The sequence below is a fragment of the Pseudarthrobacter sp. NamE5 genome (assembly GCF_005796225.1).
GTDB lineage: Bacteria > Actinomycetota > Actinomycetes > Actinomycetales > Micrococcaceae > Arthrobacter.
The window spans coordinates 1-55,627 of the sequence record NZ_VAHO01000021.1; the positions used below are offsets into that span (position 1 = coordinate 1).

The 55,627-nt window shown below is 64.4% G+C and carries 47 protein-coding genes, 2 tRNA genes and 2 pseudogenes; 22 read left to right on the forward strand and 29 right to left on the reverse strand.

The genetic code is table 11. From position 1 onward, the window contains the following. Positions 1-266: 266 nt before the first annotated feature. Genes FDW84_RS17880 through FDW84_RS17890 form a run of 3 tightly spaced genes read right to left on the reverse strand, consistent with a single transcriptional unit; the run spans position 267 to position 7,808 of the window. Positions 267-3,971: a 1,4-alpha-glucan branching enzyme gene (locus FDW84_RS17880; RefSeq protein WP_138610839.1), complete on the reverse strand. Its 3,705-nt coding sequence runs from the start codon at positions 3,969-3,971 to the stop codon at positions 267-269. Between the two features lies 1 nt (position 3,972). Then, positions 3,973-5,769 carry a maltose alpha-D-glucosyltransferase gene (gene treS / locus FDW84_RS17885; RefSeq protein ID WP_138610840.1) on the reverse strand — a complete coding sequence of 599 codons (1,797 nt, stop codon included), beginning with the start codon at positions 5,767-5,769 and terminating at the stop codon, positions 3,973-3,975. Next, positions 5,766-7,808, reverse strand: a complete 2,043-nt coding sequence (locus FDW84_RS17890; RefSeq protein ID WP_138610841.1) for an alpha-1,4-glucan--maltose-1-phosphate maltosyltransferase — start codon at positions 7,806-7,808, stop codon at positions 5,766-5,768. The genes treS and FDW84_RS17890 overlap by 4 nt, the downstream gene beginning before the upstream one ends. Before the next feature lie 192 nt (positions 7,809-8,000). On the opposite strand from FDW84_RS17890, the gene glgP reads away from it, so the two are divergent. Further along, entirely contained in the window at positions 8,001-10,622 is a 2,622-nt protein-coding gene (gene glgP, locus FDW84_RS17895) for an alpha-glucan family phosphorylase (protein WP_205754762.1), read from the forward strand. 41 nt (positions 10,623-10,663) lie between these two features. Further along, positions 10,664-12,451, forward strand: coding sequence for a thiamine pyrophosphate-requiring protein (locus tag FDW84_RS17900; protein WP_138610843.1), 1,788 nt, complete (start codon positions 10,664-10,666; stop codon positions 12,449-12,451). Between the two features lie 45 nt (positions 12,452-12,496). Here the strand turns inward: FDW84_RS17900 and FDW84_RS17905 are convergent. From FDW84_RS17905 to FDW84_RS17935, 7 genes and pseudogenes are all read right to left on the reverse strand, one after another. Then, a pseudogene (locus FDW84_RS17905) lies at positions 12,497-12,813 on the reverse strand (barstar family protein). 54 nt (positions 12,814-12,867) lie between these two features. Continuing rightward, a complete protein-coding gene (glgX, locus tag FDW84_RS17910) occupies positions 12,868-14,979 on the reverse strand; it encodes a glycogen debranching protein GlgX (protein WP_138610844.1) in 2,112 nt (703 codons plus the stop codon). A 94-nt stretch (positions 14,980-15,073) separates the two neighbouring features. Beyond that, the gene (rlmB, locus tag FDW84_RS17915) at positions 15,074-16,063 is read right to left on the reverse strand and encodes a 23S rRNA (guanosine(2251)-2'-O)-methyltransferase RlmB (protein ID WP_138610845.1); all 990 of its coding nucleotides are present in this window, start codon (positions 16,061-16,063) and stop codon (positions 15,074-15,076) included. Between the two features lie 104 nt (positions 16,064-16,167). After that, on the reverse strand, positions 16,168-17,634 hold the full coding sequence (gene cysS / locus FDW84_RS17920) for a cysteine--tRNA ligase (RefSeq protein ID WP_138610846.1): 1,467 nt from the start codon (positions 17,632-17,634) through the stop codon (positions 16,168-16,170). Positions 17,635-17,660: 26 nt separating this feature from the next. Then, entirely contained in the window at positions 17,661-18,176 is a 516-nt protein-coding gene (ispF, locus tag FDW84_RS17925; protein ID WP_138610847.1) for a 2-C-methyl-D-erythritol 2,4-cyclodiphosphate synthase, read from the reverse strand. A gap of 2 nt (positions 18,177-18,178) precedes the next feature. Next, positions 18,179-18,961: a 2-C-methyl-D-erythritol 4-phosphate cytidylyltransferase gene (gene ispD / locus FDW84_RS17930; RefSeq protein ID WP_138610848.1), complete on the reverse strand. Its 783-nt coding sequence runs from the start codon at positions 18,959-18,961 to the stop codon at positions 18,179-18,181. A gap of 122 nt (positions 18,962-19,083) precedes the next feature. Then, positions 19,084-19,566, reverse strand: a complete 483-nt coding sequence (locus FDW84_RS17935; RefSeq protein ID WP_009357288.1) for a CarD family transcriptional regulator — start codon at positions 19,564-19,566, stop codon at positions 19,084-19,086. 257 nt (positions 19,567-19,823) lie between these two features. Between FDW84_RS17935 and FDW84_RS17940 the strand changes: the two genes are divergently transcribed. Then, positions 19,824-20,378 carry a hypothetical protein gene (locus FDW84_RS17940; protein ID WP_171046832.1) on the forward strand — a complete coding sequence of 185 codons (555 nt, stop codon included), beginning with the start codon at positions 19,824-19,826 and terminating at the stop codon, positions 20,376-20,378. A gap of 92 nt (positions 20,379-20,470) precedes the next feature. On the opposite strand, the gene FDW84_RS17945 is transcribed toward FDW84_RS17940, so the two are convergent. Both FDW84_RS17945 and FDW84_RS17950 read right to left on the reverse strand, forming a co-directional pair. Then, positions 20,471-21,151 carry a response regulator transcription factor gene (locus FDW84_RS17945; protein ID WP_138132660.1) on the reverse strand — a complete coding sequence of 227 codons (681 nt, stop codon included), beginning with the start codon at positions 21,149-21,151 and terminating at the stop codon, positions 20,471-20,473. Continuing rightward, positions 21,148-22,392, reverse strand: a complete 1,245-nt coding sequence (locus FDW84_RS17950; protein WP_138610878.1) for a sensor histidine kinase — start codon at positions 22,390-22,392, stop codon at positions 21,148-21,150. The genes FDW84_RS17945 and FDW84_RS17950 overlap by 4 nt, the downstream gene beginning before the upstream one ends. Positions 22,393-22,596: 204 nt before the next feature. On the opposite strand from FDW84_RS17950, the gene phoU reads away from it, so the two are divergent. Beyond that, entirely contained in the window at positions 22,597-23,259 is a 663-nt protein-coding gene (gene phoU / locus FDW84_RS17955) for a phosphate signaling complex protein PhoU (protein WP_138132662.1), read from the forward strand. A gap of 71 nt (positions 23,260-23,330) precedes the next feature. Here the strand turns inward: phoU and FDW84_RS17960 are convergent, their stop codons facing one another. Further along, positions 23,331-24,077: a phosphoglyceromutase gene (locus FDW84_RS17960; RefSeq protein ID WP_138610850.1), complete on the reverse strand. Its 747-nt coding sequence runs from the start codon at positions 24,075-24,077 to the stop codon at positions 23,331-23,333. An 89-nt stretch (positions 24,078-24,166) separates the two neighbouring features. Here FDW84_RS17960 and FDW84_RS17965 point away from each other — a divergent pair, with 89 nt between their 5' ends. Further along, positions 24,167-25,015: a class I SAM-dependent methyltransferase gene (locus tag FDW84_RS17965; protein ID WP_171046833.1), complete on the forward strand. Its 849-nt coding sequence runs from the start codon at positions 24,167-24,169 to the stop codon at positions 25,013-25,015. Position 25,016: 1 nt separating this feature from the next. Here the strand turns inward: FDW84_RS17965 and FDW84_RS17970 are convergent, their stop codons facing one another. Beyond that, positions 25,017-25,370: a DUF2516 family protein gene (locus tag FDW84_RS17970; protein ID WP_138610852.1), complete on the reverse strand. Its 354-nt coding sequence runs from the start codon at positions 25,368-25,370 to the stop codon at positions 25,017-25,019. Between the two features lie 9 nt (positions 25,371-25,379). After that, a complete protein-coding gene (locus tag FDW84_RS17975; RefSeq protein WP_138610853.1) occupies positions 25,380-26,570 on the reverse strand; it encodes a trans-sulfuration enzyme family protein in 1,191 nt (396 codons plus the stop codon). 111 nt (positions 26,571-26,681) lie between these two features. Between FDW84_RS17975 and tmk the strand changes: the two genes are divergently transcribed. From tmk to FDW84_RS17995, 4 genes are all read left to right on the forward strand, one after another. Continuing rightward, positions 26,682-27,377 carry a dTMP kinase gene (gene tmk, locus FDW84_RS17980; protein ID WP_138610854.1) on the forward strand — a complete coding sequence of 232 codons (696 nt, stop codon included), beginning with the start codon at positions 26,682-26,684 and terminating at the stop codon, positions 27,375-27,377. Next, complete coding sequence (locus FDW84_RS17985) at positions 27,374-28,516, forward strand: DNA polymerase III subunit delta' (RefSeq protein WP_138610855.1); 1,143 nt, start codon at positions 27,374-27,376, stop codon at positions 28,514-28,516. The genes tmk and FDW84_RS17985 overlap by 4 nt, the downstream gene beginning before the upstream one ends. 17 nt (positions 28,517-28,533) lie before the next feature. Beyond that, a complete protein-coding gene (locus FDW84_RS17990; RefSeq protein WP_138610856.1) occupies positions 28,534-30,102 on the forward strand; it encodes an alpha/beta hydrolase in 1,569 nt (522 codons plus the stop codon). 104 nt (positions 30,103-30,206) lie between these two features. After that, a tRNA-Thr gene (locus tag FDW84_RS17995) sits at positions 30,207-30,279 on the forward strand. Positions 30,280-31,047: 768 nt separating this feature from the next. On the opposite strand, the gene FDW84_RS18000 is transcribed toward FDW84_RS17995, so the two are convergent. Then, positions 31,048-31,635 carry an RBBP9/YdeN family alpha/beta hydrolase gene (locus tag FDW84_RS18000; protein ID WP_138610857.1) on the reverse strand — a complete coding sequence of 196 codons (588 nt, stop codon included), beginning with the start codon at positions 31,633-31,635 and terminating at the stop codon, positions 31,048-31,050. Between the two features lie 187 nt (positions 31,636-31,822). On the opposite strand from FDW84_RS18000, the gene FDW84_RS19410 reads away from it, so the two are divergent. Continuing rightward, complete coding sequence (locus FDW84_RS19410; protein ID WP_171046834.1) at positions 31,823-31,969, forward strand: hypothetical protein; 147 nt, start codon at positions 31,823-31,825, stop codon at positions 31,967-31,969. Positions 31,970-32,224: 255 nt separating this feature from the next. Here the strand turns inward: FDW84_RS19410 and FDW84_RS20085 are convergent, their stop codons facing one another. Further along, a complete protein-coding gene (locus FDW84_RS20085; RefSeq protein WP_205754763.1) occupies positions 32,225-32,665 on the reverse strand; it encodes a GNAT family N-acetyltransferase in 441 nt (146 codons plus the stop codon). Positions 32,666-33,291: 626 nt separating this feature from the next. Between FDW84_RS20085 and FDW84_RS18010 the strand changes: the two genes are divergently transcribed. Then, positions 33,292-33,561 carry a hypothetical protein gene (locus FDW84_RS18010; RefSeq protein WP_138610858.1) on the forward strand — a complete coding sequence of 90 codons (270 nt, stop codon included), beginning with the start codon at positions 33,292-33,294 and terminating at the stop codon, positions 33,559-33,561. Between the two features lie 46 nt (positions 33,562-33,607). Here the strand turns inward: FDW84_RS18010 and FDW84_RS18015 are convergent, their stop codons facing one another. Beyond that, complete coding sequence (locus FDW84_RS18015) at positions 33,608-33,952, reverse strand: hypothetical protein (RefSeq protein ID WP_138610859.1); 345 nt, start codon at positions 33,950-33,952, stop codon at positions 33,608-33,610. Positions 33,953-34,290: 338 nt separating this feature from the next. Here FDW84_RS18015 and FDW84_RS18020 point away from each other — a divergent pair, with 338 nt between their 5' ends. After that, positions 34,291-34,839: an AMIN-like domain-containing (lipo)protein gene (locus FDW84_RS18020; RefSeq protein WP_138610860.1), complete on the forward strand. Its 549-nt coding sequence runs from the start codon at positions 34,291-34,293 to the stop codon at positions 34,837-34,839. 761 nt (positions 34,840-35,600) lie between these two features. Here the strand turns inward: FDW84_RS18020 and FDW84_RS18025 are convergent. Together FDW84_RS18025 and FDW84_RS18030 are read right to left on the reverse strand one after the other, a co-directional pair. Further along, complete coding sequence (locus tag FDW84_RS18025) at positions 35,601-36,329, reverse strand: PspA/IM30 family protein (RefSeq protein WP_138610861.1); 729 nt, start codon at positions 36,327-36,329, stop codon at positions 35,601-35,603. Between the two features lie 683 nt (positions 36,330-37,012). Further along, positions 37,013-37,717, reverse strand: a complete 705-nt coding sequence (locus FDW84_RS18030) for a TetR/AcrR family transcriptional regulator C-terminal domain-containing protein (RefSeq protein WP_138610862.1) — start codon at positions 37,715-37,717, stop codon at positions 37,013-37,015. A gap of 175 nt (positions 37,718-37,892) precedes the next feature. On the opposite strand from FDW84_RS18030, the gene FDW84_RS18035 reads away from it, so the two are divergent. The 7 genes and pseudogenes from FDW84_RS18035 (at position 37,893) to FDW84_RS18055 (ending at position 42,606) form a co-directional block, all read left to right on the forward strand. Continuing rightward, on the forward strand, positions 37,893-38,165 hold the full coding sequence (locus FDW84_RS18035) for a hypothetical protein (RefSeq protein ID WP_138610863.1): 273 nt from the start codon (positions 37,893-37,895) through the stop codon (positions 38,163-38,165). A 236-nt stretch (positions 38,166-38,401) separates the two neighbouring features. Further along, complete coding sequence (locus tag FDW84_RS18040; RefSeq protein ID WP_138610864.1) at positions 38,402-38,653, forward strand: hypothetical protein; 252 nt, start codon at positions 38,402-38,404, stop codon at positions 38,651-38,653. Between the two features lie 443 nt (positions 38,654-39,096). Next, positions 39,097-39,249: a hypothetical protein gene (locus FDW84_RS19420; RefSeq protein WP_171046836.1), complete on the forward strand. Its 153-nt coding sequence runs from the start codon at positions 39,097-39,099 to the stop codon at positions 39,247-39,249. A 226-nt stretch (positions 39,250-39,475) separates the two neighbouring features. After that, positions 39,476-39,685 (forward strand): annotated as a pseudogene (locus tag FDW84_RS19855) (hypothetical protein); the annotation flags it as partial. Between the two features lie 2 nt (positions 39,686-39,687). Then, positions 39,688-40,191, forward strand: coding sequence for a diacylglycerol/lipid kinase family protein (locus tag FDW84_RS18045; protein ID WP_240721586.1), 504 nt, complete (start codon positions 39,688-39,690; stop codon positions 40,189-40,191). Positions 40,192-40,376: 185 nt separating this feature from the next. Further along, positions 40,377-41,402 (forward strand): DUF808 domain-containing protein, encoded by a 1,026-nt coding sequence (locus FDW84_RS18050; RefSeq protein WP_138610865.1) that lies wholly within the window; start codon positions 40,377-40,379, stop codon positions 41,400-41,402. Between the two features lie 217 nt (positions 41,403-41,619). Then, complete coding sequence (locus FDW84_RS18055; RefSeq protein WP_138610866.1) at positions 41,620-42,606, forward strand: hypothetical protein; 987 nt, start codon at positions 41,620-41,622, stop codon at positions 42,604-42,606. 90 nt (positions 42,607-42,696) lie between these two features. Here FDW84_RS18055 and FDW84_RS18060 read toward each other — a convergent pair whose 3' ends face one another. Continuing rightward, entirely contained in the window at positions 42,697-43,077 is a 381-nt protein-coding gene (locus FDW84_RS18060; RefSeq protein ID WP_138610867.1) for a hypothetical protein, read from the reverse strand. 155 nt (positions 43,078-43,232) lie between these two features. On the opposite strand from FDW84_RS18060, the gene FDW84_RS18065 reads away from it, so the two are divergent. Continuing rightward, positions 43,233-43,418, forward strand: coding sequence for a hypothetical protein (locus FDW84_RS18065; protein WP_138610868.1), 186 nt, complete (start codon positions 43,233-43,235; stop codon positions 43,416-43,418). A 109-nt stretch (positions 43,419-43,527) separates the two neighbouring features. On the opposite strand, the gene FDW84_RS18070 is transcribed toward FDW84_RS18065, so the two are convergent. The 8 genes from FDW84_RS18070 to FDW84_RS18105 all read right to left on the reverse strand — a co-directional run bounded on the left by FDW84_RS18070 (position 43,528) and on the right by FDW84_RS18105 (position 50,374). Further along, positions 43,528-44,373 carry an aldo/keto reductase gene (locus FDW84_RS18070; RefSeq protein ID WP_138610869.1) on the reverse strand — a complete coding sequence of 282 codons (846 nt, stop codon included), beginning with the start codon at positions 44,371-44,373 and terminating at the stop codon, positions 43,528-43,530. 89 nt (positions 44,374-44,462) lie between these two features. Further along, positions 44,463-44,912 carry a hypothetical protein gene (locus FDW84_RS18075; RefSeq protein WP_138610870.1) on the reverse strand — a complete coding sequence of 150 codons (450 nt, stop codon included), beginning with the start codon at positions 44,910-44,912 and terminating at the stop codon, positions 44,463-44,465. 7 nt (positions 44,913-44,919) lie between these two features. Further along, entirely contained in the window at positions 44,920-45,549 is a 630-nt protein-coding gene (locus FDW84_RS18080; RefSeq protein WP_138610871.1) for a bacterial proteasome activator family protein, read from the reverse strand. A gap of 78 nt (positions 45,550-45,627) precedes the next feature. After that, entirely contained in the window at positions 45,628-45,831 is a 204-nt protein-coding gene (locus tag FDW84_RS18085; RefSeq protein WP_138610872.1) for a YbdD/YjiX family protein, read from the reverse strand. Then, complete coding sequence (locus FDW84_RS18090) at positions 45,831-48,131, reverse strand: carbon starvation CstA family protein (RefSeq protein ID WP_138610873.1); 2,301 nt, start codon at positions 48,129-48,131, stop codon at positions 45,831-45,833. The genes FDW84_RS18085 and FDW84_RS18090 overlap by 1 nt, the downstream gene beginning before the upstream one ends. 232 nt (positions 48,132-48,363) lie before the next feature. After that, positions 48,364-48,648, reverse strand: coding sequence for a DUF1540 domain-containing protein (locus tag FDW84_RS18095; protein ID WP_138610874.1), 285 nt, complete (start codon positions 48,646-48,648; stop codon positions 48,364-48,366). A gap of 92 nt (positions 48,649-48,740) precedes the next feature. Continuing rightward, complete coding sequence (locus FDW84_RS18100; RefSeq protein ID WP_138610875.1) at positions 48,741-49,274, reverse strand: PadR family transcriptional regulator; 534 nt, start codon at positions 49,272-49,274, stop codon at positions 48,741-48,743. Positions 49,275-49,390: 116 nt separating this feature from the next. After that, the gene (locus FDW84_RS18105) at positions 49,391-50,374 is read right to left on the reverse strand and encodes an NAD(P)H-quinone oxidoreductase (RefSeq protein WP_138610876.1); all 984 of its coding nucleotides are present in this window, start codon (positions 50,372-50,374) and stop codon (positions 49,391-49,393) included. Positions 50,375-50,481: 107 nt separating this feature from the next. Here FDW84_RS18105 and FDW84_RS18110 point away from each other — a divergent pair. Further along, a tRNA-Ser gene (locus tag FDW84_RS18110) sits at positions 50,482-50,569 on the forward strand. Between the two features lie 407 nt (positions 50,570-50,976). Further along, positions 50,977-55,539 (forward strand): ExeM/NucH family extracellular endonuclease, encoded by a 4,563-nt coding sequence (locus FDW84_RS18115; RefSeq protein ID WP_138610877.1) that lies wholly within the window; start codon positions 50,977-50,979, stop codon positions 55,537-55,539. Positions 55,540-55,627 lie beyond the last annotated feature (88 nt).

Here is a 55,627-nt window from a genome sequence, read left to right on the forward strand (position 1 = left end):
CAACATTCAGGATCGCTCCGGAGCAACTTTTCAAACTTACCCGCTGGCCCTTAGATTGTCAAACCGGAGTCCGCGACTCTCATCACCGTGAGGCTTGAGGGTCGGTTTTTCCGTCTGACTCCGTGGAGCAGCGCGGAAATAAACTCTACCACCACTTTTCCGGGATCGCCACCCGACCTCCGAGGGCCTCTCCCCCACAGGCGGCAAAGGCAGCGAAAAAGCCCGGAATCGCGTGGATTCCGGGCTCTTACGCCTGGAGCTTCGAGCTACCCGGCGGCAGGCGCCCCCGGCTTGAAGTAGGCGGCACCCAGCGGAGGAAGGGTGACGCTCAGCGTTGCCGGCTGACCGTCCTGCGCCTTGGCTGTTGCCTTCAGCTCACCCGCATTCAGGACACCGGATCCGCCGTATGTAGTGGCGTCGGTGTTCAGGACCTCGGTCCAGGCGCCGGCCTCGGGCACGCCCAGGGTGTAACCAACGTGGGGCGCCCCGGAGAAGTTGATGGCGCACACGAGTGGGTTGTTTTCGTTGTCCCACCGAATGAAGGACAGCACGTTCCGGTCTGCGTCACCGCCGTTGATCCACTGGAAGCCGCCGGGCTCGTTGTCCCTGGTGTAGAGCGCAGGGGTGGATGCGTAAAGCTCGTTGAGGTCCTTCGTCAACAGCTGCACCCCTTGGTGGGCCGGGATGTCCGCGAGCCACCAGTCCAGTCCGTGCTGTTCGGACCATTCCGCTTCCTGCCCGAACTCGGTGCCCATGAAGATCAGCTGCTTGCCGGGGTGCGCCCACTGGTAGGCCAGGAAGGCGCGGAGATTCGCGAGCTGCTGCCAGCGGTCGCCCGGCATCTTGCGGAGCATGGAGCCCTTGCCGTGGACTACTTCATCGTGGCTGATGGGCAGGAGGAAGTTCTCCGTGAAGGCGTAAACCAGGGAGAACGTGACCGTGCCGTGGTGCCACTTGCGGTTGAACGGATCCTCGGAGACGTACTTGAGCGAGTCGTGCATCCAGCCCATGTTCCATTTCAGCCCGAAACCCAGCCCGCCATGGCTGGTGGGGGCAGTCACGCCGGGGAACGCCGTCGACTCTTCTGCAATCATGACGGCACCGGGGTGTGTCTTGTACACCGTGGCGTTGACTTCCTGCAGGAAGGAGATCGCTTCCAGGTTTTCCCGGCCGCCGAAGCGGTTGGGCTGCCATTGTCCGTCCTGCCTGGAGTAGTCCAGGTAGAGCATGGAGGCCACGGCGTCCACGCGCAGCCCGTCAATGTGGAACTCGTCCAGCCAGTACAGGGCGTTGGCCACGAGGAAGTTCCGGACTTCGGTGCGCCCGAAGTCGAAGATCAGCGTGCCCCAGTCCGGGTGTTCGCCCAGGTTGGGATCGGCGTGCTCGTACAGGGGTTCGCCGTCAAACTGGGCCAGCGCCCACGCGTCCTTGGGGAAGTGGGCCGGCACCCAGTCCAGCAGAACGCCGATGCCGGCCTGGTGAAGGGCGTCCACCAGGTACCGGAATTCGTCCGGGTGGCCGAAACGGGAGGTGGGCGCAAAGTAGGAGGTGACCTGGTAGCCCCAGGAACCGCCGAACGGGTGCTCCGCCACGGGCATGAACTCAACGTGCGTGAATCCCATCCACTTGACGTATTCCACCAGTTCCTTGGCCAGTTCCCGGTAGCCCAGGCCCAGGCGCCAGGAACCGAGGTGCACCTCGTACACGCTCATGGCCGAGTTGTGCGGGTCCCGCTGTGCGCGGGCCTGCATCCACTCATCGTCCTTGAAGGCGTACGAGGGCTCCACCACCTTGGACGCGGTCAGTGGAGGAACTTCGGTGCCGAAGGCCAGCGGGTCTGCCTTCTCCACCCAGTGGCCGGCCTTCGTCCTCAGCTCGAACTTGTAGCAGGCACCGGCGGCAACACCGGGGACGAAGATTTCCCATACCCCGGACGAGCCGAGTGAGCGGAGGGAGTTTTCACGCCCGTCCCAGGCATTGAAGTCGCCTTTGACCCGGACGGCCTGTGCATTGGGGGCCCAGACGGCGAAGGAAACGCCGTCCACGTCACCCAGTGAGGACTTGTAGTGCTGGACATGGGCGCCGAGCACTTCCCAGAGCTTTTCGTGCCGTCCTTCACCGATCAGATGCAGGTCAACTTCGCCCAGGGTGGGCAGGTAGCGGTAGGGATCGTCCACTGTTACCGGCTCGGCGCCCGGATACGTGACGGACAGGCGGTAGTCCGGAACGTGGCCCTGCTGCAGTGGCTCAACAACAGCCACCCAGACACCGTGTGCCTCGTGCTCCATGGGGATTTCACCCTCGGCGGTGATGACGGAGACAGCTTCGGCGAGGTGCTTGACCGTACGGATGGTGACGTGGCCGTAGTCGTCCAGGTGCGCGCCCAGGACAGAGTGGGGCGCGTGATGTTCACCGTTCGCTATTCTGCCCAGGGTCCCGTTGTCCACATGCAGGGGAATCCCCGGGCGGTCAGTTCGTGCTGAGCCTGTCATTTCATTACCTTCCGATGCTGCACCGGCGGGATCGCCGGTGCCGTTACCGCTAAGGAGCCGCCTGCAGGCGTTCACGGGGATCGCCAGCCAGTCGGGCCTGTTACGCATTTCATAAACAACTTCGTACAGTGCCTTATCCAGCCACAATGCCACAAAGAGGGGTGACTCCCTGTCCACAGTGCCGGGAGTGACACTGGCATACCCCGCGAGGAACGCCTCCGCACAGTCATCAACCCAGGTGGCGGTGACCTGCGCACCTTCCTGTTCGCGCTGGGCTGCCCCGGCGGCGTAGTCAAAGGACCTCAGCATGCCGACGACGTCGCGCAGGGGAACGTCCGGAACGTTCCGTTCGGCGACGGGACGCATCGGTTCGCCTTCGAAGTCGAGGATGGTCCACCGGGCGGGGTTTCCGCCCTGGTCCGGAACCTGGAGTATCTGGCCCAGGTGGAGGTCGCCGTGGATACGCTGCAGGGGGCCGGCGGGAGCGTTGTCAAGCCGGTCCAGTAGGGCGTTGAGGCCATCGTCATAGGGCCCGACGGCGTTGCCCGCTTCGGCCCAAGCCTGGCGGACGCGCTGGGCTACTGCAGGAGCAATCACGTGGCCCGGTTGGGGTTCGGCCGACTCCCCCAGTGCTTCTGCCAGCCGTCGGTGCACGGTGGCCGTCGCCGCACCCAGGGCACGGGCTTCTGCGGTGAAGTCGCTGCCTGACCGGGCCGCATCTACCGCCAGTCGCCACGCATCCCGGCCTCCTGCCAGGAATTCGTGCGCCACTGCGAGCTCACCCTGGACATAGCGCGAGCCGTTTCCGGTTGCCGCAGCACCCGCGCCGGAGCCGCCCTGGGCCAGCCACTCCCCCCGGACCCAGCCAAGGGTGGCTGGTACTTCCGAGGTGCCTGCAGCCGTCAGGGCGGCACCCACCTCAACTTCCGGGTTCGTCCCTTCGGAGAGCACCCGGAAAAATTTCACGATGGCCGCGGAATCGCCGTCGTCCACGATGACTGAACTGTTGGACTGCTCTCCGGACAGCACCTTCACAACCCCGCGGGTCGTCGGAATCCGCTGGTTTCCCTGAACACGGAATCCGCTGGCGGTACCGCTGGGCGCTTTTTCTTCCTGCCGGATCAGCTTCAGCCAGCTGCCCACAAAGTCGGGGTCGTGGACGGCGTCGTACACCCAGGGCCTGGACGGGTCCATACCGGCCGCCTGGCCTACCAAGGCCCGCTCCATGCCTGCTGCCGGGGCCTGCCGGAAGCTCAAGGGGACCTGGACCACGGCAGTCCGCTGGCCGCCGTCGGACGTTTGGGTGGTGACACTCAGCACGAACACCGCCAGTCCGGCGTGGCCGGAGGGGTCCTCCAGCCCCAGGCTGCCGACCTGGGACATATCGAATTCGGGCGTCTTGACCGGGAACCAGCGCTGCTGTGGGAGCCATTGCCGGAGGAGGTCAGTGAGGGCGGGGGTGAGGATTGGCTGGTTCATGTCAGTTCTCAATCGACAGGATCGGCATCGCCTGGGTGTAGGGCGACGAGGGGTTGGATGCCGCGGATCGGATCCGCAGCCAGAAAAAGTCGTGGCTCCCAAGGGTCAGCGTAAGGGTGCCGTCCTCGCTGATGCCGGGAAATGGCTGGCCGCCGAAGACGTCCCGCAGCCCGCGGCCGGCAAACTGCGGAACCTGCAACTGGGCCGCGACGGGATGCTGCGAGAGGTTGAAGGCGCACAGGATGCTCTCGCCGTCCACCCCGGCCGAATTGCCGTCCGGCAACTCACGGAGGTAGGCGAGGACGGCCTCGTGGTCCGCCTGCACGTGCTGGAACCTGCCCAGGCCGAACGCCGGGTGGTTCTTCCGGACGCTCAGGATCTGCCGCGTCCACCGCAGCAGCGACCCTGAGTGGGCGGACTCTGCCTCCACGTTGGCCATGCCGTAGTTGTAGACGAGGGACTGGATGGGAGGCAGGTAAAGCTTGCCCGGATCCGCGCTGGAAAACCCCGCGTTCCGGTCCGGATTCCACTGCATGGGAGTGCGGACGGCGTCCCGGTCTTCAAGCCAGATGTTGTCTCCCATGCCGATTTCGTCCCCGTAGTACAGGAACGGGCTGCCGGGCAGCGAGAGCAGCAGCGCGTTGATCAGTTCGATCTCGGCGCGGGAATTGTCCAGCAGGGGCGCCAGCCGACGCCTGATGCCGATGTTCGCGCGCATCCGCGGGTCCGGCGCATACCAGCCCAGCATCGCGGCCCGTTCGTCCGCGGTGACCATTTCCAGGGTCAGTTCGTCATGGTTGCGCAGAAATGTCCCCCACTGTGCACCCTCAGGAATATCCGGAGTGTCCTGCATGGTCTCGATGATCGGGGCGGCTTTCTGGTCCCGGAGAGCGTAGTAAAGGCGCGGCATGATGGGGAAGTGGAACGCCATGTGGCACTCGGGCTCCTCCTCCGTGCCGAAGTATTCCACCACTTCGTTTGGCGGCTGGTTGGCTTCGGCGATGATTACCCGTCCCGGGTAGCTTTCGTCCACCATGGTGCGGAGCTTCCGGAGGAACTCGTGGGTGGCAGGAAGGTTTTCGCAGTTGGTGCCTTCCTCCTCGTACAGGTAGGGAATGGCATCCGCGCGGAAGCCGTCGATTCCCTGGTCCAGCCAAAAGCGCACTACGTCGAAAACGGCCTCGATGACCTTGGGGTTCTCGAAGTTCAGGTCCGGCTGGTGGCTGAAGAACCGGTGCCAGAAAAACTGGCGGCGGATGGGGTCGAAGGTCCAGTTGGATTCCTCGGTGTCCACGAAAATGATCCGGGCGTCCTGGTACTTCTCGTCGGTGTCGCTCCAGACGTAGAAGTCCCCGAACGGGCCGTCCGGATCCTTGCGGGATTCCTGGAACCAGGGATGCTGGTCCGAGGTGTGGTTCAGCGGCAGGTCAATGATCACCCGGACACCCCTGGCGTGGGCTTCGGCAACCAGACGCTTAAAGTCGCTGATGGTTCCGAACTCATCCAGCACCGAATTGTAGTCCGAGATGTCGTACCCGCCGTCGCGCAGCGGCGACTGGAAGAACGGCGGCAGCCAGAGACAGTCCACGCCCAGCCACTGCAGGTAGTCAAGCCTGCCGATGAGGCCGGAGAAATCTCCGGAACCGTCACCGTTCGCATCCGCGAAAGCTCTTACAAGTACTTCATAGAACACGGCCTTCCGGTACCACAGCGGATCATGCTGCAGGCCCGGGGCATTCAGTTCGAACGTGCTCTTTGGGGTGAAATGCTGGCCGGAACTTTGCGGATTGAAATTCACTGATGCGCTCTCCTCACCCTCAGGACGTGGGCGGGCTCGACATGCGGGTCGAGGCGGACGTAGTTGTACTCGCCCCACTCCCAGCTTTCTCCTGAGATGAGGTCGTCCACGTGGAAGCCTCCGTTGTGGGTCAGATCCTCCGGGTCCAGTTCCAGTGCCGCCATATCAAGTGAAACTGTGCATTCCCTGGTTCCGTGCGGATCAACGTTGACCACCACAATGATGGTGTCCTTGGACCCGTCGGCAAGGTTCTTGTGCTTGGAATACACCACCGTGGCGTCGTCCGTGCTGTGGTGGACCGTCAGGTTCTGCAGGTCCTGCAGGGCCGGGTGGGCGCGCCGGATCTCGTTGAGCCTGGTGATGTAGGGAGCCAGGGTCCGCCCCGACTGGGCAGCGGCATCCCAGTCGCGCTGTTTGTACTCGAACTTTTCGTTGTCGATGTATTCTTCGGCGCCGGGACGGGCCACGTGCTCATACAGTTCGTAGCCGGCGTAGACGCCCCATAAAGGACTGGCCGAGGCCGCCAGGACCGCCCTGATCTTGAAGGCCGCGGGACCGCCGAACTGCAGGTATTCGGTGAGGATGTCCGGGGTGTTGACGAAGAAGTTCGGGCGGAAGAACGCTGACGACTCGTGGCTGACTTCCGTGAAGTAGTCCTCGATCTCCTTCTTGGTGTTGCGCCAGGTGAAGTAGGTGTAGGACTGCTGGAAGCCCGCCCGCCCGAGTGCATGCATCATGGCAGGCCGGGTGAATGCCTCAGCCAGGAACACCACGCCAGGAACCTCCTTATTCACCTGCGCGATAAGCCATTCCCAGAACCACACCGGCTTGGTATGCGGGTTGTCCACGCGGAAAATCTTTACCCCATGGCTGACCCACAGCAGCACAATGCGCAAAATTTCATTTGACAGCCCTTCAGGATCATTATCGAAATTCAGCGGATAAATGTCCTGGTACTTCTTCGGCGGGTTCTCCGCGTAAGCGATGCTGCCGTCCACGCGGGTGGTGAACCATTCAGGATGGGAGGTCACCCAGGGGTGGTCCGGTGCCGCCTGGAGCGCCAGGTCCAGTGCGACCTCCAGGCCCAGTTCGTTCGCCCGCGCAACGAAGGCGTCAAAGTCCTCGAAGGTGCCGAGATCCGGATGAATGGCGTCATGGCCGCCTTCAGCAGCGCCGATCGCCCATGGCGATCCGGGGTCGTTGGGGCCTGCGATGAGCGTGTTGTTAGGACCCTTGCGGTGCTGCACGCCAATGGGGTGGATGGGCGGCATGTAGAGAACGTCGAAACCCATGGCGGCTACGGCATCGAGCCGTTTCGCTGCGGTGCGGAAGTTTCCGGAGGTCCAGGCGCCCGTGGCATGGTCCTTAACGGCCCCTTCGGAGCGGGGAAAGAACTCGTACCAGGAACCCCGGCCGGCGCGGTCCCGCTCAACCAGCAGGGGGTACCGCTCTGAAACAGTGACCAGTTCACGGATGGGCTGGCGGGCCACGACGTCCGCTACTTCATGGCTGAAGCCGGCGCCCAGCCGCTCCTCGGTGCCCAGCGACAAATTACCCAGCCGGCTTGCCGCACTGCGGAGGATCTCCCGGTCCGCTTCGCTGCGGGAGGGGTCATCCGAGGCTTCGCCGAGCAGTGCGGCGCCTTCCGCCAGCATGAGTTCCACGTCAATTTCGGCAGCAACCTTGACCTCGGCGTTGTGGTGCCAGGTTCCGTACCGGTCGTGCCAGGCTTCAATCGCAAAGGACCAGTTGCCGATATCCGACGGCGTGAGCACGCCTTCCCAGCGGTCCGTTCCCATGCCGCGTTCCCCACGGGGCGGCGCGAGCCGGATCCGCTGGCGCTCGTTCCCTTCCGGATCGAAGAGCACGGCGCTGACGCCGAGCTGGTCATGCCCCTCGCGGAAAGCGGTGGCCCCCACCACGATTCCCTCGCCGGGCAGGGCCTTGGCCGGGAACTTCCCACCCTCCACCACGGGCTGCACGGCGGTGATCGGAAAACGTCCGAACCGCAGGCCTTCGGTGATGGGGCCCTTCGTCATTTGCATTGATGCGGCACTGGTTCCTGAGTTAGTCGTCACAAGCTCGACGTTAGCGAGAAATGACCGGGAATGCTAAGCCTGCGCACTATTTTCATCGCGCCTCCCGTCATTTCCTTTGTGCCAACTGTCATTTATCCAAAAGAAACCGAAAGCTGGTTCCCGCTGCGCAGGTTGTCGGTTAGTGTGACGCAGGTGAAGGCAATCCGCAGATTTACCGTCCGTACTGTCCTCCCCGAACCGATCCGGCCGCTCGCCCGATTGGCCAGCAACCTGCGCTGGTCCTGGCACCGCCCCACGCGGGAGCTTTTTGCCGGACTGAACCCCCGCCTGTGGGAGGAAAGCGGCCAGGATCCCATCGGTTTCCTGGGAATGGTGAGCCGCGAAGAGCTCCAGCAGCTTGCTGCTAACCGGTCCGTGGTGGAGCGGGTGAGGGCCGCTGAGGATGACCTTGACCGCTACCTCGAGGAGCCGCGCTGGTACCAGGGCCTGGGCCCTGACGCGCCGGCCTCAATTGCCTACTTCTCCCCCGAGTTCGGCATCACCGAGGTGCTGCCCCAGTACTCGGGCGGCCTGGGGATCCTGGCCGGGGACCACCTCAAAGCTGCCTCGGACCTGGGCGTGCCGCTGATCGGCGTCGGCCTGCTGTACCAAGCGGGCTACTTCAAACAATCGTTGTCCCGGGACGCCTGGCAGCAGGAGACATACCCGGTCCTGGACCCGGACGGCCTGCCGCTCACCCTGCTTCGAGAGCCCTCCGCGGACGGCATCGGCCGTCCCCTGCAGATCGCCCTTCCCCTGCCTAACGGCAGGCGCCTACTGGCACACATCTGGCGTGCCGACGTCGGACGCGTTCCCCTGCTGCTCCTGGACTCCAACGTTCCGGGCAACGACGACGCCGCCCGCAGCATTACGGACCGCCTGTATGGCGGCGGCGGGGACCACCGGCTGCAGCAGGAACTGCTGCTGGGCATGGGCGGAGTTAAGGCCCTGCGCGCCTTCCAGCAGCTCACCGGCACCACGGCTCCGGAGGTGTTCCACACCAATGAAGGCCACGCCGGCTTCCTTGGCATTGAACGCATCCAGGAGCTGATGTCCGGGGAGCAGGCGCTGACATTCGATGAAGCCCTCGCTGCGGGCCGGGCCTCCACCGTGTTCACGACGCACACTCCGGTTCCTGCAGGCATTGACAGGTTCGAAATCTCGCAGATCCACCACTTTTTCCAGGCCGGGCTGGCGCCGGACGTCCCCACGGACCGGATCCTGGAGCTTGGCCGTGAAAATTACGCCGACGGAAACCCGTCCGTATTCAACATGGCCATCATGGGCCTGCGCCTGGCCCAGCGGGCCAACGGGGTCGCGAAGCTCCACGGGGAGGTGTCCCGCGGCATGTTTTCGGCGCTGTGGCCCGGCTTCGACCACTCCGAGGTGCCCATCACCTCGGTGACCAACGGTGTGCACGTACCCACCTGGGTGGACAGCCGCATTTCCAAGCTGGCGCGCGATCAATTCGGCAGCGAGGCCGAGGCAAACGGCCGCTGGGACTTGGCCTACAACGTCAGCGACGCCGACGTCTGGTCGCTGCGACGTGAGATGCGCGCGGCGCTGGTGGAGGACGTCCGCCGCAGGCTCCGCGCCGCGTGGAAGAAGCGTGGCGCCGCGGACGCCGAGCTGGCCTGGACGGAAAAGGTGCTGGACCCGGACGTGCTGACCATCGGTTTCGCCCGCCGCGTTCCCACCTACAAACGCCTCACCCTGATGCTTCGGGAGCCGGAGCGGCTGAAGGCACTCCTCCTGCACAAGGAACACCCCATCCAGCTGGTCATTGCGGGCAAGTCGCACCCCGCGGACGACGCCGGCAAGAAGATGATCCAGGACCTGGTCCGCTTCACCGACGATCCCGAGGTACGGCACCGCATTGCGTTCCTGCCGAACTATGACATCGCCATGGCCCGGACCCTGTTCCCCGGCTGCGACGTGTGGCTGAACAACCCGCTGCGGCCACTGGAGGCGTGCGGCACCTCTGGCATGAAGGCAGCGCTGAACGGCTCGCTGAACCTTTCAGTCCTGGACGGCTGGTGGGATGAGATGTACGACGGCGAGAACGGCTGGGCAATCCCGACGGCCAACAACGGCGCCTCGGCCGAGGAACGGGACGATATCGAGGCCGCCGCGCTGTACGAACTGCTCGAAACGCAGGTGGCTCCGCGCTTCTACGGCAGCACGGTATCGGCGGGCGCAGGTGCTGCAGGTCCTTCGACGGCGTCGGGGACCGAGAAAGTGCCCACGCACTGGGTCTCCATGATCAAGCACACTCTCGCGCACCTCGGCCCCGCCGTTTCGGCAGAGCGCATGCTGCGTGACTACGTGAACGTCCTCTACCGCCCTGCAGCGGAAGCCGGCCGCAGCGCCTCCGCGAATTCCTACTCCCAGGCGCGCAGCCTGGCCGCTTGGACGGCAAAGGTCCGTTCAGCCTGGCCGCAGATCCACGTGGAGCACGTTGACTCCGTGGGCGTCTCCGAGGACCCGCAGATCGGCGACACCCTCCAGGTCAACGCGTACGTGGCGCTGCACAGCCTCACGCCGCAGGATGTGTCTGTCGAAGTTGCCTACGGCAGGGCGGAGGAGAGCGACACGCTGACGGACATCACCGTGATGGAACTCAAAGTGCAGGAGGACCTGGGCAGCGGGCGCCACATGTTCAGCGGTTCCCTGGTCATCGACCGCTCGGGACCCTTTGGCTACACCGTCCGGGTCCTGCCGCGGCATGACGCCCTGGCCTCCAAGGCTGAGCTGGGACTCATAGTCAACGCCTGACGCGGCAGCTTGAACCAGCCCCACCCACTGCAGGAGGACGCATGACTGATCGCACCGTGGCCGATGTAATCGTGGATCGCCTCACCACGTGGGGTGTCAACCGGGTCTTCGGGTACAGCGGGGACGGGATCAACGGGTTCATGGGGGCGCTGCGCCGGGCTGAAGGGCGGGTTGAATTCGTCCAGGCCAGGCATGAGGAAACTGCAGCCTTCATGGCCGTGGGACATGCCAAGTTCACCGGCGGGGTGGGAGTGGTCACCTCCACCCAGGGGCCCGGCGCCGTCCACCTTCTGAACGGGCTCTACGACGCCAAGCTGGACGGGGTGCCGGTAGTGGCGATCGTCGGGCAGCAAAGCCGCACAGTGCTGGGTTCCGCCTACATGCAGGAGATCGACCTCAACTCGCTGTTCAAGGACGTCGCCGCGCAGTTCGTCCAGCAGATCAGCGCACCCGAGCAGGTCCCGATGGTCCTGGACCGGGCTTTCCGGACTGCCAAGGCCACTTCCTCGCCCTGCGTTGTCATCGTTCCGCACGATATCCAGTCGGCGCCGGCCCCGGAGCTGCCGCAGGAGCACGGCATTGTGGTCACGGCGCCGTCCTGGAGCACAGCAGCCGCAACGCCCCGGGACGAGGACCTGGACGCCGCCGCTGCCCTGCTGAACTCCGCGGAGAGAGTGGCGCTGTTGGTGGGCCAGGGAGCGCGGCACGCAGCCAAGGAGGTGGTGGCCGTAGCGGAAAAGCTCGGCGCTGGAATTGCCACCAGCCTGCTGGGCAAACCGTACGTGGACGAGACCCTGCCGTTCTCGGTGGGCACCATGGGGCATTTAGGGACCACGGCCAGCGCCCACCTGCTGGGCCACTGCGATGCGTTGCTGATTGTCGGTTCCAATGATCCCTGGACCGAGTTCTATCCGCCGCCAGGTGCTGCCCGTGCCGTCCAGATCGACATCGATGAACGGAAGATCGGCAACCGTTACCCGGTGGAGGTTGGACTGGCCGGTGACGCCGCGTCTGCGCTTGAGGCCTTGGGCAAAAGGTTGGAGCCGCGCACGCGGGGCCCCTGGCAGGCGGATGTGGAGCAGGAGGTCAGCCGCTGGCGCATTCTCGCCGCGGACCGCGCAGCAGTGCCCGCCCAACCCGTCAATCCGGAGCGCGTGGTCCGGGAACTGAACGGCCGGCTGCCGGAGGATGCACTGGTAAGTATCGACGTTGGCAGCTGCGTTTACTGGTACGCGCGGCAACTCGTGCTGCCGCCCGGTGTCCCTGCCCATCTCTCCGGAACGTTGGCGAGCATGGGGTGCTCCCTCCCCTACGGCATTGCCGCCAAACTCGCGCACCCGGACCGTCCCGTGGTGGCCCTTGCCGGCGACGGCGCCATGCAGATGGCCGGCACCGCCGAACTGGTGACCGTTGCCCACCGTTGGCGGCAATGGGCTGACCCCCGGTTCATAGTATGCGTGTTCAACAACCGGGAGCTGACCGAGGTGACGTGGGAGCAGCGGGAGTCCGAGGGCGAACCACGGTTTGCGGCCAGCCAGGAGCTCCCCGATTTTCCTTTCGCGGGTTACGCAGACCTGCTGGGCCTTACCGGTATCCGGGTGGAGGATCCGGAGCTCATCGGGGACGCTTGGGAACGGGCCCTGGCGGCCGGCCGGCCGGTGGTGATCGAGGTGCTGACCGACCCCGAAATTCCCCTTTTGCCACCGTTCCCGGCCGGGCGGGAAAAGGCGGAAAGCATGCGCAAGGGCCTGGCAGCGGAGAGCGACGGCAGCCGGGCGTCGGCGTTGCTGGACACTTACCTCGGGCACGAGGAACGTCCCCGCGGGTAGGTCCTGTTACAGCAGGACGGCGGTGACGGCCAGGTCCTTGCCGGCCTAGCGTTCCGCGTCCTGGAGGATTTCGCAGATGACCCCGAAGGACCAGTCGCTGCGAAAAGGGGCAGACACCTGCCATAGGACAGTGAGCGGTGTGTTGCCGTCGTCGGCGATGGTGTCCGCGAAGTCATGCAGCGCATCATGCAGGGCATCAAGGTCCACGCCGTAGTGTTCGGGAAAAATGAGGACTTCGCCAAAGGCTTCCAGGACGGCGCGCTTGCTGTCGGCCGGAGGAACCAGCAGGCTGCGGCGGCCGGCGTCGGCCACCTGTTCCTGGAGTTCCTCCAGGAACAGGTCTCGCCGGAGTAAATCTTCATGCCTCGCTTAGCTGCCTTCCGTTACTGAATATTCGATGTTCGGATGAGGTACGTCTAGGTGCGGTAAATACTGATGGAATAGGCTTCGGCGAGGTCCTTCTCCCCCGACGCCACCTGTCCGCCCTGCCTCTGCTCATGCAGCGGTGAGGTGGTCAGCCGGAGTTCGAACAGCCGGTGGGCGGTGCCCTCGGCGGTCACCCGCGGCAGCGTGATCTGCACGTCCGAGGCGCCGCCGTTCACCACCACCAGGCCGGCCAGTGCGCCGTTGTCCGACCCCAACAGGAGCTGTACCACCCGCTGCTGCGGATCGTTCCAGCGTTCCATGGTCATGGGGTAGCCGTCCTGGTCAAACCAATAAAGGTAGGACTGCTCGTCCCGGACCGGAAAGTCGTGGGGCTGCGCGGCGAGGAATTCTTTGCGCAGGCGGATGTAGCGCTTGGTGCTGCGCAGCATCTCGTGGGATTCCGGGGTACGGGTCCAGTCAATCCAGGCGATGGCGTTGTCCTGGCAGTAGGCGTTGTTGTTGCCGTGCTGCGTCCGCGCCAGTTCATCCCCGGCCGTAATCATGGGGACGCCCAAGGATATGAGCAGCGAGGCCATCATGTTGCGGCGGGACTGGGCGCGCTTTGCCAGGATGCCCCCGCTCTCCGTGGGACCCTCGACTCCGTGGTTGTAGCTGCGGTTGTCCCCGTGCCCGTCCCTGTTCTGCTCGCCGTTGTCCTCGTTGTGTTTACGGTCAAAGGAGACGAGGTCGTTGAGCGTGAAGCCGTCATGCGCCGCTATGTAGTTCACGGATGCCAGCCGGGAACGGCCGGACGCCTGGAACAGGGCGGCGGACCCGGACAGGGCGTCGGCAAGCTTCGCCGTCGATCCGCCATGACCGCCGGCGTCCATGGCCGCACGGTCAGCAAGCCAGAAGGAGCGGAGGGCATCGCGGAAGTGGTCGTTCCAGTCCACCCAGCCCGCCGGGAAGCGTCCGGTCTGCCAGCCCCCGTAACCCACGTCCCATGGCTCCGCAATCAGCTTCACGTCTGAAAGGACAGGGTCGGCAGCAATGGCCACCAGGAACTGGTGCCGGGGGTCGAACTCGTTCGCCGCGTTGCGGCAGAGCGTTACCGCGAGGTCAAAGCGGAAGCCGTCGATGTGGAACTCGTCCACCCAGTACCGGAGGGAGTCCAGGACCATCTGGACCACGCGCGGTTCACTGAAGTTGAGGCTGTTGCCGCAGCCCGTTGTGTCCACATACTTTCCGTGCCCGTCCGTGCGGTAGTAGGTCTGCTCCCCCAGTCCGCGGAAACTGAGGGTCCGTCCGTCAGGACCGCCTTCAGCCGTGTGGTTGTAGACGACGTCAAGGATGACTTCCAGCCCGGCAGCGTGGAACAGCTTGACCATCCGCTTGAACTCGTCCTGGACCGCTTGGGGGCCCGCCTGCTGGGCGCCCTTGGTGGCATAGCCAGGGTGCGGGGCGAAGAATGCCGCTGTGTTGTATCCCCAGTAGTTGGTCAGTCCGAGGTCCAGCAGGTGGGGTTCATCCACGTGGAAGTGCACTGGCAGCAGCTGGACCGAGGTGACGCCCAGGCTGGTGAGGTGTTCAATGATGGCGGGGTGGGCCATCCCGGCGTAGGTACCCCGGAGTTCCTCGGGAACATCCGGGTGGAGCATGCTCTGGCCGCGGACGTGGGCCTCATAATTGATGGTGTTGCGCCAGGGGACCTGAAGCCGCTCATCCGTTCCCCAGTCAAACTCGCTGGCCGTGCGGACACTGGTCAGGAGCCCGTCGCGCTCCTCCACGCCCCGGCCGTAAGGATCGAGGAGAAGTGGCTGCCTGCCGTCGTCCTGCCCGTTGCTGGTGGGCGCGGCAAACGGCAGGGACTGCTCGCTGGAGGCGGCCCGGAAACCGTACCTGGATCCATACGGAAGATCCTCGACGATGCCGTGGTGAACGCCCTGGCTAACGTTCGGCAGCTTTTGGATCCGCCATTCCCGGCCCGGGGCTTTGTACACGATCTCCAGGCTGGGCACGGCGGGGGCGAAACAGGCGACGTTGGCACGGCCGCCTGGCCGGTGGCCCGTCCCTCCTGAATCTGCGCGCGGAACACTGACACCGAGTGGAACGGCCGTTGAGGCGTCATTGGTGGAAGCGGTGTCGAAGAGCGGCATGACCATCACCTAAATAGTAGCCGCAGCGCTCCCTTGGCCCGGACGGGCAGGGAACATGACGGCCGGAATCCACAGCCCCGGTTACGGGGAGGGTCCGCGCTTATCTTGCTGCGCGCTGCCTGGAGATTTCGTACAGCGAGATGCCCACCGCCATGGAGGCGTTAAGGGACTCCATGGCTGAGTCGATGGGGATGGACACGATCTGGTCGCAATTCTCGCGGACCAGCCGGCTGAGGCCCTTTCCTTCCGAACCCACCACAATGCATACGGGTTCGGTCGCGAGAGACAGGTCCGGCAGGGAGACGTCGCCGTCGCCGTCAAGGCCGAGGACGAAAATCCCCATGTTCTTGAACTGCTTCAGGGCATTGTTGAGGTTCGAGGCGCGTGCCACGGGGACGCGGACCGCAGCACCGGCGCTCGTCTTCCAGGCGGATGCGGTCACCCCCACCGAGCGGCGCTCGGGAACAATGACGCCGTGGCCGCTGAAGGCGGAGACGGAGCGGATGATAGCACCGAGGTTCCGGGGGTCCGTGATGCCGTCAAGGGCCACAAACAGGGGCGCGTTGCCGATGTGGCCCTTCTTCCACTTGTCCACTGTTTCTTCTGCCAGTTCGTACGCGTCCTGGTAGTCGTACGGCGGGATTTGGAGCACCAGGCCCTGATGGACCGCATCCTCGGTCATCCTGTCCAGCTCGGGCTTGCCGGTTTCCAGCAGCGGGATGCCGCGTTCGGCCGCAATCTTCAGGGATTCCTTGACCCGGTCGTCCATTTCGATCCGGATGGCCACATGCAGCGCCTTGGCCGGGATGCCTGCGCGGAGGGCCTCCACCACCGAGTTGCGGCCAGTGACCACTTCCTCGGTGGCGCGTCCCTTGGGGCCGGACTTGGACGCCCCGGCGCTGCGGGCGCCCGGGTTGCGCTTGGCGGCAGAGCGTTCGGCAAGCTGCTTGGCCTTGTGCGCCTTGTGGTACGGGCGGTCCTCGGCCTTGGGCGTTGGCCCTTTGCCTTCCAGGGCCTTGCGGCCGTGGCCACCGGTTCCGATGGTTGGGCCCTTCTTCGCTTTAACCGATCGGCGACCATTGTTGGCCATTGTGTTCCACCCTTGATTGTGATGACTGAGTCTGCATACCAGTCTACTGAACCAGGAAAAATCGCCGACCCCGGAGTGGATGGCCTGCCGGGGAACGCTGCGGGTCAGTCCCGCTTCAGGCTCCAGGCGGCTCCGTCCGGACCGTCCTCGACCAGGACACCGGCAGCTGTGAGGGTGTCGCGGATCGCATCGGACGCAGCCCAGTTCTTCTCGGCCCGGGCGGCGGCGCGGGCGGCGAGCTGGGCTTCAACCAGGGCGGCAAGGGCGGCGTGCTCCTTCCCAGCTGCCTCGGCCGGCTGCTGGACAGCATTGAGCCCGAGGACTTCGGTCATGGCCGCCACGGAGTCCATCGCCTGGCGGGCTGCATCATCGTCCCCATCGGCAAGCGCGGTATTGCCCGCTCTAACGGTTTCGTGCAGTGCCGCAAGGGCACGTGGGATGTTAAGGTCGTCATCCATCGCGTCGGCGAACCCCTGCGGGGCCTCTTTCATGGGCCCGGGTGCGCCAGCCACGGAGCCCTGGGCCCTGCCGAAGCGGGCCGCGGCTTTGGCCAGGAACCCGTCAATGCGTTCGACGGCGGCCGCGGCCTCCTGGAGGGACGTTGGACGGTAGTCCAGGACAGAGCGGTAATGGGCCTGCCCGAGGTAGTAGCGGACCACGCGGGGCGACGCGAGTTCCAGCATCTCGGCAGGGCTGATGGTGTTGCCGACGGACTTCGACATCTTTTCGCCCTCGTACGTCACCATCCCGTTGTGCATCCAAAAGTTGGCGAACGGGTGCCCCGCAGCCTGCGACTGGGCCATCTCGTTCTCATGGTGCGGGAACCGCAGGTCCAGGCCCCCGCCGTGGATATCAAACTCCGTGCCGAGGTATTTCGTGACCATTGCTGAGCATTCCAGGTGCCAGCCCGGCCGGCCGGCGCCCCACGGAGAAGCCCAGCTTGCCGTCGTCGGCTCTCCCTCTTTGGATCCCTTCCACAAGGCAAAGTCGCGGGGATCCTTCTTCCCGCGGGGATCGGCGTCCGGGGCAGCCTGCATGTCGTCGATATTTTGGCGCGTCAGTGCGCCGTACTTGCTCCACGAGCGCACGTCAAAGTACACGTCACCGGAACCGTCCAGCGCCGGGTAGGCGTGGCCCCGGTCCATCAGCTGCTGAATGAGGGCGTGCATCTCAGGGATATGGCCTGTGGCGCGGGGTTCATAGGTGGGACGGGAGACGCCCAGCATGTCGTAGGCCATGAGGAATTCCCGTTCGTAGCGGTAGGCCAGGGCCCACCACTCCTCTTCCCGCACTTCCCCCGGTTCAGGCTGGAACCCAGGGGCGAAGGATGCCTCGGACTTGGCCAGGATCTTGTCATCGATGTCGGTGACGTTCCGGACCACCGTCACTCTGAGTCCGCGGTAGGTCAGCCAGCGGGTGAGCTGGTCGAAGGCGATGGCCGAGCGGATGTGGCCCACGTGGGGCATGCCCTGCACGGTTGCCCCGCAGTAGTAGAGGCTGGCCTTGCCCTCGACGAGGGGCACGAAGTTCCGGACTTCGGCGGAGGCAGTGTCATAGAAGCGCAGGGTCACCGCTCCAGATTAGCTGATGGGCCGGATCAGCCGATGGGAAGGTGCGGCCTCGGATACACCAGGGCCGTGGCCACCGCGGAGATACCCTCGCCGCGGCCCGTGAATCCCAGGTGGTCGCTGGTGGTGGCCGTGACGCTCACCGGCGCGTCCGCGGCGTCGCTGAGGACCTGCTGGGATTCCTCCCGCCGGGGGCCAAACTTGGGCCGGTTGGCGACGAACTGCACCGCGACGTTGGCAATCTCAAATCCTGCTGCCCGGACGATGCGCGCAGCTTCGGCGAGAAGGGTCACGCCGGAAGCGCCGGCGAATTCCGGCCTGTCGGTGCCGAAGTGGGTGCCCAGGTCGCCGATGCCGGCGGCGGAAAACAGCGCGTCGGCGGCCGCGTGGGCGACGGGGTCGCCGTCGGAATGCCCGGCCAGGCCCCGTTCGCCGGGCCAGAGCAGGCCCCCGAGCCACAGCGGACGCGGCTGGTCCTCAGCAGCGTAGGCGTGGACGTCCAGGCCGATGCCGGTACGCGGGATGATCATGTCTGCCGGTTCCATGCCTAACCCTCCACCCATCGTGCGCCCAGCGGGCCTTCGAGCAGCCCTTCGGCCAGGATCAGGTCCAGCGGTGTGGTGATCTTCAAGGACTGCGTGGAGCCGCGGACCACGTGGACCGGGGTTCCGAGCCTCTCCACGAGCATTGCGTCGTCGGTGACAGCTTCGGACTCCTTGCTGTCCAGGCCCCGGGCAGCCTCGTGGGCCTTGAGCAGGGTACGCAGGTGGAAACCCTGGGGCGTCTGGACTGCCCGGAGTTCCTCACGGGGCGCTGTTCCGGTGACTACCTCCGGCGCCAGCCCGGTGTCGCTTCCGGTAGTGCGGGCCACAGTCTTGACAGTATCCACCACCGCCACTGCGGGAATCACCGCGGCAGCCCCGGCCGCCAGCGCGTCCCCCACGCGGTGGAAGACGGACTCCGGCGTCAGGGCGCGGGCGGCGTCGTGCACCATGACGGCCTCTATGCCGTCCATCAGTGCTGCCAGGCCAGCGCGGACGGAATCAGCCCGGGTGGAGCCGCCGTCGACAATCGAGAGGAGGGGGCCGCCGTCGGCCAGTTCCTGCCGGAAATCCTCACAGAGTTGCCGGAGGGCGTCATGTCCGGGGGGCAGTGCAATGCATACCTGGCTGCCGGCGCCGGAGGCGACAATGCCGCGCAGGGCATGCATCAGAATGGGTTCGCCGCCCAACGGCACGGCTGCCTTGGGCATGCCATAGCCCAGCCGCTGTCCTGAACCTGCTGCTACCAGGATCACGGCGGTGACCAGGCGCGTGGGTGTTTCGCTCATGCGGACTAGCCTACGTCCCCTGCGCGATCCAGGACCTGAACACTTCCGGACGAATGTTCCAGGGCAGCAAGCTGGGCAAAAAGAAACCCCGGCGGCACTTGGATGCCACCGGGGTTCAATTCTTAGGAAGCCAGGACCTCGTCGAGAACGCTTGCAGCCTTCTCCTCGTCGGTCTTTTCGGCTAGCGCCAGTTCTGAAATCAGAATCTGCCGGGCCTTGGCCAGCATTCGCTTCTCGCCTGCGGAAAGGCCCCGGTCGTGATCGCGGCGCCACAGGTCGCGGACGACCTCTGCAACCTTGATGACGTCACCGGAAGCAAGCTTCTCCAGATTTGCCTTGTACCTGCGCGACCAGTTGGTAGGTTCTTCCGTGAACTCGGCACGAAGCACATCAAACACGTGCTCCAGGCCATCCTTGCCCACGACATCCCTAACCCCAACGAGGTCAACGTTTTCTGCTGGAACTTCAATGGTCAGATCACCCTGAGCCACCTTGAGCTTGAGATACATCTTCTCTTCGCCCTTGATGGTGCGCATCTTGATTTCTTCAATCTTCGCAGCACCGTGGTGAGGGTAAACTACTGTCTCGCCGACCTCAAATACCATGTGGACATTTCCCCTTTCCCGCTGACCAGTTTATCACGTTGCAGGCATATGACCGGCCCGGGAAAGGGCCGGGAACCGCAGAAATACGCGGAAAATGGGCCTAATCCAACCCCCTCAACCCCTTGACGAACGCAGATAATAGTGCATGCGCCGCCGTTCAAGGAAGGGCGATGTGACGGCCCCGAATCCTTGTTTGGCCTGCTTTGCGGATAGGCTATGCGTGGCTAATGTTTCAAGACTCTCGAGGAGTACGTGACGTGCGTTTCACTGCGACCAACCGGGCCCAGCGCGGCAAACTGGCACTGACGGCTGCCGCCCTTGGCGTCGGACTGCTGGCGTCGGGCTGCGGCTACACGAATGCCCAGCAGACAACTGCGCAGTACCAGCAGTCGGACGGAATCAACACCGACATCGGTCCGCTCGAGGTGCGCAACCTGCTGATCGTCTCCGCCGGTGAGGACCAGCCCGGCCGCGTCATCGGTGCGGTGTACAACTCGTCCTCCGAGGATGTCACGCTGACCCTCAACGGCGCTGAAGGGTCGCAGACGGAAGTGCCGGTCAAGGCCGGCTCACAAACCCTGCTGAATGACACCAGCGATGAAGCGATCCTGAGCACCACCGGCGGCATCCCGGGTTCCCTGGTGGACATCAAGATCACCGAAGACGCGACCAACATGAGCAACACCGTCAAAGTTCCTGTGCTGGACACCACCCTGCCTGAGTACCAGGAGTACCTGCCGGCCGGCAGCACGCAGTCGCCGTCTCCCACGCCGTCGCCGACTGCTTCCGAACTGGGCGGCTCGAACCACTAGTCCGGGCACAAGCAAGGCATACAAAAGGGAGGGGCCGGTTGGCTCCTCCCTTTTGTATGCCTTGTGCCCGGCTCCCGCCGGCGCCGGCGGGCCTACGGCTCGAACTTGTAACCCAGCCCCCGAACAGTCACCAGGAACCGCGGGGCAGAGGGATCCGGCTCAATCTTGCCGCGGAGCCGCTTCACGTGGACATCGAGCGTCTTGGTGTCGCCTACGTAATCCGAACCCCAGACCCTGTCAATGAGTTGTCCCCTGGTCAAGACCCTTCCGGAGTTCCGCAGGAGCATTTCGAGAAGCTCGAACTCCTTCAGCGGCAGAAGCACCTGCTCGCCTCCCACGCTGACAACGTGCCGCTCGATGTCCATCCGGACCGGTCCCGCCTGGACGGTGGAGGAAACGAGCTCCTCCGGTTCGCCCTGGCGCCGCAGCACTGCCCGGACCCGGGCCACCAGCTCGCGTGAGGAATAGGGCTTGGTGACGTAGTCGTCTGCACCAAGTTCCAGCCCTACCACCTTGTCAATTTCAGCGTCCTTGGCCGTCAGCATGATCACGGGGACACTCGACCGCTGGCGGAGTTGGCGGCACACCTCGGTGCCGGACTGCCCCGGAAGCTGCAGGTCCAGCAGCACCAGGTCCGCCCCGTTCCGGTCGAATTCCGTGATGGCGTCCAGGCCGTTGTCCACGACTTCGACCTCAAAACCTTCCTTGCCCAGCAAGTAGGACAAGGGATCGCTGAATGATTCCTCATCCTCAACAATCAGGATCCTGCTCAAGCGTTCGCTCCTCGTTCTGTTGCGCCGGCGGCGCGGGGTACTTGGGTGACTGCGGGCTTGTTGGCCCCCTGCCGAAAGATTCCGGCGGCCGGGGCGGCAATGGACTGCTCCTCCTCGCCGTCCTGGCCTTCCATCTCGGGAAGGCGGAGGGTGAAGGTCGAGCCCTGGCCGGGCTGGGACCAGAGGGTGACCTCGCCGCCGTGGTTTGAGGCAACATGTTTGACGATGCTTAGTCCAAGGCCTGTGCCGCCGGTGTGGCGGGAACGCGCTGCATCCACCCTGTAGAAACGCTCAAAGACGCGTTCCTGCTCCTCAGGGCTGAGTCCCTCACCCTGGTCCGTCACGGAGATGGAAACCAGGCCGTCCCTGCTGCGGACGCCGATTCCCACCCGGGTGTTCTCCGGCGAATACCGGATGGCATTGTCTATCAGGTTCCGCAGCGCCGTCACCAGCAGGTCCTGGTCGCCGAAGACCTTCGCCTCAGTGCGGCCGCCCACCACCATCCGGATGTTCTTGCTCTCGGCCGGCAGCTGGGAGCGGTCCACGGCCTCGGCGATGACTGCGTTGACGTCAACGGGCCCGCCCTGCTGCGCCACACTGGCGCCCTGAAGCCGGGAGAGCTCAATAATGTCCTGTACCAGCGCGGCGAGGCGGCCGGACTCCTTGTGCATGCGCTTGGCGAAACGGCGGACCGCCAGTTCGTCATCGGCGGAGGACTCGATGGCCTCCGCGAGGAGCGAAATGGCCCCGACCGGCGTCTTCAGCTCGTGGGAAACGTTAGCCACAAAATCGTTCCGGATCTCTTCCGTCCTGGTGATCTCGGTCCGGTCATCCGCGAGCAGCAGGATGTATTCCTCACCCAGCATTGCGGCCCGAACCTGCACGATGATGGTTCCCTGGCCCAGCGGGCCGCGCGGCAGCTCCAGCTGCTTCTCCAGGACCACCCCGTCGCGCCGGACGCCGGCGGTCATGTCCAGCAGCTCTTTGTGAACCACGGTATGGCCGCGAACCAGGCCATAGGCATAGGCGGCAGGGCTTGCGCGGACCACACCGTCCACCGCGTCCACCACCACAAAGGCACGTCCGACGACGGCCAGCACCTCCGCGGCGCCGGCCGGCAGTGCCAGTTCCTCGGCGTCCACGTCCAGCAGTTGGCGCTGTTTCTCGCTGACCCGGAACGCCAGCACGCCGAACGTGCCGAGCGCCAGGCCGATGAGGCCGGCCACCAGGCCGATGAGCATAGGATCCACAGCACCACCTTATGCTCTTGTGTAAGGCCAATCGGCGCGTCCGGGCCTCCTCGCCGCACGGTTCAACTAACGTTCACCTGCAAGGGCCTCACCGTTTACCCGGTACTGGCAAAGTGGCCAGTTGGAGTGCCGAACGGCAACGCGATTCCTGCTGCCTGACAGGCGGGGCGGGAGTTACAAGGAAAGGACGCCTACGTGCGTAAGGTTTTTCAGGAAGAGCTGACCCAGGTCGGTGAACAGCTGGTGGAGATTTCCCGGCTGGTCAGCGAAGCGATGGACAAGGCCACAACGTCCTTCGAAGTGGCGGACGTAGACCTCGCGCAGGACGTCATCGCTGCGGACGCCCGCATCGACTTCCTGCAGAACAGCCTTGATGAGAGGGCCATTGATATCCTGGCGCTCCAGGGCCCGGTGGCCAGCGACCTGCGGATGATTGTGGGATCGCTGCGGATGAGCGCTTCCCTTGAGCGGATGGGCGACCTTGCCCGGCACATCGCCCAGCTCGCCCGCTTGCGGTTCCCGGCCACGGTTATTCCGGAAGCCATGACCGGGACGTTCAAGCGCATGGCGGAGCTGGACAAGGAGATCGCCCACAAACTGACGGTCCTGCTCGAAACCCGCGACCTTGAACTGGCCAGGGACATCCTGAAGGCCAACACGGCCATCAACGATCTGCACCTCAGCGTTTTCAAGGCGATTGCGGCACCTGAGTGGTCGGAATCGCCGGCCACCACGGTGGACGTCGCACTGGCAAGCCGCTACTTCGAACGCTTTGCGGACCACGGCGTTTCAGTGGCCCAGAAGGTCACGTACCTGGTGACCGGCGCCTGGCAGCCCACCGGAACCGAGCACAGCTAGTTCCCTGGAGTACGACGGCGGGCTGGTCACCTGGGGTGACCAGCCCGCCGTCGTTGTTTCCGGAGTTCGTCCTACTTTTTGCCCTGGTTGGCAACGGCCAGGATGGCTTGTTCGGCAGCTTCCGGATCGAGGTAGGTGCCGCCGGGCTTGATCGGCTCGAAGTTCCCGTCCAGCTCGTACACCAGCGGAATGCCGGTGGGGATGTTGAGGCCGGCGATGGCTTCGTCACTGATGCCATCCAGGTGCTTGACCAGTGCGCGCAGCGAGTTGCCGTGGGCCGTCACCAGGACGGTCTTGCCGGCCTTGAGGTCTTCCTTAATGTCCGACTCCCAGTACGGCAGCAGCCGGACCAGCACATCCTTGAGGCACTCGGTGCGCGGCAGGGCGTCCCCGAGGTCTGCGTAGCGGGGGTCGTGCGCCTGTGAGAACTCGGAGTCGTCATCCAGCGGCGGCGGCGGAGTGTCGTAGGAACGGCGCCACTCCATGAACTGCTCTTCACCGTATTCGGCGAGGGTCTGGGCCTTGTCCTTGCCCTGCAGTGCGCCGTAGTGGCGTTCGTTCAGGCGCCAGTCGCGCTTCACCGGGATCCAGCCACGGTCGGCCTTGTCCAGGGCGATGTTCGCCGTGTTGATGGCCCGCTTCAGCAGGGAGGTGTAGAGGATGTCCGGGAGAATATCGTTCTCAACCAGGAGCTCTCCGCCCCGCGCTGCTTCCTGGCGGCCCTGGTCGTTGAGGTCAACGTCCACCCAGCCGGTGAACAGGTTCTTGGCGTTCCATTCGCTGTGGCCATGGCGCAGCAAAATCAGCTTGTAAGTCATGAATTTCATCCTAGCCGAGCGCCCGAGCCGCCCGCCCAGCGTTACAAGCCGCGTCAGCCGGGGGTGAATCGAAAGGATAAGGTTGGGCGGTGGTGCAGAAGGCTGAACGGGTGGCGTCCCCGCAGATTAGCGGCAGGAGCCTCCCCGGGAAGCAGGGCAGGCCGGTTGGCAACATCACCCGCGGCACCACCAACCCCAACCGGATGCGGCGGGTGGACCGCTGGCTGGCAGGACCGCAGGCCTGGCGCCTCCGTGATGCTGCGGACCCTTTAGTGGTGGACCTTGGCTACGGCGCCTCGCCCGCCACCGCCGTCGAGCTCTACGAACGGCTCTCCGCCGTCCGCCCCGAAGTGAAGGTCTACGGGGTGGAAATTGAGCCGGAACGGGTCCGTGCGGCTCTTCCCCTGCAGCGCGCCGGGCTCAGCTTCCGCGTGGGCGGGTTCGAACTTCCCGTGCCCGGGCAGCCTGTCCTGGTGCGCGCTTTCAACGTTCTCCGGCAGTACGAGGAAGCGGACGTGGCCGGGATCTGGCGGCTGGTGCAGGACCGGTTGCCTCCCAACGGCCTGTTCGTCGACGGCACCTGCGACGAGGTTGGGCGGCGGGTCACGTGGGTGGCACTGGACGCCGACCGGCCGCTCTCGCTCAGCATCTCGGTGCGGTTCGGCAGTTTCCAATTGCCGTCGGACGTTGCCGAAAGACTGCCCAAGGCGCTGATCCACCGGAATGTCCCGGGCGAACGGGTGCACGCACTCATGCAGGCGATGGACCGGGCATGGCTTGAGTGCGCCCCGCTGGCGTCCTTCGGCAACAGGCAGCGTTGGCAGGGTATGTGCCGCAGCCTCCGGGATGCCGGCTGGCCGGTGCAGGACGGCCCTTCACGTTGGCGGCTTGGCGAGCTCACCGTGGACTGGGACTCTGTGGCCCCACAGCCGCACTAAGTCACCAGGGGCCGTAAGGTCCTGTGTTGCGGCTGCCGCCGCGGCCGGCATCCTTGACTGCGGGACGCACGTCGGCCAGGTACACGGAAGCGGCCACGACGGCCGCGAGCCCGAACAGGCCGAGCGTACTGAAGAAGCCGCCTCCGCCGCCGAGAAACGAAAAAACACCGACAAGGGCGGCGCCGCCGGTCAGCGCCAGCCAAAAGCCCTTGGTCCTTTTGCCGGTTGCCTCATACGCATTGGCCCGGTGCCGCGCGCAGTCCACCAGTGCCCAGAGTTCAAGGCCCAGCGCAACCAGGGCAAGGGTAAAGAACACTGCCTGCTCTACAGGCCGGATTATCATTTCGCTGTCCACAAGCCCAGCCTATCCGCCCAGCGTGTCCAGCGCCTGCTCCAAATCGGACCAAAGGTCCTCCACGTTTTCCACGCCGACGCTCAGGCGGACCAAATTCTCGGGGACACTGGCTGGTTCAGCGGCGTGCCGCCGTCGGCGTTCAATGAGGGACTCAACCCCGCCCAGTGACGTTGCAGGCAGCCACAGGTCAAGGGCGCGGACCAGCCTGTCAGCCGCGTCAGCGCCGCTTAGCCCCGCCACGGGTGCCACCTGGACGCAGATGATCGAGCCGAAGCCCTTCATCTGGACCTTTGCCCGCTCATGGCCAGGATCCGCAGGCAGGCCCGGGAACCGGATGGACTCGATCCTGGGGTGGCTGCCCAGCCGCTCCGCCAGCACCAGGGCAGAGGCCTGGGAGCGCTCTATCCGCAGTGCCAGGGTCCGCAGTCCGCGCAGCGCAAGCCATGCTTCGAACGGCCCGGCTATCCCGCCGTGGATGGTCCGGTTGTGCAGCAGGGCCGAGCGGATATCCGCGTTGGACGTCACCAGGGCGCCCAGGACGACGTCGGAATGGCCGGCCAGGTACTTCGTCACCGAGTGCAGGACGACGTCGGACCCCAGGGCCAGGGGCTGCTGCACCAGTGGTGTGGAGAAGGTGTTGTCGGTGACGACGATGGCACCGACGGCATGCGCCGCTATGGTCAAGGCCTGGACGTCGGCAATGCCGAGCATCGGATTGGTGGGGCTTTCAAGCCACAGCATGGAGGCAGCCCGGGCGTCAGGGCCACTCGGCGCCAACGCGGCCTTGACGGCATCCGTGTCGGCGATGTCCACGGTGCGCAGTTCGACGAATCCCTTCTGCGCCAGTTCGGAGGCCATCACCAGCGTGCCCGAATAGCTGTGCGTTGGCATCACCAGCACTCCCCCGGCGGGGATCAGGGACAGGGCGGAGCTCACTGCTGCGAGGCCGGAGGCGTAGAGGAGGCCGGGAAGTTCGGCGCCTTCCAGCTGTCCGAGTGCCTCTTCGAAGGGATCCCAGGTGGGATTGGAGTACCGTCCGTAGCCACGGTCGCCAGTATTGAGGGAGCCCGTCCCGAAGTAAGTGGAGGAGAGAACGACGGGCGGATTGACCGGCTGGTCCCTCTCCCGCGGGGGACGCCCCGCCGCAACCACCACCGTTTCTGCTGACAGGGCTGCCGCCTGCTGTTCCGAAAGACTCATGCAGGAAAGCCTACTGTTCGCCCGGATGACCCTCGAAAACCGTTACCCATGCTGTCCACATCGGGCTGTCCCCGCTCTGCGATTGGCGGTGGAGGTCGGTAGGCTTATGCAGTGAGCAAACAAAGGGCCGGTCTTTTCATCGCATTTGAGGGCGGCGACGGTGCCGGCAAGTCCACGCAGGCTGCGCGGCTCGCCGAGGCCCTTGAAGCACGGGGCCTGACTGTCCTGCGGACGCGCGAGCCGGGCGGAACGCCCATCGGCGAAAAACTGCGCTCCCTGGTCCTCGACCACGGCCACGGCCTCATCGACGCCCACACTGAAGCGCTAATTTTTGCCGCCTCCCGTGCCGCACATGCAACCCAGGTGATCCGCCCCGCGCTCGACCGCGGCGAGATTGTCCTGACAGACCGGTACATTGATTCATCAGTTGCCTACCAGGGCGCCGGCAGGGCCCTCGGTGAGGATGCCGTACGGTCCCTCAACGAGTGGGCTACCTCCAGCCTGCACCCCCACCTGACGGTCCTGCTGGACGTGGATCCTGCCATGGGCCGACGCCGCCGGACAGCCGGTGACGCCGCGGAGGACCGGTTGGAGGCTGAAGCTGACGAGTTCCACACCCGGATCCGGGACGCGTTCCTTGAACTGGCACGCAGGCGTCCCGAGTCGTACCTGGTGCTGCCCGCACATCTTTCCGTCAGCGAACTGTCCGCCCTGATTCTTGAGCGGGTCGATAGCCTGCTGGCTTCGCAGCAGGGCGCGGCGGACGCCTCCCTGGGCCAGGTCCCGGCCATCGGCGGCGGCTTATGACGGTGTGGGATGACCTGCAGGGGCAACCCGCCGTCGTCGAACAGCTGCGGCAGGCCTCGAGCGGGGAAGGGCTGACCCATGCGTGGCTTTTCACCGGTCCGCCCGGTTCCGGGCGTTCCAACGCGGCCAAGGCGTTTGCTGCGGCATTGAACTGCGGCCAGGACGAGGTCAGCCTCCGTGGCTGCGGGCACTGCGACGCGTGCAGGACCATCCTGGGTGAGACGCATTCGGACGTGACATTCGTCCGGACCGAGAAGGTCACCATCACCATCGACGAAGCCCGGGAGCTCGTTGCCACCGCCGGAAACCGGCCCTCGGCCGCCAGGTGGCGCATCATCGTGGTGGAGGACGCTGACCGAATGGCCGAGCGCACTACCAACGTGCTCCTCAAAGCCATCGAAGAGCCGACACCCCGGACGGTGTGGATGCTGTGCGCGCCATCCCCGGCCGACGTCTTGGTAACTATCCGCTCGCGCTGCCGCAGCGTCGCGTTGCGGCTGCCGCCTGCCGCCGATGTTGCCGCCCTGCTGGTAAAGCGCGACGGCGTGGAGCCGGCCCTTGCAGAGCGCGCAGCCCGCGCAGCGCAAAGCCATGTGGGAATTGCCCGGCGGCTTGCCCGTGATCCGGCAGCCAGGGAACGCCGGCTGGAGACGGTACGGTTCCCGCTCGGCCTGCGGGGCGTCACGGCGGCTGTGATGATGGCTGACAAGCTCGTGAAGATCGCCACCGCCGAGGCCAACAGTTCAAACGAGGAACGTGACGCTGCGGAAAAGGCCGCACTGCTGGCCACCCTCGGCGCGCCGGAGTCCGGGACACTTCCCCCGTCCATGCGCAGCCAGGTCAAGCAGCTTGAGGAAGACCAGAAGCGCCGGGCAAAGCGGTCCGTCACCGATTCCCTGGACCGGACACTGACGGACCTTCTGTCCTTCTACCGGGATGTGCTGATCATCCAGCTCGGGAATGCTGTGGACCTCGTGAACGTTGAGTTGAGGAGCGAATTGGAGGAATTCGCCGGCCGCTCAACTCCCGAGTCCACTCTTGCCCGGATGGATGCCATCAACAAAGCCCGTGAACGCATCACCACCACCAACGTTGCACCGCTGTTGACCATTGAGTCCATGGCAGCCAGCCTGATCTAGCCCTTCAAGGAGACCCGATGACTGCCCGCCCTCTGCCCGCACGCCCGAGAACCGCGGCAATCGGCGTCCGAGCCTTTGGGGCCATGGTCCTGGCCATGGTTCTGGCCTCCTGCAGCCTTCTGGACGGTGGCAACGACCGCAACCAGGAGGCGGCCACCGCCAAGGCTGACCCGTCGATCGTCGCGGCTGCACCTGAAGGACTTGGGCAGTTCTACTCGCAGGAAGTGGTCTGGGAGCCCTGTGAGAACGAGTTCCAGTGCGCCAAGGTAACAGTGCCCATGGACTATGACAACCCCGGGGGTGAGACCATCCAGATTGCCGCGCTGAGGGCTTCAAGCACGGGCAAGAAGAACGGCAGCCTGCTGGTGAACCCGGGCGGTCCGGGCGCCTCCGGCTACGACTTCGTCAAGGATGCGGCCGGAACACATTTTTCCCAGGCCGTACGTGAGGCCTATGACGTGGTGGGCTTCGACCCCCGGGGCGTCAAACGCTCCGCACCCGTCACCTGCCTGACAGACGCCGAACGTGATGCAGCCAGGGCCAAGACCTACAACCTCGAAACAGACGCCGGCCTGGCCACCGCCCTGGCGGACAACAAGGCCATCGCCGGGCAGTGCGCGGAGCAGACGGGTGCTGTGCTGGCACACATCGACACTGAGAGCTCCGCCAAGGACCTGGACATCCTTCGGGCCGTCGTCAACGACGCAAAACTGAACTACCTCGGGTACTCCTACGGCACGTTCCTGGGCTCTACCTATGCTTCGCTGTTCCCGGAGAATGTAGGGCGGATGGTGCTGGACGGGGCGCTCGACCCCTCCATCAGCAACGAAGAGCTGACCCGTGGCCAGGCCCGGGCCTTCGAAAAAGCCCTCCGGGCCTACGTCGCCAGCTGTCAGGGCCAGGACGGCTGCCCGCTAAGCGGTGACGTGGATTCCGGGGTACAGCAGATCCGCGACCTGATTGCCGCCGTCCAGCAGACCCCGCGCACGGCGAAGGACGGGCGGGTGGTCAACGCCACCATGTTCGTGAGCGGACTCATTACCCCGCTGTACAACGACCAGAGCTGGCCCGCGCTGACGCAGGCCCTTGAGGCGGCGATGACAGGGGACGTGAGCCTCATGCTGCGGCTGGCTGATTTGGGCGCCGACCGCTCGTCGAACGGGACGTACACGTCCAATTCGACGTTCGCCTTCAACGCTATCAACTGCCTCGATTACCCCATGGAGTCCGGGACTGCAGCAATGCGCGCTGAACAGCAGCGCCTCATGCAGGACTCCCCCACGTTCGGCTACTTCTTCGCTTACGGCGGGACCAACTGCGTCGACTGGCCGTACGAGAATGTGCGCACACCTGCCCCTGTCGAGTACGACGGCGAGTCCCCCATCGTGGTGATTGGCACCACCGGTGATCCCGCGACACCGGTGGAGTGGGCCTCGTCCCTTCGCAAGCAGCTGGGCAACGCGGCCCTCATGACGTGGGAAGGCGAAGGCCACACCGCCTATGGCAGGTCCAACAGCTGCATTGAGGATGCCGTTGACGCCTACCTGGTAAGCGGCCGGGTTCCGGCTGACAACACGGTGTGCTGAACGCCTCAGCTGTTGGCCGGTGCGCCATTTTGACCCGGGCGCGGGGACTCTATTACAGTTGACTCTTGCATGAAGCGCCCGGTTCTGCCGGAGATTCGTGCGGTGCTTCCTTAGCTCAGTCGGTAGAGCGTTTCACTCGTAATGAAAAGGTCATCAGTTCGATTCTGATAGGAAGCTCGGGATAAACCCCCTATTGCCCCTAGTTTTAGGGCTTTGGGGGGTTTTTCGCTGGTTAAGCAGGTGGTGCTGCCTGAGGGCAGGGCACACTTATGGCACACTTTGATCTCCTTCCAAATCCTTCTGGCTCTTGTAGTTGCGATTCTAGACATCATTGAGAATTTCTTGCCGGAGGCTATGGTGAGGCTATGAGCCTCATCGAATGGGCTGACGATCTCGCCTACAGTGCCTGCAGCGGTGGTCCTTGAAGCACTGCTGTCAGGACGCCCGTGGCAGCCCGTCCGATCGGAGGCTACGAAGACTGGTGGAACTCCACCCCTCTTTCCGGCAGCACAGAAGGCCTCCCCCAGGAAACCGTGACCGTGACACCCGCACCGGCGAAATTATTGATGCCTCAACAGGGCAAAGAACAGCACGCTGATCTCGGTTGTCGACTACGAGCTTGTCCCCGACCCTTCCTGGCCCGCCGACTCCATCGTCATCATGGACGCTACGCCCGGCCTGGTCATTGAGGACTTTCGGATTGATGATCGAGGCGTCCCTCTTGATGAAAATGGACGGCCCGTCGACGCCGCTGCCGGATAGAGAGTTCGAGATGCCGTAGGAACGCCACCCCTGGACCTTCGCCGGCGTGCGTCATGCTTGGCGCGCCGACGCTCCTGGTATTCGGCCTGACCCAGGTGCCCGCGATCCAGTTGCTGGACTGGTTGCCGGCAGTCGTATCTCAACGACGCGGCCATGCTATAGGGCATGGAGTACAGGCTTTTTCTAGGGCGACCGCAACAGATCTAGTACAGCTGGGAAGCTTGTCACCCCGTCTTTGGCCATGAAGTGTCCGGCTTCGGGATGGACCTGCAGCCGTGCACCGAGGCGTTTGGCTAGGTCATCCGACGCTGCTGGCGGAACATAGGGGTCCGTTTCGGAGCGGATCACTGTTCGCTTACGGATGCTCTGTGCCAGGCGTTCAACGTTAACGTCACTTGCTAGGTATCGGTCCAGTTCCGGCAATGCCTCCAGTGGTTTAACGAAGCCGGCCACCATGACAAGGCCTCCTAGCTCCCACGGCTCCGGCAGCGCCGCGAGCACCCGCAGTGCAGTGACCGCACCAAGAGAATGGGCCACAATGACCGTCCTCCCGTCGGGCGCACCAAGCGCGGCACCGACAGCGTTTTCCCACGCTGCCCTTTCGGGATCGTCCGGGGCCGGGAGGGGAACAACCGTGACATCGATGCCTTCGGCTTGAAGTTCTCCTTGTAGCCAGGGGAACCAGTTCGCGTCCGGCGAGGCCTCGTATCCGTGGACGATGATGACGCGCTGGACAGACCTGGTCGGGCCCGTGTTGGTTTCTTTGCTCATAGGCAAAGACTATGGGGTCACGACAGCCTGCGGGTTGAATAGGGCAAATGCAGGGCCTGCAACAACTCCACGGCAGCCCCGCCAGCGCGTCCGTCGCAGCAACGTCATCGCTGACCCTGTCCATATTGGCCCGTTTGTGATGGGATTGCCGGGCACGGCGAGAACAGTCACTAGCAGGAGGAATATCGTGAGCAATCCCGGGAATGAAGGACAGCCCCTTGGCAAGCCCAAGGATGACCCTCAAACCGACAACCCGACCATGAAACCCGAAGACGACCGCCCCATTACGGAAGACCCGGACGGCACGCCAGTTGAGAACCCGTCGGGAGGCTGAACTTCCTCAACTGCAGCCTCTCGTCACAGCCCAGGAATTGGCACCAGAGCGGGTAGTGGTCCCAGATCGGGGGTTGCGAGGGGCGTGCTTTTTCGTGCCGTTAGGTATGCCCTTGATCAGAGGATCCGCTGCGAAGATCCGGTGGTCCTGCCACTGCCCCGCTATCTGTAGGTACGCTCGTGCTATGCCGTAGGAGTCGAAGCCGTTCTTCTCCAGCACCCGTTGGGAAGCGGTGCTATTGACGAGGGTTGCGGCTTACAGGCGGTGCAGGTCGAGCACGTCTTTGGTGATATTCGTTGCCGCGCCCACGGCCGCAGACATGATCCCGGTGCCCTGCAGGGAATGGTTGATCCAGTAGCCGAGGCGGGCATTCTGGAAAGTGTCAGCAGTCCGATGATTTGGCCATTGCGTGCCAGCACTATTGGAAGGGCCGTGCCTGCGGCAAGGTTTCGCCGCTGATGGCCCAAAACGTGGAGCGCCAGCCGAAGTTTGCCCCAGGAAGGTACCAAACGGGACGTTGAGGACGTTCGCGGTGGTGAGCCCGGCGAACATTGCGGAGACAGCGGCGGCCTTCCGGTACGGCTCCACGAGGTTGCCAGCGAGCACCGCCCCGACCCCGAAGAATGCCCCGCGGCACAGTGCGGCCACGATCCGGCCGATGAGCATCACGAAGTAATCGGAGGAGAGTGCCGACATGAGGGTTCCCCCGCGATAAAGAGGACCATCAACCAGGCTAGGGTGTTTTTCGGGTTCCGTCCCGCAGCGACCGCTGTGACGACGATTCCGCCGAAGGCGACGCTGAGCGCATAGCCGGACACGAGCTAACCAGCGGCCGGGATACTGACGCGAAGTCGTTGGTGACCTCGGGAAGGAGCCCGAGTATGACGAATTCGGTGAGCCCGATCCCGAATCCGCCGGCTGCAAGGGCAATCAAGCCAAGGGGCATCGTGATACTTCTTTCTGCAGGTAGTAGGGCGCCGGCCGACGAAGGCATTTGAGCCTTGGCCAGCGGGGACGTTGGGGTGAAGGTTTTAGGCACTGGCGGATGCGGGCTTCGGGAGGAACAGGGCAACCAGGAGTGCCGCTGCCAGGCAGAGGGCGGCGTTGATGCCGATGGCCGGCTGACTGCTCAACCACGAGTACGAACAAGATATCCAAGCGGGTTCGAATATCCCACCGCTGCTCAAGGAAATTCTGCCTAACACGTAGCTGACGTTGCCCTGGTGCAGGGCTAGTACCCACGGACGACTGCCAGTGCGCGCTCATTTGGCCAATGCGGGACCACGTCGGTAGGGTACCGTGCACAGCGGCAGGGGGATCTGATGAATGAACTGACCGACGCAACGGCTCAAAAGATGAACCGGGCATCGCAAATTCTTAGCGGCCTCACCCGGGTAGCGTCCAAGGACTGTGAATGGCTGCGGGCCAACGCCGAACTGCACGCGGAAATACTCGATCTCCAGAACGAGCTAAGGGCAGCCGCTGTCCAGATCGCCGGAGACACTGACATGGGTGCGTACTTTCATGAAGCGCAGGTTGTAGGAAATCAGCTCCGCGAACTGTTCCAAGCCGAGAAGAAGCCGGAGTGTTAAAGACATGCCCGGGAAGGGTCAGGTCTGCTGGCGATGCCCTTCAACTTCAGGCATCGCCCTTGCCTGGCCGGATGTCGTCGTTCTCCGTCTCCGGGATGGCCTGATTGGCAATCAGATCGACGCGGTCTGCGGGGGTGATGCTGTCATCGTTCTGGATAGCGGCAATATCAGCGGCATCCACTTCACCGCCAAAAGCTCTCCCGGTGCCTGGCTCAGGGTTATCGCAGGGCTGTTCATTGTGGTGGCGCGCTTCATCGAGGTGTTGATTCAGTTTCTGCTCTGCGTCGCGCCGGCGTTGGCCAACAGTTCGCATCTGCTGCGTGGTCGGTGCAGCCTCCCCGCGCTGTTGCGGGGTAGGGCCCCTCGGGTCGGGATTGGCATTGTCGCTCATATCAGCATGGTCCCACCTGACATTCGTACCAGGAAGACCGCGACCGGCCTAAGAAGGAACGGCCGCGCAGGCGTTTAGTATTAGCTGCTCCCGGAGATGGTTCCAGCCGCAGTGACCCGCGCTGCCCTTGTGTCGTTACCAGCATCACGGCAGGGTCCAGAAACGGCACCGAAACGATTAAAAATGGCCGCAAAAAGCCCTCGAATTTACTGCCACGTGATCCGGCTGGGGCATTCTTCACGGTTCCGCCCCGAAGCGGCAACAACCCTCGTCTTGGGTGCTTGACACTCCCTAATCTTGAGCTGTCCAACCGCACCACTCCCCCTTGGATGGCACCAATGAAAAAACTCCTACTCTGGCTCACGGCGCTCCTGGCAGTCGTTGGCCTGGGCATCGTGGCACCGGGGCCCGCTTCGGCTGCCAGCTCGTATTGCGGTCTCGAATGGGGATCCCTGGCTAAAACCGCGCCTGGGATGAGCACTGCATCTGTCACCAACGTCCGGACGGGGCAGCAACCCTGCTTCGACCGGATGGTTGTCGACCTCAACGGCCCTGCGAAGGGCTACACAGTCCGGTATGTCCCGGAAATCATCCAGGACGGCACCGGCTACACGATCCCGGTCTACGGCAACGCGCGCCTGCAGGTCGTCGTGAATGCACCCTCCTATGACAGCAACGGCAACGTCACCTACAACCCGGCAGCGAAGGCCGAGCTCTCCAACGTGGCCGGCTACCAGACCTTCCGGCAAGTTGTCTACGCGAATAGCTTCGAAGGTTCCACCAGCATCGGCCTGGGCGTCCGTGCCCGGCTGCCTTTCAGGGCCTTCACTCTGGACGGGCCAGGGTCCGGTTCCCGGCTGATCGTGGACGTAGCCCACTTCTGGTGATGGAACGAAAAGGTGCCGCACTCCGCTGATCCGGCGTGCGGCACTTTTTCTCTGAGGCCCGGCTGTCCAGGGGCTTCAGCTGAAGGCGGAGAACCTCTCCAGCCCTGACCCAGGCGAACCTCAGCTCGTCGTTCTGGAGGTCAGGCCGCACTATGCGACGAATGAGCTATTCCTGGTCCCCAGCCGCCGCGCCATCCTCGAGGTCGCTGGCAGCGAAGGCCCCGACCTTGGATCCCACGAACAACCTGCGTAGCAGATTACTCAGGAAGATAGCCGCCGGCAACGAGAATTTCCTCGGCCATGATCCACTGACCAAAGACGTGCAAGGTAACGAATACTACGAGGAGTACGTAAATCCGTATGCGCCCTGCTTTGGTCCTGGGACTCTTTTCAGGACGTGCAACTGCCCTCGACATGCCACTAATGGGCACAAGGACAGGCAGCAGGGCGATCTGCATCGGAATCCCACTTCCACTCCGGTTGTATTTGCCGTCGTACGGCATCCGGGTTTCCCAGGTAACGCTTGTGAATACAAAACAGCCATGCCGATGCACACCACCAAAGCGCCCACGCAAATGAGACTCAGTTCCTTGCATCCTTCTTGCTGAACCGGAATTGCTCCGCAGTGAAGCGTTCACCGTCGGAACCACCGGCAACAACAGGGGACGTTCCACCACTCACGACCGCCTTTCCCGTTTTCCTTAATTCATCATTTCCCCACTCACGACTGTCACGCTTTCAACGGCCACACGGATGGTGTCCTAAGAGCCGAGGGCCTTCCGGTCCATGGACTTGAGAGCAGCGAGCCGTGCTTCCACTTCGGTCTGCTCGCCGAGGTCTTCCAGGGAGGCGAACTGGGCGTCCAGGGATGAGGCGGCGAGTTCCTGCTGGCCGCGGACGGTGGCCTCCTCGCGGCGAATCTTCTCCTCGTACCGGCCGATCGCCGAGGTCGGGTTTCCTGCGTCCAGTGACTTGAGTGCATCGTTCACCTGCGACTGGGCAGCTGCCGTCCGGGACCGGGCCACGAGCTGGTTGCGCTTAGCCGTCAGCTCCCCGAGCTTGCCCCGCATCTGGTCCAGCCCGTTCTTGAGCTTGTCGACGACTTCGTTCTGGGCGGCGAGGTTGGGCTCTTGGGCGCGGGCGGTGGACTCGGCGGTCATCTGCCGCTGAAGAGCGACCCTGGCGAGGGCGTCAAACTTGGCGGCGTCCACGGGGTTGCCGGAGGCCCGGAACTCGTCGGCCTTGCGGGACGCAGCGATCGCCTTGTTGCCCCACGTATCGGCGTCGTTCAATGCACGGTTGTAGTCGTCCTCGGCCATCCGCAGATTACCAATCGTTTGTGCGACGGCGGCCTCGGCTTCGCGGATGTTGTTCGAGTAGTCCCTGACCATCTGGTTCAGCATCTTCTGCGGATCCTCCGCGGAGTCCAGGAGGGCGTTCAGGTTGGCCTTGGCGAGCTGGGCAACGCGGGCGAAAATACTCTGCTTCACGGGGGTCTTTCTATCGGTAATGGAATCGCATCATATGTGTGCGGCAGGTGAGCGGGCCAGTTCGGAGTGCCGCCGGCATAGCCTTCTATTCACGCTGCCGGCAGCCGCGGACCCGGATGATCTCGGCGACCCCGGCCAGGGCCAGCGGGAAGCACACGACGGCGGCGACGTGACGCTATGTTCGATGTCCTCACCGGTGGGTCCATGCGAACGGGTGGAATACATGTTCAGGCCCGTTGCGGCGCCCCCTTCAAGGACCAGCGGTACGGAGAGACTAAAACTAAACTCCCTCCGCCAGCGCCGCAGCGGTGTAATCAGGCGAGCGGCGTTCCTGGCGCAGGTCAGGCTCATGGATGAGTGTTTGTTTACGGATCGCGGCCAGGCAGGGGCCCTCCCCAACGCTGTAACGGGTTTCGTCGAGTCGGACGGCACTCTTTTCGCTGCCGGCGACAGTAGTTGGTTTCTTCGCCGCATCAAGGTGATGCTGCAAAAGGCAGCGGCAGGATCTGAAAGTGCAATCGCTGTAAAATTAGCCAACTCGTCGAGCATGTCCTTCACGTCGCTGCTGCTCAGGACAAGATCCTGAAGGCGGCGATTACGAGTTCGGATGCAATGGATGTGTTTCGTGGGCCACGGTGGGGCCTCATTTCCTCTTTCGCTGGCGAATACAGGGGCTCTTCGGGTTAGGGGTTTTGGTGTGGTCGTGCGAGTTGTGCGGCGAGGCCGGAGAGCAGGATGCTCAGGCCCTGGTCGAGCTCAGTTTCGCCGTTGTAGTCGGCGAGGACCGGCCCGAGTGCGCGCAGGCGCGGGAACTCATTTGCAGGCAGTCGGTGCAGGCCAAGGCGCAGGATGGCTTCGTTCTCGTCCGGGTCCACGATGTATTCCTGGAGTTCGTTCAGGATGTGCCCGTAGAGGAATCCGTAGTAGGCGCGATAGACGTGGAGGGCGTCGGCGGGGGCGAAGCCTTCCTTGATGAGCAGGTCCAGTATTTGTTCGAGCGGGCGGAGCGCTGCCAGCGGACGCAGGCCCAAGGGCGTAGACAGGGGCCTGGTGACCAGCAGGGGCACGACGTTGGGATGGCGCAGGGCAACACGACGCAGGTCGTGGGCCATCCGGCGCAGCTGGGATTGCCAGTCCACATCATCGGCGAAGACCGTGAGCTCCTCCAAAACCGTTTCGGTGACCCCGTCGAGTAACGCTGCCCGGTTGGCTGCGTACCGGTAAAGACTCATGGGGTCCCGCCCCAATTCCTGACCCAGCCGCCGCATCGTGAGCGCATCAACACCTTCCGCGTCCACCAGTTCCAGGGCGGCGGCGAGCACAACCTCCCTGCTTAGCCGGGCTTTGCGGGGCGGCGCAGCTTTGGGCGCGTGTTTTGTGGAAGTCATGGTGGAGCCGTTTCCGTTGATTGCTGCAGGCCCACCCGCGGACGGACGAGCAAGTTGCTAAATAAGTAGTCTACGCGTAAAGTCTACACCGTAGAGAAGGTGTCGACATGGTTTCAGTAAAGGGATCAGGGTTTGCATGGCCAACAGGCTGCTCACATAACCCAAGGAGAACCACATGACGACTCAAACCCGTAACGAGCACTCCAGCACGGTCCGCAACGCCAACGACATCAAGATCTCCACCAGGACCCTTGAGTTCGCTGTCTACGTCGCGGCGGTCGTCGCCACGATCATCACCGCGGCAGTCGTTGGAGACGACGCAAGCGAGAACGGTGTTGACGTTTTCAACGCCAATGACGCTATGCAGTACATCACCTGGCTCACTGTCGGCCTGATGATCGCCCGCGGCCTGGCCAAGGCCGGCAACCGCGCACATAACCACGCCTAACCAGCCGTTCCCGGCCCTGTCCGGGTAATGGTCGATTGTGGCGCAGCATCAGGACCTGGTGCTGCGCCAGAGCTATCTGCTTCACCTGAATCACCTGCTTCACCAACGTTTAGCCCGCCGAAGCATCGCAATTCTGCTCCGGCCAGTACGCCAGATGTCCCGTGCAAGACATCCCGGTTCCCAGTCCGCTGTAGCCCACGGCGGAAGTTACGCACCATAGTGAAAAGAGCCCAACGATGGCACATTCACAGTTCGACCAGTTCCTCAGCGAAGCCACCTGCCCCAACAACGAGTCAGATTCGACTCTAAAGGGCGATTCCTTCTACGGCCTGTACACCAGCTGGTGTTGCCTCTCCGGCAGGCTCCCGCGGTCAGAGCAGGCCTTTTGGGCCGCCATGAGCCAACGCGCCACTCCGGGCCAGCGCTTGAAGATGCGGGGGCCGGCCGCGGCCGACTACATCCTTTCCAGCTACCAGGCCGTGGTCTGACCGCTGGCAACGACCATATTCCCCGGCACATACATTCCCCGTGATGCGCATCAACCACGGGGAAAGCAGCCGTGGTGCGCCGGCTGCGACACCGATGCGTTCCTGTCGGTTGCATCCCCCGCCGTGACTGATCGGCAAACAGGCATCCTCGCCGTCGCACTCCACTGTGCCAACTGCCGCCTGTCCAGGGTCTTCGACACTACGGCAGAATACGTCGGCATACTGGCTGCGGCTCTCGGCCATGACGAGGACCCGGATCAACTCAGAGTAAGTTATTCCCGCTGATGCGGACTGATCAGCCTGAACGGAAATTTTCTCAGCCACGTCATCCGAAACCTGGCTGCCACGGCGTTCAGGCGCCGCCGGGCATTCCCAGTTGGCGCTACGGCCTAATAACTACCGGCCCAGGCAACTCCTGCGGCAGAATCAACGAAGGATCAAACATGACGAACAGCTCTTACAACCGGCCACTTATCACCGTCGACGCAGGAATTCCCGCCAGTATCGACACCTTCGACCTCACACCGCAAGGCCTCGCCGACGCCCCGGCCCACGAAGAGGACTTCGAAAGCATCGTTCATACCGGAAACAGCTAACACTGGTCCTGCCGGCTGGCCGTTTCTATTGCTGACCTTCTGCAACGCGACGCCTCCTTGGTCCAAGAGGTTGGCACCCGACCCCTGGGCATGAGACACGAATCAACCAGCAAAAGCACCGAACCATGGAGCAAGTAATGAGCACTGCCCGGATCTTCGACTCAATCGTCGTGATCTTCAACCTACCGCCCGTGCCGGCCACGCGGTCGAACTCGCACGGGAAGCAGCCAGCGGCGGGAACAACGTGCTCATCGTCTCCGTCAGCGGGGACGGCGGCTACAACGAGGTCGTGAACGGTGTGGTGCAAGCCGGCAACCCCAACGCCGTGTGCGCCGTAATGGCAGCAGGCAACGCAACGACCACCGCAGGACTACCCGCACCCAACCGCTTGAGGCAGCAATCGCCAGCGGCAAAGTACGGCGCATTGACCTGCTGAAAATGACAACCGGCGGGAGGGAAGAAGATTCCGCCGAGTATGCGCACTCCTACGTCGGGTTCGGCCTCACTCCGGTCATGGCCATCGACCTTGAAAAAGGCAGTAAAGGCGCCCTAAAAGAGATGTTCTCCGTGATGCGCGCGTTCTCGAAATTCAAGCCCTTCGAGATCCGGCAGGGGAACAGCAAGCGACGCAAGTTCGACAGCCTCGTCCTGGCCAACATCGCACAGATGGCCAAGTACGCCACCCTCAGTGAAGCCGACGACGCCGCCTCGGACGGCAAATTCGAAGTCGTGTTCTTTCCCAACCGGTCCAAACTCCGCGTGCTGCCGACCGCCCTGCGGGCCACTACCCGAGGACTCGGGGACCAGCCCAGCGTGAGCAGCTACCGGTTCACAACCCTCAAACCCATCCCGTACCAAATAGACGGAGAAGTGAAATCCGTCGAGGCACATACCCCGGTCACCATCACCTGTGCACCGGCTGCCCTCGCAACTCTGGGATAACAGCCTGCAGCCTCAGCACCGAGGGAGGATCGCCCACACCAGCGGGGTCATCTTCCGACCGGATCGCCCCCCGCCGCCGCGTCCTGCGGAAGCACGGCTCGTATAATCGTGAACATGCCGATTACGCGCCTCAAGCGAGCACTCCCCGCCCATAAGTCCGTCGCCGCGCAGTGCGGGAGCGATCTGTGAGCGGCGGTCTCGTTGCCCTGCTGGACGACGTCGCAGCCCTGGCCCGCATTGCCGCCGCTTCGGTGGACGACGTGGCCGCCGGTGCCGCGAAAGCGGGGGCAAAGGCCGCCGGCGTTGTAATTGACGACGCCGCGGTGACCCCGCAGTACGTGTCCGGAGCCGACCCGTCCCGTGAACTGCCGATGATCAAGCGGATTTTTTGGGGCTCGCTCCGGAACAAGCTGCTGATCATCCTCCCGGCTCTGCTGCTCATCACCGCCTTCGTCCCGGGGGCCATCCCGTTCATCCTGATGCTCGGGGGCACCTACCTCTGCTACGAGGGTGCCGAGAAGGTCTGGCACAAGCTCCGCGGCCACCACACGGCGGACGAGGATGCACCGGCGGTCGAACGCGGCCCGAACGCTGAGGCCAAGGTCATTAAGGGCGCCATCACCACTGACTTCATCCTCTCGTGCGAGATCATGGTGATCTCGATGAACGAGGTGGCTGCTGAGTCGCTGTGGGCCCGTGCGCTCATCCTGGTCGTCGTGGCTCTCGTGATCACGGTGCTGGTCTACGGAGCGGTCGCGCTCATCGTCAAGATGGACGACGTAGGGATGCACCTGGCCACCAAGGACTCCCCCAGGTCCCAGCGCGTCGGCGAGACGCTCGTCAAGGGAATGCCGGCGGTGCTCGGAGCAATAACCCTCGTCGGCACAGTAGCCATGCTGTGGGTCGGCGGTCACATCATGCTGCAGGGAGCTTACGACCTCGGCTGGCACGGACCATATGACCTTGTCCATGCCCTTGAGGCTCCTGTCGCCGGTATACCGGTGGTGGGCGGCGTCCTGGCCTGGCTCGTGAACACATTGTGCTCGGCTGTCATCGGGCTCGTGTGGGGCCTCCTCATCATGTCTGTTGTAGGCCCGTTGCTCAAGGTGCTGCCGTTCGGCAAGAGGAAGAGCGGGCACGAAGAGGGTGACGTCCGCGCCGCCGTCGCCGGGCATGAACCGGCAAAACGGGACACCGATTCCACCCCATAGCTCCCGTCCGCCGGGTGCTTTGCCCGGGACTGACCCCGGTCATGCGAATGGTGGCTGGAAACTTTTGCCCCCGATTGGACAAAGGCCTTGGCCGTCACGGCGGTGGGAATAGACGGGGAAAAGCTGATGGACTTGGGCCTTGCCGGATGCCGGAAGTCGGCAAGGCGCTGAGCCAATTCACGAGATCCTGTCGGACCACCCGCCTAAGATGGCGAACATGGATCAGCAAGCCCTGGCAGACATCGCGAACGGGCTTTACGCCGTATCCCTTGAAGACTTCATAGCGGCAAGGTCCGCTGCAGCAAAGCAGGCTGCGGGGCAGGACAAAGAGCTGGGCGCTGCCGTCAAGGGGCTGCCCAAGCCGTCGGTGGCCGCGTGGGCAGTGAATATGCTCGCCCTGCATCAGCCGGACGTCCTCGGCGGGCTCGCGGAGCTCGGATCCCGGATGCGCGACGCACAGGCCGCACTCGATGCCACGGCCCTCCGGGAGCTGGGACGTGAGCGGCGCGCCCGGCTTTCCGCCGCCGTCGACACCGCCCGGTCCGTCGCCGGGGAACGCGGGCGAACCATCAGCGAGGCCATGGCCGCAGACGTGGAGGAGACCCTCAAGGCACTGACAGCGGATGAAGGGGCGGCTGCTGCAGTTCGGAGCGGACGCCTCCTGAAAACCCTCTCGGCGGACGGCGTCAGCGCAGCGGACCTGGAGGGGGCAGTGGCCGTTCCCGGCGCACTGCCAAAGCACACGGCCACGGCCCGCCCCGTCCATACGGCCGCCAAGACGCGTCCAGCAGCGCCGGAAAATAAGCAACGGACGACGACGGAGCGCACCTCCCCGCCCAAGGGAACGAAGCCCCGGCTTGAGGCTGTCCGGCAGACTCCGCGGCCAGCGTCACCGCCGGCGCTGGAGAGGGCAAAAGCCGCTCTGGCTGAAGCTCAGGAGGCAGCGGCTGAGGCGGCACACGCAGCCCAGGAGCTGCAGGATAAGGCGGACGAAACACGCACTGAGGTGGCGGAACTCCTCCGGGAAACGGTTAACCTGCGGGCCCGGCTCAAGGCCGCGGAACAGCAGCTGGACCGTTCGCGGAAATCGCTGGCTGCGGTGGAGGCGGAAGCAAAACAGGCCGTGCGTGCTGCGGAGAAGGCCGGGCGGACTGCCATGCTGGCGGAGGAACGGGTCCTCCGGCTGTCTGACCGTGAGACTTAGACCGAGCCGGAAGCTTCCACCAGTGAGGGCGCGGTAACCACTACTTTGCCCAACACCGGGAGTCTGGGCGTCTTCCGACAGCCCGTCAGCCTAGTCCTGCGCGGCCTCCGTCAGCTTCCTGGTGCGGTTGATGGACCGGCGGATCCCGACTATCCTGACGGCAACTCCTGTCAGGACCAGGCCAATTCCCAACGCCATAAGAATCCAGACAGGGACTGAGGCGGAATCGATGTTGCGATAGCACTCCGCCGCCAGCCCTGTGGTCTGCTGCTGCAGGTCTGAGATCTCCGCGGCCCGACTTTGCGGTAGCAGCGGGCTGCCGCAAAGCGGCCCCACTGCCTTCAAGCCGATAACGATACTGAGGATCTGCACGGCGAATCCCACGGCGACGGTTACGATCCACCCACGCCGCTGGGCAAGCTCCTGATTGATGGCCTTGGTGGCATCACCGGAAGAAATTCGAACCGCCATATTCCGAGCATAGTAGGACTCGGCCCGGCGCGCGCGGGAAGGGCATTCTGCTGCTTCGCTCCAACAGCGGCCGCTCCATCCACTGGGTCTATGTCTTCAAGCAACACGCTGGCGCCATTCCGGGAAATGTCAGACCCCGGTTGCAAACTGGATTCATGGAAAACCAACTGGTTCAGGAATTTCACGTAACGTACTTCGAGGCCGACTGTGGCCGTGTCCGCGCCGAGATCTTTAACACCCTGGTGGAAGCAGAACGCTTCGCCAGCCGGCACTGTGCCGATGAAGATGGCTGGGCTGTGATTGACGCCGTGGCGGTCGAACAGATCCGCACTGCTGCCTGACGTTTTCGCAGACTACCGTTTGGTGCAGCCCGTAAAGCGGGCCGCCCTGCCTGTAGGCACAGGCAGGGCGGGCAGCGGCTGACGCTCAGAACGGAGCGGCCGCCCCTGGTTAGGCGAAGTCGGAGACTGCGGGGTCCGCCCCGATGCGCCCTTCCCCGCGGGCGGTCCGGTCCAGCGCGTTGATGGCGTCGACATCCTCAGCGTCCAGGGCGACGTCCAGGGCGGCGAAGTTCTCGCGAATCCGGGACTCGGTGACTGACTTGGGAATGACCACGTTGCCGATAGCGAGGTGCCAGGCGATAACCACCTGCGCGGGGGTCACCTGGTGCTTGGCGGCAATACGAGCCACCGTTCCATCCTCCAGAAGCTCCCCGCCCTGCCCCAGCGGCGACCAGGCCTGGGTCAGGATGCCCTTCGACGCACCAAAATCGCGCAGTTCGCGCTGGCTAAAGTAGGGGTGCAGCTCAATCTGGTGAATGGCAGGCACCACGCCGGTTTCATCGATCAGCCGCTGAAGGCCTTCAACAGTGAAGTTGGAAACACCAATCGACTTTACCCGGCCGCGCTTCTGTAGCTCGATGAGGGCCTTCCAGGTATCGATGTACTTGTCCTGTTTCGGCTGCATCCAGTGGATCAGGTACAGATCCAGCGTCTCCAGCCCAAGCCGGTCCATCGATTCCTCGAAAGCCGACAGTGTGGATTCGTAGCCCTGGTCAGAGTTCCAGAGCTTGGTGGTGATGAAGATCTGCTCCGGTGAGAGGCCGGAACTGGCAATGGCGCGGCCCACGCCTGCCTCATTGCCGTAAATCTTCGCGGTATCAATGTGACGGAAGCCCGCTTCGAACGCCTGGCGGACTACCTTCTCCGCCACATCGTCCTCGACCTGCCACACGCCGTAGCCAAGCTGGGGGATCGTGTTTCCGTCGTTGAAAGTCAGGGTAGGTGAAAGAGTCATGCCATCATCCTGCCAAACCGTGCACCAGTTACAGCCAGTTTCGGGCCCGACTAAGCCAGGCGCTTAACCGGGAATTTCTGGAAGGGCATCTAGGAAGCCTCCTCATGGAGGTGCCGCTCGGCCTCGGCCACCTGCTGGAAAACTGCCTCCGCCCGCCGCCTGACGGATGCCGCCCCTACCGGCACGGGACCTACGGCAAGCCGCAGCATGGCAGCAGCTTCGGCCGTAGTGGCGAGCGAGTTTCCGGCTTTGGACAGTGCGCGGTGCACGCCGGACAGGGCAACCGGGATATCCAGGCCCTCGCTGGGCGAGCGCCGCTGCGCTTCCACGCAAACAGCCCTCACCCGTTCCAGCAGGACGGCAAGGTCGTTGGCAATCTCCACCAGTTCGTCATACAGCTGGTCGTCTTCCACGCCTTCCAGCACCTGGTGGAACCGGTCAAGTCCCCGCTGGAAGCGGTCGTGCGCGCGGCGCCACAGCCCCTTTCCCAGTTCCGCGTCGTCCTTGCGCCCCTGCCTGGCAGCGCTGAAAAAGCCCAAGCGCACCCTACAAGTACTGTCCGGGACCGTGGTCGTGGTCGTCACGCCGGCCCTGCTGCGCGGGAGCACCGGGGCGGGGGCCCGCGGTGGCACGCTGTGGCTCGCCGTTCTCCCCCATGACTACGCCTGGCGCAATCATGGTGCCGGGCGGCAACTGGCGGAGCTGCAGCTGCGCGGCGGCATGCTCACGGGCTGCGTGCTGGGCCGCGATCGCCGTTTGAATGCCGTGGAAGAGGCCCTCGAGCCAGCCCACCAGCTGCGCCTGAGCTATGCGGAGCTCCGCATCGGACGGTGTGGCCTCGTCGGAAAAGGGAAGGCTGATCCGGGTCAGTTCCTCCACCAGTTCGGGAGCGAGCCCGTCTTCGAGCTCCTTGATGGAACGCTCGTGGATTTCGGCAAGCCGTTCCCGGGCCGCGTCATCCAGTGGGGCGGACTTCACCTCCTCAAGGAGCTGCCGGATCATGGTGCCGATCCGCATCACCTTGGCTGGTTCATCCACCAGGTCCTGGAGGTTGCTGCCCTTCTTGGCACCATTCTGCCGGGCCGGCTGCGCCGCAACGGGCGCCTGGCTGTCGTCGATGGGGGTACCTTCTACGGGGAGGTCCTCAGATGCCTGGGTGTCTTTCGGATCGCTCATGCGTTCATACTCTCATGAGCGATCCGTCGAGGGTCCACCCAGGAACCCGGCGGACACGCTTGTACGCTGCGGGCTCAATCAGCAGCACCGGCCCTGCGGGTTGCTGTCCTGCCGGTCAGTCCGGTCACGCCAGAACTCCCGCTCTCCGAGCGGCGGATCCTGGTGCCCGGCCAGGCGGTGGTGCTCCAGGTATTTGGCGTACGCGTCCGCGCCCATGACGCCACCGAGGTACAGTGCTAAGCCTTTGAACCTGCTGGAGAGCGCTGCAAGTCCGGTGCTCATCAGTGGTGCCCTGCCCGCTCGAACCGGAGCTCGGCCGGGACCTTTTCCCATTCCGCCAGGAGCTGGCGCTCGGCAGGAGTCGGGACCAGCCCGGCAGGGGCGAAGACCCGTGACGGCCGGGCCGGGTCCTCGTTGTCCTGGACTGCGATGCCGGCCGCCCTGTTGCGGAACGCCTTGACCGTGGCGAGCACCGCCGTCGCGATCACAATGATGCTCAGGACGACGAAGATGACGGACAGCCAGCCCTGGATGGCGGTGTTCCGGACTACGGCTTCCATCGCGGTGACGGTCTTTGCTGTGCCGAATTCGGTCTTGCCCTCTGCAAGTGCCTTGCTGAATGCTGCGTTGTTGGCAAAGTAACCCACCGCCGGGGTGGGCGAGAAGATCTTTTGGTAGCTCGCAGTAATGGTGACCACTGCGGCGAACGTCAGCGGCAGTGCCACAATCCACAGGTACTTGAACGTGCCGCGCTTGGCCACGATGGCCAGGCAGACGGACAGGGCAATGGCCGCGAGCAACTGGTTGGCGATGCCGAACAGCGGGAACAGGGTGTTGATACCGCCCAGCGGGTCGGTGACGCCCATCAGCAGCACGGCGCCCCAGGCCCCGACCATGATCGCGGTGCAAAGCCAGGCACCTGGCCGCCAGGAGTGCTCCCTGAACTTGGGGACGAAGTTGCCAATGGAGTCCTGCAGCATGAACCGGGCAACGCGGGTGCCGGCGTCCACTGCCGTGAGGATGAAAAGGGCTTCGAACATGATGGCGAAGTGGTACCAGAACGCCATCATGGCGGTGCCGCCGATGAACTGCTGCATGATGTGGGCCAGGCCCAGGGCAAGCGTGGGTGCGCCGCCGGTGCGGGAGACGATGCTTTCCTCACCCACGTTCGCGGCGGTCTGGGACAGCAGGTCAGGGCTGATGTTCACTCCGGCCAGGCCCAGGCTGTTGACCCAAGTGGCCGCGGTTTCCACCGTTCCACCGGTCAGCGCTGCCGGTGAGTTCATGGCGAAGTAGAGGCCGCGGTCGATGGAGATTGCAGCGACCAGGGCCATGATGGCCACGAAGGACTCCATCAGCATCCCGCCGTAGCCGATGAAACGGGTCTGGCGTTCCTTCTCCACCAGCTTCGGCGTGGTGCCCGAGGAGATGAGCGCATGGAAGCCGGACAGGGCGCCGCAGGCGATGGTGACGAACAGGAATGGGAACAGGGCACCCGGGAACACCGGACCGTTCTCCCTGCTGGCGAATTCGCTGAAGGCCGGGACGTTGATCTCCGGGCGGACCGCAATAATGGCCACCGCGAGCATCACGATCACGCCGATCTTCATGAAGGTGGACAGGTAGTCACGGGGCGCAAGGAGCAGCCACACGGGCAGGATGGCTGCGATGAAGCCGTAAATGATGATGCCCCAGGCGATGGTCACCCGGTCCAGGCTGAAGATGTCCGCACCCCAGGAGGTTTCGGCCACAATTCCGCCGCCGACGATGGCCGCCATCAGCAGCACAAACCCGATGAGCGAGACCTCCAGGATCTTGCCGGGCCGCAGGTAGCGGAGGTAGACACCCATGAACAGGGCGATGGGGATGGTCATGCCCACGGAGAAGACACCCCAGGGGCTCTCGCCCAGGGCATTGACGACGACCAGCGCGAGGATGGCGACGATGATCACCATGATCAGCAGTGTGGCGATGAGGGCGGCAGTACCGCCGACGACGCCGAGCTCTTCACGGGCCATCTGGCCGAGGGAACGCCCGCCGCGGCGCATGGAGAAGAACATCACCAGGTAGTCCTGCACGGCACCGGCGAGGACGACGCCGATGATGATCCAGATTGTGCCGGGCAGGTAACCCATCTGTGCGGCAAGCACAGGACCCACCAGAGGCCCTGCGCCGGCGATGGCGGCGAAGTGGTGGCCGAACAGGACGTTCCGGTCCGTCCGGACGTAGTCCTTGCCGTCCGCCTTGTACTCCGCGGGGGTGGCGCGGCGGTCATCGGGCTTGGTGATATACCGCTCGATCACTTTGGAGTAGAAGCGGTAGCCGATCAGGTAGGTGCAGACGGAGGCGAACACGAACCAGATGGCATTCACGGTCTCGCCGCGGATGATCGCGAGCATGAACCAGGCCACGCCGCCGAGCAGTGCGATTGCGGCCCAGAGTGCGATCTTGCCCGGCGTCCACTTCTTCTCTTCAGCCTCCCGGACTTCCTCATCCACGGCTGCAGGGGGAAGGGCCGGATCCGTGGCCACGGCACCCTCCCTCCGGACTGAACCATTCCGATGATCAGGCGTTCCGGCCATGTCTCCTCCTTGAGATGAGTGCAATTCCCCTTGCTAAGCAAGCTTACCTATCCGGGCTCCCATTCCAGAGGGTTTGTGCCGGCGGAACCGGGACGTGCGGTGAACGGAGGAGAAGCGGCGACGAATGACACGGGAGGGTGGGGCGGAACCCCTTGGACAGAGAGAAGGCCTCCGTCCGGGGGGCCGGGCGGAGGCCTTCTTTCCTGGGAAAGGGAGGGTATGCCCCTGCTTTTTATGCGTGTGAGTAGGTCAGGCAGTCGGCGTTGTCTGCGCCCGGACCGACATGCACCTCAGGGGCCTTGCACATCAGGTGGTCATTGTGGACGCACTCGGAACGCTGGCAGGCTCCGACGTCGGCCAGCACCTTGGGTAGCCCGCCGTGGATGCCGGTCTCGATGAACGTGGCGCAGTGTGCATGGTTTTCGGCGCCGCCCACAGTGATGGCGGCGGCATTGCAGTTCGTGTGATCGTTAAAGGAGCAGGTGGTTACGCTGCAGTCCGCGACGTGCGATGTCATGTGCTTCCTCCGTGAGTTCCGCCGCCCGGGCGGACGGCCTTGAACCCACGGTAGGCCCGACGGCAGCAATCGAAAAGACCCAATTGTGTTGCCTATTTCCCCTGCGCCTGCTGGACCGTCCTGGCTTCACAAAGATCCAGCCAGCGGATCTCCGCTTCCGTCTGGAATATCAGCGAATCAAGGGCCAGCAGCGATGCCATGTCTCCGGACCGCTGGCTGGCGGTGGCATCCCGGCGGGCCCTGGTGTACTCCTGCAGCGCCCGGAGTGACGCCACGCGCTGGGCCTGGATGGTCTCCTGCACGTCCACCCCCGGAAGCGTGACGGCGAGCGCCAGCTTGATGGCGAGTTCGTTCCGCGGCGGGCTGCTCCGCTCCACCGGCGTCCCGAACCAGCTCCCCACCTCGGCCCTGCCCGCTTCGGTGATGCTGTAGACCACGTGGCCGCCGCCGTCGCCACCCTCTTTCCTGACCAGCGCGTCACGTTCCAGCCGGTCCAGTGTGGTGTACACCTGACCTATATTCAGCGGCCAGGTGGCCCCGGTGCGGCTCTCGAACTCGACCCGCAGCTGGTAGCCGTAGCGCGGCTGGTCCTGGAGCAGGGCGAGGAGGCTATGGCGGATGGACATGGCGCTCCTTGACTGGCGGCCCGGCATCAACCCCCCGGCTGCTGCATACCGCGTATGCCCCGACCCTAGTCCAGAGGAACGTACACGGGCAATACCCGGCATCCGCCTGTCGAACGTCACATGAGGAGCAGGATCTTGCCCACGTGCTCGCCGGTGTCGAAATACCGGTGGGCGGCCCGAACCTGGTCCAGCGGGAAGGTCTTGGCAACCAGCGGCCGGATCCTTCCGTCGCTGACCAGCGGCCAGACGGCCTCGCGGACAGCGTTCATGATGGCACCCTTTTCCGCCACCGGTCTCGGGCGCAAGGCGGTGGCCACCACGGCGGCGCGCTTTTTCAGCAGCTGTCCCAGATCAAGCTCGCCCCTGGTGCCGCCCTGCAGGCCGATCACCACCAGCCGGCCATAGTCAGCCAGGGCGTCCACGTTCTGTGCGAGGTACTTGGCGCCTACGACGTCGAGGATCACGTCCGCCCCTTTGCCTCCGTTTTGGCGGCGGAGGCTCTCGGGAAAGTCTTCCTCCCTGTAGTTGATGGCGATGTCCGCGCCCAGGAACGCTTTGGCGGTGCTCACCTTTTCGTCGGAGCCGGCTGTCGTGGCCACCTTGGCGCCCCATGCCTTGGCCAGCTGGATGGCCAAGGTGCCGATTCCGCCCGTTGCCCCATGGATCAGGACGGTCTCCCCCGCCTGCAGCTGTGCCGTCATCACCAGGTTGGAGTAGACAGTGGCCGCCACCTCCGGAAGGGCGGCGGCCGTCACCAGATCAACGCCGTCCGGCACCCGCAGGACCTGCTCAGCCGGAACCGCAACCTTCTGCGCGTATCCGCCCCCAGCCAGCAGCGCCACCACTTTGTCGCCGAGCGAGAAGGCCTTGGTGACACCCGGCCCGAAGCCGGAAATCCGGCCGGATACTTCCAGGCCGGGAATCTCCGATGCGCCTGGCGGGGGCGGGTAAAAGCCCCTGCGCTGCTGCACATCCGCGCGGTTCAGGCCGGCTGCGACGACGTCTATCAGCACCTCGCCGGGACCGGGTGCCGGCGCCTCCACCTCGCGGACCTCCAACACTTCCGGGCCGCCCGGCTCCGACATGTAGACGGCTTTCATGCAACACTCCCGTTCCTGACTGAATACTGCGTGCAACCAGTGTGCACCGGACACCTGCCGGCCTCTGTTTTGTTGCAGGCAAGTGCCTATGAAACACTACTGGGTGAGGAAGGTTGTCCGAGCGGCCGAAGGAGCTAGTCTTGAAAACTAGTGTGCGGTAACCCCGTACCAAGAGTTCGAATCTCTTACCTTCCGCGAACAGGACCCCTGCGAGCCAGCATGCTGGCACGCAGGGGTCCTTCGTCTTCCAAGCCGGGGCGATGCCTGGCAAGTGAATTCTTCCGACGAATTTCCGCCGGCCCCATTTCCCGCAAGCTACCGGCCGGTATTCTTTGTGATGGCCGGCACTCGGGGTGCGCCGGCCACCACCGACAGCATCACCGGCACCGGGCTACTGGGGCTCCGGACCGGTGGGCGGCCCGTTCCGCTGGGGAGCGTCCCGCCGAATGCACGCGCTATCAACCCTGCGTTCATTCAGCGCTGTTGAGATGTGCCGGAACACCACTTGACCAGGAGCAGGATCCGGGCCCCTGTCCGTCGGTACAACCCGGACGCCTTCCATCGGGTCCCCCACCGGGACACCCCTATGAAAGTAAGAGCGGATGCATCAGAAACCTTGGAAATTAGCGCTGGGCACAGTGCTGTCCGCGGGGCTCGCAGGAGCTCCGGCGGCAGTGCTTCCCGCGGCGGCCTATCCTGCCGCGGAGGTCTCAGCCGCGGCAGACACTTCGCCGGTCGTCATCAATGAGGCCTACCTCAGCGGCGGCAGCAGCGGCGCCGCCTACAAGAACAAGTTCGTGGAGCTGTACAACTCTTCGGACGCTTCGGTCTCCCTGGACGGATGGTCGGTCCAGTACCGCTCCGCCAACGGGACCTCAGCGCCCACCAGTATGGCTGCGCTGTCCGGCACCATCCCGGCGAAGGGGCACTACCTGGTCCAGGGCGCAAGCAACGGGACCAGCGGCGCCGACCTGCCAGCCCCGGATCTCGTGGCCACCGGGCTGAACTTCAGCGGCACGGCCGGCACCATCGTGCTCGCCAAGCAGCCCACCGCCGTCACGCTGGCCACCGGCTCACAGGTGGAGCCTGCAGGGGTGGCCGACCTGCTGGGCTACGGCACGTCCAATACTTTCGAAACCGCTGCGTCCGCCGGCCCTTCAGGCACGGGTGACGCGAGGAGTTTGAACCGGGCAGGGGGCGCAGACAGCAACAGCAACCAGGCGGACTTCAGCCTCAGCAGCACCATCAGCCCGACATCGCGTGCCGGCACCACCACGCCGGAGCCCACACCGGGGCCCACACCGGACCCTGCGCCTGATCCTGCCCCCGCCCCGGCCACCAGGACCATCGCCGAGATCCAGGGCACGGGCACCGCAAGTCCCCTGGCCGGATCCACGGTAACCACCACGGGCAAGGTCACCGCCGTCTTCGCCACGGGCGGCCTCAACGGCTACTACCTGCAGACCGCCGGCACGGGCGGTGACCTCACGGCCACAAACCATGCGGCGTCGGACGGCATCTTTGTCTACTCCCCCGCCACTGTGGCTTCGGTCCAGCCGGGGGACTTCGTCCAGGTGACCGGGTCAGTGGCCGAGTACTACGGAATGACCCAGCTCAATGTCACAGCGGCCGCTTCCCTCAGCAAACTGGCGGATGCAGCACCCGAGGTGAAGCCGACCGCCTTCGCCCTGCCTGCCAACGAGACCTTCCGGGAATCCCTGGAAGGCATGCTGCTGGCTCCCCAGGGTCCCATGACTGTCACGGACAACTACAGCCTCAACCAGTACGGCGAGATTGGATTGGCAGGCGGAACCTCCCCCCTGTTCCAGCCCACCGCCGTCGCGCCGTACGGCTCGGCTGAGCACAACGCCGTCGCAGCGGAAAACGCCGCCCGCGGCATCAAGCTCGACGACGGTTCCAGCACCAACTTCCTCAAGGACGCCGCCACCAAAGCCCAGGTACTCCCGTACCTGAGCACCACTGACCCGGTAAGGGTGGGCTCCCCCGTCACCTTCACCACCGACGTGGTGCTGGGTTACGCCAACAACGCCTGGAAGCTCCAGCCGCTGACCCACCTGACCGAGGCCAACAGGGCATCGGTGCAGCCGGCGTCCTTCGGCGCCACCCGCACTGAGGCTCCGGCCGCCGTCGGTGGCAGCCTCAAGCTCGCCTCGTTCAATGTGCTGAACTACTTCCCCACCACCGGTGACCAGTTGACCGGCTGCACCTTCTACGAGGACCGCCAGGGCAACCCGATCACCGTCCGCGGCGGCTGTGATGCCCGCGGTGCTGCCAATGCCGAGAACTTCCAGCGGCAGCAGGACAAGATCGTTTCCGCGATCACCAAGGCCGGAGCTGATGTTGTCACCCTGATGGAGATTGAAAACTCCGCGCAGTTCGGAAAGAACCGCGACGACGCGCTGGCCAAACTCGTTGCCGCCCTCAACGTCGAGACCCCGGGCATCTGGGACTACGTGCGGTCACCGGCAAATGCGCCGCCGCTGAGCGATGAGGACATGATCCGCACTGCCTTCATCTACAAGAAGGCAGTTGCCGAACCGGTGGGTGAGTCGGTCATCCACAACGACACTGCGGCCTTTTCCAATGCCCGCAAGCCGCTGGCCCAGGTCTTCAAGCCCGTGGGCGGCGGCGCCGGCACCGAGTTCATCGCCATCGCCAACCACTTCAAATCCAAAGGCTCCGCCGCCTCACCGGAGGACACTGACCAGGGCCAGGGCGCCTCTAACCTGGCCCGCACCGCGCAGGCCAAGTCGCTGCTGGATTTCGCCGCCTCCCTGCAGGAGTCCAAAGGCACCGACAAGGTGTTTTTGATCGGCGACTTCAATGCGTACGCCGAGGAAGACCCGATCAACGTCTTCACGTCTGCCGGCTACGTCAACCAGGACGGGAAAGCGCGCAATGCCGACGGCACCGCCAAGCACTCGTACCTGTACGGCGGGATGGTGGGGTCCCTGGACCATATTCTCGCCTCCCCCGCCGCAGACGCGGCCGTCACCGGTGCGGACATATGGAACATCAACTCTGTTGAGTCCGTGGCCCTGGAGTACAGCCGCTACAACAACAACGCCACCAACTACTACGCGCCGGACCAGTACCGCGCCAGCGACCACGACCCCGTTATTGTGGGCCTGGACCTGGAATCGGCCCCTGCCACCGTTGACCTGAACTTCCTTGGCATCAACGACTTCCACGGCAGAATCGACGCCAACACTGTTCTGTTCGCCGGCACCATCGAGAAGCTCCGCGCGGCTGCCGCTCCCGGCGCCACCGCATTCCTCTCCGCCGGCGACAACATCGGCGCCTCGCTGTTTGCCTCCGCCGTCGCAAAGGACCAGCCCACGATTGACGTGCTGAACGCCTTGGAGCTTCGGGCCGCGGCCGTGGGCAACCACGAATTCGACGGCGGCTGGGCCGACCTGCGCGACCGCGTCATCGCCGGCGGTGCCAACGCAAAGTTCCCCTACCTGGGTGCGAACGTCTACGCCAAAGGCACCACCCAGCCGGTCCTGCCCGAGTTCACCGTGCTGGAGATGAACGGCATCAAGGTGGCCGTGATCGGCACGGTAACCCAGGAGGTAACCTCCCTGGTAACTCCCGCGGGGGTTGCCGACCTTGAGTTCGGCGACCCCGTAGAGGCCATCAACCGGGCGGCCGCGAAAATCACCGCGGAGAACCTCGCCGACGTCATCATCGTGGAAAACCACGACGGCGCCGGGTCGGGAACCGTGGAAGGCTCCACTTTGACCGAGGAAGTGGCAGCCGGCGGGCCTTTTGCCAAGCTGGTCACCGAAACGTCCGCCGACGTCGACGCCATCTTCACCGGCCACACGCACAAGGAGTACGCGTGGGACGCCCCTGTCCCCGGAGTTGAGGGCAAGACCCGGCCCATCGTGCAGACCGGGAACTACGGCGAAAACGTAGGGCAGATCCAGCTGACCGTAGACACCGCCACCAGGGAAGTCACTGCGTACAAGGCCGGCAACGTCAAGCGCACCACCGACCCCGCCACGGACCTGGTCGCTGCCTACCCCCGCGTTGCCGTCGTCGATGCAATCGTGAAAAAGGCACTCGCGGACGCCGCCGTCGTCGGCAACCAGCCGGTGGGCGCCGTCACCGCGGACATCACCACCGCCTTCAGCACGGACGCCGCGGGTGTTGCCAAGCGCGATGACCGCGGCAGCGAGTCCACCCTGGGCAACCTGGTGGCTGATTCCCTGCTGGACTCCCTGCAGCCGGCCGAACTGGGCGGCGCCGAGATCGGCGTGGTCAACCCCGGCGGACTGCGGAACGAGCTGTACTACGCCCCGGACGGAACCATCACCTACGCCGAGGCCAACGCCGTGCTGCCGTTCGTGAACAACCTCTGGACCACGTCCTTGACCGGCGCCCAGTTCAAGACCCTGCTGGAACAGCAATGGCAGACCAACGCGGACGGCACGGTTCCCAGCCGCGCCTACCTCCAGCTGGGCCTGTCGAAGAACGTGAACTACACGTATGACGCCGCCCGGCCTGCCGGGGACCGCATCACATCGGTGCGGGTGAACGGTGAGCTGCTTGATCCGGTGAGGTCCTACCGGGTGGGCACGTTCAGCTTCCTGGCTACCGGTGGCGACAACTTCCGGGTCTTCACCGAAGGCACCAACACCCGCGATTCGGGCCTGGTGGACCGGGACGCCTGGATCGGGTACCTGCAGGAAAGCAGCCCGGTGTCCCCGGACTTCGCCCGCCGTTCCGTGGCTGTCACAAACAGCACGCCCGGCGAGGTGAAGCCGGGTGAAGCCATCACGCTGGCAGTTTCCAGGCTGGACCTGACGTCGCTCGGCAGCCCCGTGAACAGGAGCCTTTCGGTCACGTTCACGGACTCCGCGGGTACGTTGACCCAACTGGGAACAGCTCCGGTGGCCTCCGGCGCGGCCGCTGTGAACCTGGCGGTCCCGGCCGGTGCTGCGGAAGGCACCGGAACCCTGGTCCTAACGGCTGCCGAGTCCGGCACCGTGGTCACGGTGGACGTGAAGGTGGCGGCGAGTGTTTCGGCCGGACCGGCGTGCACGGCGCCGGTCAAGCCGGCCCGACCCGCTGATGTGGCTGGCCAGGGGAACTACGGCCAGGCCATGGCCGCCTACCGGGCCTGCCTGCGCGGCTGACGGGCTGAGCGCCGGGTCCCGGCTGCCTGCAGCAGGCACCGACGCTCTCTCACTTCCTGCGCCTTTTCTCCAAATGCTCTCTCACAAT

What these genes read in the sequence shown, in the direction of transcription:
- FDW84_RS17880 (WP_138610839.1), bottom strand. Translation starts at nt 3,971, where the DNA reads ATGAACCAGCCAATCCTCACCCCCGCCCTCACTGACCTCCTCCGGCAA.
- FDW84_RS17890 (WP_138610841.1), bottom strand. Translation starts at nt 7,808, where the DNA reads ATGACGAAGGGCCCCATCACCGAAGGCCTGCGGTTCGGACGTTTTCCG.
- FDW84_RS17900 (WP_138610843.1), top strand. Translation starts at nt 10,664, where the DNA reads ATGACTGATCGCACCGTGGCCGATGTAATCGTGGATCGCCTCACCACG.
- glgX (WP_138610844.1), bottom strand. Translation starts at nt 14,979, where the DNA reads ATGGTCATGCCGCTCTTCGACACCGCTTCCACCAATGACGCCTCAACG.
- rlmB (WP_138610845.1), bottom strand. Translation starts at nt 16,063, where the DNA reads ATGGCCAACAATGGTCGCCGATCGGTTAAAGCGAAGAAGGGCCCAACC.
- ispF (WP_138610847.1), bottom strand. Translation starts at nt 18,176, where the DNA reads ATGGAACCGGCAGACATGATCATCCCGCGTACCGGCATCGGCCTGGAC.
- ispD (WP_138610848.1), bottom strand. Translation starts at nt 18,961, where the DNA reads ATGAGCGAAACACCCACGCGCCTGGTCACCGCCGTGATCCTGGTAGCA.
- FDW84_RS17935 (WP_009357288.1), bottom strand. Translation starts at nt 19,566, where the DNA reads ATGGTATTTGAGGTCGGCGAGACAGTAGTTTACCCTCACCACGGTGCT.
- FDW84_RS17950 (WP_138610878.1), bottom strand. Translation starts at nt 22,392, where the DNA reads ATGCTCATCGGCCTGGTGGCCGGCCTCATCGGCCTGGCGCTCGGCACG.
- FDW84_RS17960 (WP_138610850.1), bottom strand. Translation starts at nt 24,077, where the DNA reads ATGACTTACAAGCTGATTTTGCTGCGCCATGGCCACAGCGAATGGAAC.
- FDW84_RS17975 (WP_138610853.1), bottom strand. Translation starts at nt 26,570, where the DNA reads ATGAGTCTTTCGGAACAGCAGGCGGCAGCCCTGTCAGCAGAAACGGTG.
- FDW84_RS17985 (WP_138610855.1), top strand. Translation starts at nt 27,374, where the DNA reads ATGACGGTGTGGGATGACCTGCAGGGGCAACCCGCCGTCGTCGAACAG.
- FDW84_RS17990 (WP_138610856.1), top strand. Translation starts at nt 28,534, where the DNA reads ATGACTGCCCGCCCTCTGCCCGCACGCCCGAGAACCGCGGCAATCGGC.
- FDW84_RS18000 (WP_138610857.1), bottom strand. Translation starts at nt 31,635, where the DNA reads ATGAGCAAAGAAACCAACACGGGCCCGACCAGGTCTGTCCAGCGCGTC.
- FDW84_RS20085 (WP_205754763.1), bottom strand. Translation starts at nt 32,665, where the DNA reads ATGTCGGCACTCTCCTCCGATTACTTCGTGATGCTCATCGGCCGGATC.
- FDW84_RS18010 (WP_138610858.1), top strand. Translation starts at nt 33,292, where the DNA reads ATGAATGAACTGACCGACGCAACGGCTCAAAAGATGAACCGGGCATCG.
- FDW84_RS18015 (WP_138610859.1), bottom strand. Translation starts at nt 33,952, where the DNA reads ATGAGCGACAATGCCAATCCCGACCCGAGGGGCCCTACCCCGCAACAG.
- FDW84_RS18020 (WP_138610860.1), top strand. Translation starts at nt 34,291, where the DNA reads ATGAAAAAACTCCTACTCTGGCTCACGGCGCTCCTGGCAGTCGTTGGC.
- FDW84_RS18030 (WP_138610862.1), bottom strand. Translation starts at nt 37,717, where the DNA reads ATGACTTCCACAAAACACGCGCCCAAAGCTGCGCCGCCCCGCAAAGCC.
- FDW84_RS18035 (WP_138610863.1), top strand. Translation starts at nt 37,893, where the DNA reads ATGACGACTCAAACCCGTAACGAGCACTCCAGCACGGTCCGCAACGCC.
- FDW84_RS18040 (WP_138610864.1), top strand. Translation starts at nt 38,402, where the DNA reads ATGGCACATTCACAGTTCGACCAGTTCCTCAGCGAAGCCACCTGCCCC.
- FDW84_RS19420 (WP_171046836.1), top strand. Translation starts at nt 39,097, where the DNA reads ATGACGAACAGCTCTTACAACCGGCCACTTATCACCGTCGACGCAGGA.
- FDW84_RS18045 (WP_240721586.1), top strand. Translation starts at nt 39,688, where the DNA reads ATGACAACCGGCGGGAGGGAAGAAGATTCCGCCGAGTATGCGCACTCC.
- FDW84_RS18055 (WP_138610866.1), top strand. Translation starts at nt 41,620, where the DNA reads ATGGATCAGCAAGCCCTGGCAGACATCGCGAACGGGCTTTACGCCGTA.
- FDW84_RS18060 (WP_138610867.1), bottom strand. Translation starts at nt 43,077, where the DNA reads ATGGCGGTTCGAATTTCTTCCGGTGATGCCACCAAGGCCATCAATCAG.
- FDW84_RS18065 (WP_138610868.1), top strand. Translation starts at nt 43,233, where the DNA reads ATGGAAAACCAACTGGTTCAGGAATTTCACGTAACGTACTTCGAGGCC.
- FDW84_RS18070 (WP_138610869.1), bottom strand. Translation starts at nt 44,373, where the DNA reads ATGACTCTTTCACCTACCCTGACTTTCAACGACGGAAACACGATCCCC.
- FDW84_RS18080 (WP_138610871.1), bottom strand. Translation starts at nt 45,549, where the DNA reads ATGAGCGATCCGAAAGACACCCAGGCATCTGAGGACCTCCCCGTAGAA.
- FDW84_RS18085 (WP_138610872.1), bottom strand. Translation starts at nt 45,831, where the DNA reads ATGAGCACCGGACTTGCAGCGCTCTCCAGCAGGTTCAAAGGCTTAGCA.
- FDW84_RS18090 (WP_138610873.1), bottom strand. Translation starts at nt 48,131, where the DNA reads ATGGCCGGAACGCCTGATCATCGGAATGGTTCAGTCCGGAGGGAGGGT.
- FDW84_RS18095 (WP_138610874.1), bottom strand. Translation starts at nt 48,648, where the DNA reads ATGACATCGCACGTCGCGGACTGCAGCGTAACCACCTGCTCCTTTAAC.
- FDW84_RS18100 (WP_138610875.1), bottom strand. Translation starts at nt 49,274, where the DNA reads ATGTCCATCCGCCATAGCCTCCTCGCCCTGCTCCAGGACCAGCCGCGC.
- FDW84_RS18105 (WP_138610876.1), bottom strand. Translation starts at nt 50,374, where the DNA reads ATGAAAGCCGTCTACATGTCGGAGCCGGGCGGCCCGGAAGTGTTGGAG.
- FDW84_RS18115 (WP_138610877.1), top strand. Translation starts at nt 50,977, where the DNA reads ATGCATCAGAAACCTTGGAAATTAGCGCTGGGCACAGTGCTGTCCGCG.